Raw genomic sequence first — 57055 nt, forward strand, 5'->3', positions numbered from 1 at the left:
GGTTCAGTGAATACATTGGGTGACTGATACACCGCCATCGGGAGCAAGCCCCTTCCCACAATGGATTTGCAGTGTGTTTAGAACAGGCGGGCGAGCAGCGCGGTGACGGCGGTTTCGACCCGCAGGATGCGTGCGCCGAGTTGCACCGGTTGTAATCCGGCTTTGCTCAGCAGGTCCACTTCATAAGGGATCCAGCCGCCTTCCGGGCCAATTGCCAGGGTCACCGGCTCATCCAGGCCACGCGGGCAGGCGGGGTAGTCGCCGGGATGGCCGATCAGGCCCAGGGTGCCCTCGGTCATGGCTGGCAGGCGGTCTTCAACGAACGGCTTGAAGCGCTTCTCGATGACGATCTCGGGCAGCACGGTGTCCCGCGCCTGCTCCAGGCCGAGGATCAGTTGCTCGCGAATCGCCTCAGGCTCCAGGAACGGGGTTTGCCAGAAGCTCTTCTCGACCCGGTAGCTGTTGACCAGCACCACCTTGGGCACGCCCATGGCGGCCACGGTTTGCAGCACGCGGCGCAGCATCTTGGGGCGTGGCAGTGCCAGCAGCAGGGTCAGGGGCAGTTTGGCCGGGGGCGGCTGGTCAAAGCTGACCTGCAGCTCGGCTTCACCGGCATCCAGGCGTATCAGCTGTGCATTGCCCATCAACCCACCGATGCGGCCGACGCGCAGGTTGTCGCCCACCGCCGCGCGGTGGACGTCCTGCATATGCACCAGGCGCCGGTCACGCAGCACCACCCGGTCGGCCGCGATAAAGTCGGCCTCTTCCAACAGCAGCAGGTTCACGGCTGGGTCGCTGGCGGCTGGTCGTCGTCGGCGGGTTGGTCATCCGGGTGTTCGCCACGCTTGCTGATCAGGCCGCTGAACAGGATGCCGATCTCGAACAGCATCCACATCGGCACGGCCAGCAAGGTCTGGGAGAAGATGTCCGGCGGCGTCAGGATCATGCCGACCACAAAGCAGCCGATGATCACGTACGGGCGGATTTTCTTCAGGTATTTGACGTCGACCACGCCGATCCACACCAGCAGCACCACGGCCACCGGGATTTCGAAGGCCACGCCAAAGGCGAAGAACAGCGTCATCACGAAGTCTAGGTAGCTGGTGATGTCGGTCATCATCTCCACGCCAGCCGGGGTGGCGGCGGCGAAGAACTTGAAGATCAGCGGGAACACCAGGAAGTAGGCGAAGGCCATGCCGGTGTAGAACAACAGGATGCTCGACACCAACAGCGGCACGGCGATGCGTTTTTCATGCTTGTACAGGCCCGGTGCGATAAAGCCCCAGATCTGGTGCAGGATTACCGGAATCGCCAGGAACAGCGAAACCATCATGGTCAGCTTCAACGGCGTGAGGAACGGCGACGACACGTCGGTGGCGATCATCGTCGCGCCGGCCGGCAGGTACTGGCGCAACGGCGTGGAGACGAAGGTGTAGATCTGCTGGGTAAAGGCGAACAGCCCGGCAAATATAATGAAGATCGCCGCTACGCAACGCAGCAGGCGGGTACGCAGCTCGGTGAGGTGCGAGACCAGCGGCATATGCTGGTCGTTTTCCGGTTTATCAGCGCTCATGGGGCTCGCGGCGGCAATGTAGGGTCATGGGGAGCGGGCGCCGCAACGGGCGCCGGCGCTGGCTCGGTCGGGGTGACAACGGCGGGCGGCGCTTCGGCGGCGGGGGCCGGTGCGATGCTGTGCTCGGCCACAGGCTCCGCCGGTTTGGCCGGTTCCTGTACCGGGGAAAGAATCTTGCGGGCCTCTTGCTCCAACGACAGGATATGTTCGTTGTGCAGCTGCCGGCGGATCTCGTCGGCGCCGATTTCCCGTTCAACTTCCTGTTTGATGGCGTTGAAACTGCGTTTCAGGCGCCCGATCCAAAGGCCGGCCGTGCGTGCGGCACCGGGCAGGCGCTCCGGCCCCAATACCAGCAGGGCCACAAGGCCGACGAGGAGCAGTTCAGAGAAGCTGATACCAAACATTAGTCAGTGCTCACACGTCTTTGCGGGTTGGCTCTTCGACTTTCTCAGCCTGTACGTCGAAGGTACGACGCTCGGTGATCGGCTGAGTGGCCTGCGGGTGCACAGGTTGCGCCGGCGGCACCGGATTGACGGCAGGGTCGGCAGGCTTTTCGTCGTCGTTCATGGCTTTACGGAAGCCCTTGATCGACTCGCCCACGTCGGTACCCAGGTTCTTGAGTTTTTTGGTGCCGAACACCAGTACCACGACCACCAGAATGACGATCCAGTGTTTCCAGTCAAAAATGCCCATGCTGCAAATCCTCTAGTCTTAGTTATTCAAGCGGACGGGCGCGAGGCCTTCTCGGCATGCCCGGACAAGCCGAAGCGACGGTCCAGTTCATCCAGTACGGCCTGTGGATGCTGCCCCAGTTGGGCGAGCATCACCAGGCTGTGGAACCACAGGTCGGCGGTTTCGTAGATTACATCGCTGCAATCGCCGCTGATTTGCGCGTCCTTGGCGGCGATGATGGTCTCGACGGATTCTTCGCCGAGCTTTTCCAGAATCTTGTTCAGGCCCTTGTGGTACAGGCTGGCGACATAGGAGCTGTCGGCGTCCGCGCCTTTGCGGTCTTCCAGCACCTGGGCCACACGGTTGAGGGTATCGCTCATGTTCAGTGTCCTGCCGAGTAGATGGCGTGCGGGTCTTTGAGCACCGGCTCCACGACCTTCCATTCGCCGTTCTCGAACACGCGATAGAAGCAGCTGTGACGGCCGGTGTGGCAGGCGATGCCGCCGATCTGCTCGACCATCAGGATCACCACGTCAGCGTCGCAGTCCAGGCGTATCTCGTGCAGGGTCTGCACGTGCCCGGACTCTTCGCCCTTGCGCCACAGTTTGCCACGTGAACGTGACCAGTAAATGGCGCGCTGCTCAGTGGCAGTCAGGCTCAGGGCCTCGCGGTTCATCCAGGCCATCATCAGCACACGCCCGGTTTTGTAGTCCTGGGCAATGGCCGGCACCAGGCCGTCACTGTCCCACTTGATCTCATCCAGCCAGTCTTTCATGTTCGGCTCCGGCAATTTGCGACAGTGTATAACCGGATTGGCTATCGACGCACGATCAGATAAACACCCACGGCGACCATGATGCCTGCCGGCCAGTGGCCAAGTTGGTTCAACGGCCCACCAATCGCCAGCATCACCCCGCCCACCAGGTGCGCCGCGCCCAGCAGGCGCAGGAACCAGTCGTCCTTGCGCTTGTGCCACGGCGGCGGTGGGTCCTTGGCATGCGGCTGGGACATGCGCTCCAGCAGGTCGCGGGTCATGTTGGCCAGGTGCGGCAGCTGTTCGAACTGGCTGTGCAGGTTGCCCAGCAGGGTTTTCGGGCTGACGCGCTCGCGCATCCAGCGCTCCAGGAACGGCTGCGCGGTGTTCCACAAATCGAGGTCCGGGTACAGCTGGCGGCCCAGGCCTTCGATGTTGAGCAGGGTCTTTTGCAAAAGAACAAGCTGCGGCTGCACTTCCATATTGAAGCGCCGCGCAGTCTGGAACAGGCGCATCAGCACCTGGCCGAAGGAAATATCCTTTAAAGGTTTTTCAAAGATCGGCTCGCACACCGTGCGGATCGCCGCTTCGAATTCGTTGAGCTTGGTTTCCGCCGGCACCCAGCCAGAATCGATATGCAGCTGGGCCACGCGGCGGTAGTCACGCTTGAAGAACGCAAACAGGTTGCGGGCCAGGTAGTCCTGGTCCTCCGGGGTGAGGCTGCCGACGATACCGCAGTCGATCGCGATGTATTGCGGGCTCCACGGGTTCACGGTGCTGACGAAAATGTTGCCCGGGTGCATGTCGGCGTGGAAGAAACTGTCGCGGAACACTTGGGTGAAGAAGATCTCCACGCCGCGCTCGGCGAGCATCTTCATGTCGGTGCGCTGGTCGGCCAGGGTCGCGAGGTCGGTGACCTGCACGCCGTAGATGCGCTCCATCACCAGCACTTTGGGGCGGCACCAGTCCCAATACACTTGCGGCACGTACAGCAGCGGCGAACCTTCGAAGTTGCGCTTGAGCTGGCTGGCGTTGGCCGCTTCGCGCAGCAGGTCGAGTTCGTCGTAGATGGTTTTTTCGTAGTCGGCGACGACGTCCACCGGGTGCAGCAACCGCGCGTCAGCGGAGAAACGCTCGGCGGCGCGGGCAAGGATAAACAGCCACGCCAGGTCCTGGCCGATGATCGGCTTGAGGCCCGGGCGGATCACCTTCACCACCACTTCTTCGCCGGTCTTGAGCTGCGCGGCGTGCACTTGTGCCACTGAGGCCGAGGCCAGGGGCGCGACGTCAAAGCGGCTGAATACATCGCTGATCTTGCGGCCCAGTTGTTCTTCGATCAGCTTCATAGACTGCTGTGAATCGAACGGCGGCACGCGGTCCTGCAACAGCATCAGTTCGTCGGCGATGTCTTCGGGCAGCAGGTCGCGGCGGGTCGAAAGGATCTGCCCGAATTTGATGAAGATCGGCCCCAGGTCCTGCAACGCCAGGCGCAGGCGCGCGCCACGGCTCAGCTCCAGCGGCTTGCGCGGAAACCAGCGCCACGGCAGCACATAGCGCACCGCCAGCAGGAACCACGGCAGGGGCAGCGCGAACAGCAGGTCATCGAGGCGGTAGCGCATTACAACGCGCTGGATACGAAACAAACGGCGGACGGCGAGCAGCTTCATGCGTTATCGCTTGGATCAAGGGAACGGCTCAGGCGCTCGAAGCGAGCCTCGAGGCGTTCCAGGTCGATTTTGGCCTTGTCGAGTTCACGAAAGCGCGCTTGCGCTTCACGTTCTCCGACCAGGGTGCGCGACTCTTCGCTCAGGTATTCGGCGAGGTTCTGGTTGAGGCTGGCGAACCCTTGCTGGTACCAGCGCGAGCGGCTGCGCAGGTGCCCGCTGACCAACTGGGTGGCCACGGGGCCGATCCAGCGGGACAGTTCGTATTCCCAATCCAGCTCTAAATCTTGCAACACGGCGGCCAGGTCCATCAGCACCGCGCTGTCGCCTTCCAGATGCACGTCAGGGCCGTGGAGGATGGCGGTCTTGTTGCGGCTCAGGGCCAGGTGCAACAGGCTCGTTGCCGGCGCACGCAGGGTGCAGTCGGCCTCGGCGGCCCATTGGGTGGCCAGCAGCAGGCCTTCATCGCTGGGCAGGATAAACAGCTGCAAGGCGGGGCTGCTGCAGTCGACGGCAATCACCTTGCCGTTCAAGTGCGCGAGCCGCGCCAGGGCGGTGCTGTCCAGGCGCAGTACACGGTTGAGGCCGTGTTCGACGCTGGCGAGGAGGCCTGCGAACAGCATCAGGGCTTGATGCCGCGGTGCAGGGCGACGATGCCCGACGTCATGTTGTGGTAGGTCACGCGGTCAAAACCGGCTTCAACCATCATTGACTTGAGCGTTTCCTGGTCAGGGTGCATGCGGATCGATTCGGCCAGGTAGCGATAGCTCTCGGCGTCATTGGTGATCAGCTTGCCCATCAACGGCATGAAGGCGAACGAGTAGGTGTCGTAGACCTTGGACATCAGCGCGTTGGTCGGCTTGGAGAACTCCAGCACCAACAGACGACCGCCCGGCTTGAGGACGCGCAGCATCGAGCGGATCGCGTCCTCTTTATGGGTCACGTTGCGCAGGCCGAAGGCGATGGTCACGCAGTCGAAATGGTTGTCGGGGAACGGCAGTTTTTCGGCGTCGGCCTGGACGAATTCGATATTGCCAGCCACGCCTTTATCCAGCAGGCGGTCACGGCCGACCTTGAGCATCGAGCCGTTGATATCGGCCAGCACGACCTGGCCGGTAGGGCCGACGAGCTTGGAGAACTTGGCCGCCAGGTCGCCCGTGCCACCGGCGATGTCCAGCACGCGGTTGCCGGTGCGTACGCCCGACAGCTCGATGGTGAAACGCTTCCACAGGCGGTGCATACCGCCCGACAGTACGTCGTTCATCAGGTCGTACTTGGCGGCTACGGAGTGGAACACCTCAGCGACTTTTTCCGCTTTCTGGCTTTCCGGGACGTTCTTGAAGCCGAAGTGAGTGGTGGGTTCGGCATCGCTGCCTTTGCGCTGATCAGTCATATCGCTGTCACCAAAAGAGAATGCGGGACATGATAATCCCCAAGGCCTGCTTTGTCTTGGCAAGGCTGAAGGTAAGATAGGCGGTCACCGAGGCTTTTTGCCGCATGGCCGGTGTTTCAGTCGTTATAAAGAGGAGTCATTGCAATGGCCCGTATTACCGTTGAGCGTGCACATTCCCTGGGTAAAGAGGGCGCACGCGCCAAGGCCGAGAAGTTGGCGCACAAACTCCAGGAGCAATATGGCCTGGAACCTTCATGGTCCGGCGATACCTTGAACCTCAAGCGTTCGGGGGTTAAGGGCACGGTAGTCGTCGCGGATGATTCGCTGCGTATTGATGTGGAACTGGGCCTGTTGATGTCGGCCATGAGTGGCACCATCAAGTCTGAAATCGAGAAAGCCCTGGATAAGGCGCTGGCGTGATCCTCATGTTCTTAGGGTGCCGATTCTAATTTTCCAGCCTACTTTGTGCCCAAGCCCTCAACTCCTGTGGGCCGTTCCTCCCCCCTTTTCTGCGTGAGGTGCACCATGGCCAAAGTTATCCTGAAGAAAAAAATCGACGCACAGACTACTGCCCTGAGCGACGTTAAAAGCTATGCCCGCAAGATCTGGCTGGCAGGTCTTGGTGCTTATGCCAAGGTTGGAAGCGAGGGCAGCGACTACTTCAAAGAGCTGGTTAAGACTGGTCAACATGTTGAAAGTAAAGGTAAAAAAGTTGCTATTGAACAACTTGGTGCCGCCAACAGTCAGATTGACCAAGTAAAGAGTAATGTCTCCGCTGTCAAAGGTCTGGTAGAAGTTCAGCTGGATAAAGTTGAAAAAGCTTTTGATACTCGTGTTGCCAGTGCCTTGAATCGAATTGGCATTGCGTCTAAACATGACGTGGAGACACTCTCTGCTAAGCTCGAAGAGCTGACGGCATTGCTCGAACGTGTCGCGCGTAAACACTAAGGAGACATCGGGATGGCTGTTAAAAAGACTACTCAGAAAGAAGGCAGCTCGTGGGTCGGGGAAGTTGAAAAATATTCCCGTAAGATCTGGCTTGCTGGTTTAGGCGTGTACTCGAAGGTTAGCAGTGACGGCGGTAAATACTTCGAGACTTTGGTCAAGGACGGCGAGAAGGCCGAGAAGTTGACCAAGAGCACGGTCGGTAAAAAAGTTGAAGCGGCCAAGGCCACTGCCGGTTCCGCCAAGTCGAGCATTTCTGACACTTGGGGCAAGTTGGAAGAAACCTTCGACAAGCGCCTTAACAGTGCCATTTCGCGACTCGGCGTGCCTAGCAAAGCAGAACTCAAGACGCTGCACAGCAAGGTCGATACTCTGACCAAGCAAATTGAAAAACTCACCGGTGCTAAAGTTGCTCCGGTTAAAACGGCGGCTGCAAAACCGGCTGCCAAGCCTGCGGCTAAAACTGCAGCGGCCAAACCCGCCGCGAAGGCAGCGGCCAAGCCTCTGGTGAAAGCCGCGGCTAAACCTGCTGCCAAGGCGCCAGCCAAAGCGGCTGCCAAGCCAGCTGCGAAAACCGCTGCTGCAAAACCCGCTGCCAAGCCTGCCGCCAAGCCAGTGGCCGCTAAAGCCGCTGCCAAACCGGCTGCAAAACCCGCCGCCAAGGCCGCCGCAAAACCAGCCGCCAAACCAGCGGCTAAAACCGCCGCCGCCAAACCTGCTGCCAAGCCAGCTGCTGCAAAACCTGCAGCCAAACCGGCCGCCGCAAAACCTGCGGCTGCCAAGCCAGCGGCAAAACCTGCTGCAGCGAAAAAGCCCGCAGCAGCCAAGAAGCCAGCTGCACCCAAGCCAGCCGTTGCGGCCAAGCCTGCAACCCCGGCGCCAACCGCTTCGACCGCCAACTCGGCGTCCGCACCGAGCCACGCGGCTACTGCCCCGACTGCAACGCCGGTAACCCCGACGCCCTCCAGTCAGTCCTGATTTTTTCAGGACACAAAAATGCCCGACCTGCAAAGGTCGGGCATTTTTTTTGGCGCACGTTCAAGAACGCCCTCGACTTTAAATGTGGGAGCGGGCTTGCTCGCGAATACGGTGTGTCAGTACCCGATGTGCTGACTGAAACACCGCATTCGCGAGCAAGCCCACTCCTACCGTATTAATCAATTTCATCCAGGTATTTGAGCGCGAACTTCTCGGTCGCCATCCGCGCCGGCACCATCAGGTGCGGCGCCACCAGCATCACGATCTGGTAGACCACCACGCGCACCTCACCTTCACGGTCGAGAATCCGCTGATAATCCAGCGAGAACAGCAGGGTCAGGGTGATCTGCTCCACCAGTTGCCCCAGCGCCTGGGTGTCGCTGACCAATTGCCCGGCTGCCTTGAGGCGCGCCAGCAATGACGCCAGGGTGCGCTTGAGTGCCGTCAGCAGCGTGCGAATACCCTTGGCCAGCTTGGGCAGGCGCCCCGCCAGGTTCGACAGGTCCTGGAACAGAAACCGGTAATGGGCCATGCGTTCGATGATCAGGTGCAGGAACAGCCAATAATCCTCGGTCTTGAGCTGCGCATCCGCCGGTGGGTCAAGCAGCGGCGCCAGTTCACTTTGAAAACGCTCGAACAAGCCGAGAACCAACGGCTCCTTGCCATGAAAGTGGTAGTAGAGGTTGCCAGGGCTGATCCCCATTTCATTGGCCACCTCCATGGTCGACACGTTCGGCTCGCCCTTCTGGTTGAACAGCTGCAGGGCACATTCAAGGATACGGTCGCGGGTCTTCATCCAGTCTTCTTAATGTGATCGTTGAGCTCAGCGCACGCGCACGTAGGTGCCTGGCGCCGCTTCCATCGGTGGGTAATTCTGGTTGCCCAGGGCGGTCAGGGTTTCGCGCTGTACGCCCGAGCGTTGCTGAATCCACTCCAGCCACTGCGGCCACCAGCTGCCTTCGACGTGATTGGCGTCGTAGTACCAGGCACGCGGGTCGCTGCTCAGCTTGGGGTTTTCGACGTAATTGGCCTTGGGGTTGCCCGGCGGGTTGAGGATGCTCTGGATATGCCCGCTGTTGGACAGCACGAAGCGCCGCTCGCCGCCCAGCAACTGCGTGGAGCGGTACACCGCGTCCCACGGCGTGATGTGGTCGTTGATGCCGGCCACGCTGAAGCTGTCGACCGTGACCTTCTGCAGGTCGATGGGCGTGCCGCACACCTCCAGGCCGCCGGGATGGCTCAGCGGGTTGTGCTTGAAGAAGTCCAGCAGGTCACCATGCAGCGCAGCGGGCAGGCGCGTGTTGTCGTTGTTCCAGTAGAGGATGTCGAACGCAGGCGGCTCTTTGCCCAGCAGGTAATTGTTGATCCAATAGTTCCAGATCAGGTCGTTGGGGCGCATCCAGGCGAACACCCGCGCCATGTCACGGCCGTCGAGCACGCCTTGCTGGTAAGAGCGGCGTTTGGCCGCTTCCAGGGCTTGCTCGTCGACGAACAGCGTGGCGGGGCTGTCGATCTGGCTGTCGAGCAGGCTCACCAGGTAACTGGCGCTGGAGATGCGCCGCAACTGGCGCTTGGCTTGCAGGTGGCCTTGCAGGGCCGCGATGGTCAGGCCGCCGGCGCAGGCGCCCATCAGGTTGACCTCGCGGGCGCCGGTGATCGTGCGGCACACGTTGAGCGCTTCCTCCAGCGCTGCCACGTAAGTGGACAGGCCCCACTCCCGATGGCGGACATCCGGGTTGCGCCAACTGACCATAAAGGTCTGCAGGCCGTTCTTGAGGGCGTACTGCACAAAGCTGTTGGCCGGGCTGAGGTCGAAAATGTAGTACTTGTTGATTTGCGGCGGCACGATCAGCAGCGGCTTGGCGTATTGCTTTTCGCTCATCGGCTTGTACTGGATCAGCTCCAGCAGCTCATTGCGAAACACCACCGAGCCCGGGGTGGTGGCCACGGTCTTGCCCACCTCGAACGCCTGCTTGCTGACCTGGCGCGGCAGGCCGTGGTTGTGCAGCAGGTCGTCAAACAGGTTGCTCACGCCGCGCACCACGCTGTTGCCGCCGGAGTTGAGCAGCTCTTTGACCGCCAGCGGGTTGAGCAGGGTGTTGGAGGGCGAGACGGCGTCGTTGATCAGGGCGAAGGCGAAGTGCGCACGGGCGCGGTCGTCGGCGCTCAATGAGCTGTCATCGATCCAGTGGCGGGTCTGCTTCTGCCAGCTCAAGTAGGCTTGCAGGCTGCGCCGATAAAACGGGTTGAGGGCCCAGGTCGGGTCGCTGAAGCGACTGTCGTGAGGGTTGGGCGCATGCACCGTTTCGCCCAGCAGCACGCGACCCAGTTGACCGCCCAGGGCCAGCGCGTGGCGGGCAGTGTGCACCGGGTTGCGCAGGCCGTGGGCGGCCACACTGCGCAGGGTCGAGAGCAGGTCCCGGCCACGCAGGCCGGTGATCGCATTTTGCGCATTGATGAACGCAGCGGGGGTGGGCGCCGGGTTCGTCACGGGTCGTTCTCGCATGAGCCAACACTCCTTCGTCAAGGCAACAACAGGCACGCCAATTCAGAACCATAGCCGGTTCTCGACAAGTTGCCCGGCGGTGCAGTCCTTACACGGCCGGTCGCGGGTGAATCACTGCGCGCAGGCGCTCCTCCTCAAGAAACTTCATGATGATCGGCGCCACGGCTTCGGCCCGAGTGATCAGGAACAAGTGGCCGTCATCGATGATGTGCAACTGTGCGTTGGGAATGCGCCAGGCCAGCATGCGCATGTTGATCAAGGGGATCAGCGGGTCGTCGTCGCCGGCCAGTACCAGGGTCGGTTGGCGGATCTTGTGCAGCCAGTGGATGCTGGTCCAGCCCAGCCCCGCAAACAGCTGCCAGTAATAACCGAGCTTGCCGGCCGAGCGCACTTTGCTGGCGTGCTCGGCCGCCAGTGTCGAATCGCGGCGGAACGAGCCGCCATAAATCATCGGCGCAATACGCACCACATGGGACGGCTGGATATAGCGCCGCGGGCTGGCCATCAGCCACAACACTTTCGGCTTGCCCGGCACCATCACCGCACCCGCCGCCGTGGCCGCCAGGATCAGCTTCTTGCAGCGCTCCGGGTAGTCATAGGCAAACTGCTGCGCCAGCGCGCCCCCCCAGGAAACCCCCACGGCGTTCACTTGGCCGTAGTCCAGGTAATCCAGCATGCGCGCGGTGAGCTTGGCCAGGCCGGGAAAGCGATACGGCCGCCTCGGGGTCGAGGAGCCGCCCACGCCTGGCACGTCGAAGGCGATTACCTCAAGGTCCGGGTCCAGCGCCTGGACGAACGGAAACACCAGCTCAAGGTTGGCGCCGATGCCATTGAAGATCAGCAGCGGCGTCAAGTGAGGCTTGCCCGGGCGCACCGCCGTGCGGATGGTCTGGCCATCCAGGTCGATGGTACGGAAGATGAACGGTTGCGGCATGTTCAAGCCCTGTGAAGTCCTACAGCCGGAGTGAGGTCTAAATGTGGGAGGGGGCTTGCCCCCGATGGCTGATTGTCAGTTGATGCATCTGTAGCTGATCCACCGCTATCGGGAGCAAGCCCCCTCCCACATTTGATCCCATTTCAATCCCAAAGAAGTGGGCTTTAGCGTTCGTGTACATAGGTTCCCGGCGCAGCCTCAGCCGCGGCATAGGTTTTGTTACCCAAACTCGTAGGCGCTTTCTTTAACTTGCCCGCCCGCTCCGCTTGCCACGCCTGCCAATGCAGCCACCACGAATCGGTGTGCTTGGTCGCGTTCTCTTGCCACTCCAGCGGCTTGCCCGCCAGGCTGTCGCTGGTCTGGTAGCGAGCCTTGGGGTTGCCTGGCGGGTTGAGGATGCTCTGGATATGCCCGCTGCTGGACAGCACAAACTCCACCTTGCCGCCAAACAGCTGCGCCGACTTGTAGCAGGACTGCCACGGCGTGATGTGATCGTTGGTGCCGGCCAGTGAGTAGATATCGGCCGTGACCTGCTTGAGGTCGATGGGCGTGCCGCACACTTCCAGGGCGTTGGCGCGCACCAGCGGGTTGTTTTTGAACAGTTCGATCAGGTCGCCGTGGAAGGCGGCCGGCAAGCGCGTGGTGTCGTTGTTCCAGAACAGGATGTCGAACACCGGCGGCTCGTTGCCCAGCAGGTAGTTGTTGACCCAGTAATTCCAGATCAAGTCGTTGGGGCGCATCCAGGCGAATACCTTGGCCATGTCGCGGCCTTCCAGCACACCCGCCTGGTAGGAGTGGCGCTTGGCCGCCTCCAGGGTCTGCTCGTCGACGAACAGCGCCACCTGCGTATCCAGCGTGGTGTCCAGCACGCTCACCAGCAGTGTGAGGGCGTTAACCTTCTTCTCGCCCAGCGCCGCGTAGTGGCCCAGCAGCGCAGTGCAGGTGATGCCGCCGGAGCAGGCGCCGAGCATATTGATGTCTTTGCTGCCGGTAATCGCCGTGACCACATCGACGGCTTCCTTGAGCGCCTCGATGTAGGTCGACAGGCCCCACTCCCGCTGGGCCTTGGTCGGGTTGCGCCAGCTGACGATAAAGGTCTGCTGGCCATTGCGCAGGCAAAAGCGCGCCAGGCTCTTATCCGGGCTCAGGTCGAATACGTAGAATTTGTTGATCTGCGGCGGCACCACCAGCAGTGGGCGCTCGTGCACCTGTTCGGTGATCGGCTTGTACTGGATCAGCTCCAGCACGTCATTGCGAAACACCACGGCACCTTCGGTGGTGCCCAGGCTCTTGCCCACTTCAAACGCGCCCATGTTGACCTGGCTCGGCATGCCGCCGTTGTGCACCATGTCCTTGGCCAAGTGGGACAGGCCGTCGAGCAGGCTCTTGCCGCCGGTTTCAAAGAAGCGTTTGACCGCCGCCGGGTTGGCCGCGCTGTTGGTGGGGGCCATGGCTTCGGTCATCAGGTTGATCACGAAGTGGCCGCGGCTGATGTCCTGCTCGGACAGGTTGCTGTCGCCGATCCAGTCGTGCAGTTCCTTGCGCCACGCCAGGTAGGTTTGCAGGTAGCGTTTATAGAGCGGGTTCTGGCTCCAGGCCGGGTCATGAAAGCGACGGTCGTCGCTCTCGGGCACCAGCTCGGATTTGCCGAACATCACGTTCTTCAATTCGACGCCAAAGTGGGCGACGTGCTTGACGCTGTGCAGCGGTTGCTTGATGGCTTGGGTCAGCACCATCTTCGCCGAGGCGAGTAAGTCCTTTTTACGTAACGCGATGATCGGGTTGAGCCCCAAGGTGTTTTCCGAGGCCTGGCGTTTCAAGTCATCGTTGTTCTTGTTACTCATCTACGACGCTCCATTGTCCGAAAGACGAGTACCGGGTACCGCTGCGCACCAGCTTTGGCTACACAACACACGCCAGGTACTGCGACTCGGGTGACCGTTGATACCACATCGTCAAATGCAGGGAACTTGCCAGTTCCATTGGTTACCCGAGTTTAATTTTTTTCGCAAGCGGGCCAATCGTTGGCCACGCGACAGGGCATTCAAGCAGATGAAATTAGAAAATGCGCTCTAAAGAGCAAGAAGCCTGGGCTAGAGCATCAGCCGCACGACCGACTCGCTCGGGTCGCGGGTTTTGCCGGCAGCCTTGAGCTCAGCCAGATAATCGGCCCACAGCGCGTCCTGACGCACGGCCAATTGGTAGAGGTAGTCCCAGGTGAAAAGTCCGCTGTCATGCCCGTCGTCGAAGGTCAATTTCAGTGCGTACTGACCGGCCGGTTCTATCTTGATCAACTTAACGTTGAGCTTGCCGAATTGCAGGATGGGTTTGCCGTGGCCCTGGACCTCGGCGGAAGGCGAGTGGGTGCGCAGCAGTTCGGCCGGGAGTTGATACACCTCATCGGGCCCGTAGGTGAGGCCGAGGGTGTTGGAGGTTTTGTGCAGGTTTACAGCAGTAGGAAACTTGGCCATATGAGGTGATCCTGAATAAACCGGCTTAAAAATGTGGGAGGGGGCTTGCTCCCGATTGCAGTGTGTCAGTCAGTACATCTGATACTGATACACCGCAATCGGGAGCAAGCCCCCTCCCACAGTAAAGCAAAGCGGCCCTGTGTTAAGGCTTACAGAATGTAGCGCGACAGATCTTCGTTCTGCGCCAATTCGCCCAAGTGGCTGTTGACGTAATCCGCGTCTATCTTGATCGCTTCGCCATTCTGCGAGCCGGCCATGTCGCCGGCGCTGAACGACACTTCCTCAAGCAAGCGCTCAAGCAGCGTATGCAGGCGGCGAGCACCAATGTTCTCGGTCTTTTCGTTGACCTGCCAGGCAATCTCCGCCAAACGCTTGATACCGTCCGGCAGGAACTCGATGCCCAAACCTTCGGTTTTCAGCAGCTCGCGGTACTGCTCGGTCAGCGATGCATGCGGCTCGCTGAGGATGCGCTCGAAATCGCCCGGGGTCAGCGCCTTGAGCTCCACGCGAATCGGCAGGCGGCCTTGCAGCTCCGGCACCAGGTCGCTTGGCTTGCTCAGGTGGAATGCGCCGGAAGCGATAAACAGGATGTGGTCGGTCTTGACCATGCCCAGCTTGGTGTTCACGGTGCAGCCTTCGATCAGCGGCAGCAGGTCGCGCTGTACACCTTCACGGGACACATCGACGCCGCCGGAATTGCCGCGCTTGGCCACTTTGTCGATCTCGTCGATAAACACGATGCCGTGCTGCTCGACCGCTTCCAGGGCCTTGGCCTTGAGTTCTTCCTCGTTCACCAGGCGCCCGGCTTCTTCGTCGCGCACCAGTTTCAGTGCTTCCTTGACCTTGAGCTTGCGGCTTTTCTTCTTGCCCTTGCCCATGTTGGCGAACAGGTTCTGCAGCTGGCTGGTCATTTCTTCCATGCCAGGCGGCGCGGAAATGTCGACGCCCGAAACTTCAGCGACTTCGATCTCGATTTCCTTGTCATCCAGCTGGCCTTCACGCAGACGTTTGCGGAACAGCTGGCGGGTGTTGGAATCGGAGGTCGGTGCCGCGTCTTCGTTGAAACCCATGCGCGCCGGTGGCAGCAGGGCGTCGAGGATGCGTTCTTCGGCGGCGTCTTCGGCGCGGTGGCTGACCTTGGTCATTTCCTGTTCGCGCAAAAGCTTCAAGGCGGCGTCGGCCAGATCACGGATGATCGACTCGACGTCACGGCCCACATAGCCCACTTCGGTGAACTTGGTGGCTTCGACCTTGATGAACGGCGCATTGGCCAGCTTGGCCAGGCGCCGGGCGATTTCGGTTTTACCGACGCCGGTCGGGCCGATCATCAGGATGTTCTTGGGCGTTACTTCAACGCGCAGTTCTTCGGGCAATTGCATCCGGCGCCAGCGGTTACGCAGCGCGATGGCAACGGCGCGCTTGGCATCGTCCTGGCCGATGATATGGCGATTAAGTTCATGGACGATTTCGCGGGGAGTCATGGACATAGTGTTTGGCGGCCTCAAGCGCAAATAAGCCTACGGCTTACTCGGCGAGGTCCTGCTCCTCAATGGTGAAGTTGTGGTTGGTGAACACGCAGATATCACCGGCGATGCCCAAGGCAGTCTCGACGATTTCGCGGGCCGACAGGTCGGTTTTCTTCAACAGTGCGCTGGCGGCCGCTTGGGCGTAGCCACCGCCGGAACCCATGGCGATCAGGCCATGTTCAGGCTCAACCACATCGCCGTTACCGGTGATGATCAAGGAGGCGTCTTTGTTGGCTACGGCCAACATGGCTTCCAGGCGGCTGAGGGAGCGGTCGGTACGCCATTCTTTGGCGAGTTCGACGGCGGCGCGCACGAGGTGGCCCTGGTGTTTTTCCAGCTGGCCTTCGAAACGCTCGAAGAGGGTGAAGGCGTCAGCGGTAGCGCCGGCGAAACCGGCAAGCACCTGGCCGTGGTACAGGCGACGCACTTTCTTGGCGTTGCCTTTCATCACGGTATTGCCCAGGGAAACCTGGCCGTCGCCGCCCATGACGACTTTGCCGTGGCGACGTACTGAAACGATGGTGGTCAAGGGGAGAGTCTCCACGCAGCGGGGCGAAAATGCCCTGATGGAAACTGATATGGGGGTGGTGGGAATGATTTCAACCGTAGGAGGGGTGTACGGACGAGTGGTGCTTATGTGTTTTACACATTTTCATGAACACCCCAAAACCAAATGTGGGAGGGGGCTTGCTCCCGATAGCGGTGTGTCAGTCGCCGAAAATATTGACTGATCTACCGCCATCGGGGGCAAGCCCCCTCCCACATTTTGACCAGCGTAAGGCTGGGATCAGCGGCTTTGGCGTTGTTGTAACAACAGGTTGCTAAAGCCTGCGCCCGCCAGTTGCTTCTGCGCCACGGTCAGCTGTTCGCGGTTGCTGAACGGGCCTACCAGCACGCGGTACCAGGTGGCGTCCTTCACCGTGCCGGATTCCACCGTCACCGTCTGGCCGAGCAGAATAATCTGTGCCCGCACACGATCTGCATCCGCCTGTTTCGGGAACGAGCCCGCTTGCAGGAAGAACTTGGTCACCGGCGCTGCCTTGGTTTCGGCGACCGGTGGCGGCGGTGGTGGGGTGATCCCGGCCAGGGCAGCCTGGGCGCGCGCTGTGTCGATCTTCGCCGCTTCCGCCGGGGTGACCGGGGTGGTCGGCACTTGCGGCGTCGGCAGGGTTTTCTCCGGCACGGCATCCGGCGGCACGATCACTTCCGATTCCGGCAGCAGGGTGTAGAAATCGTACTTAGGCTTCACCGGTGCAGTCGGGCTCGGCGCGGTCTTGTTGGCTTCGGCCATTTTCGTGGCTTTCTGCTGCTCCTGTTTGACGCGTTTGACGTCGTCACCCTGGCCGGGGTCGAGCTTCATCAGAAACACAATGAACGCGCCGACCGTGAGGCCGATCGCCATCCACAACCAGCCCGGAATCGGCTTCTTGGCCGGGGCCTGGTAGCGGCTGGCGCCGCGCTTGGGTGCAGGTTTTTTCTTGGCAGCCAACTTACATACGCTCCAGAGTTTCCAGGCCCAACAGCTCCAGGCCTTGCTTGAGGGTCCGTCCAGCCAGTGCGGCGAGGCGCAGGCGACTCTGCTTCTGGGCTTCGTCGTCGGCGGAAAGGATCGGGCAGTTCTCGTAGAAGCTGGAGAACAGACCGGCGACTTCGTACAAGTAGGTGCACAGGATATGCGGGGTGCCTTTCTCGCCGACGCTGTTCAGCACTTCGCCGAACTGCGCGAGTTTGGCTGCCAGTTCCTGTTCATGCGGGGCATCGAGCACGATCTGGCCTTCAACTTCGCTGAAGTCCTTGCCCAACTTGCGGAAAACGCCCGCCACACGGGTGTAGGCGTACAGCAGGTAGGGCGCGGTGTTGCCTTCGAAGTTGAGCATCAGCTCGAAGTTGAAGCTGTAGTCGCTGGTGCGGTGCTTGGACAGGTCGGCGTACTTCACCGCGCCAATCCCCACCACGCGGGCGATGTTGCGCAGGTCGGCCTCGGCCAGCTCCGGGTTCTTTTCCTTCACCAGGCTGTAGGCGCGGTCCTGGGCTTCGGTCAGCAGGTCGATCAGCTTCACGGTGCCGCCGTCGCGGGTCTTGAACGGGCGGCCATCGGCGCCGTTCATGGTGCCGAAGCCCATGTGCTCCATGTGCATCGGGTGGGTGATGAAGCCCGCGCGGCGCGCCACTTCGAACACTTGCTGGAAGTGCAGGGCCTGGCGCTGGTCGACGAAATACAGCGCGCGGTCAGCTTTCAGCACGCCGCTGCGGTAGCGCACAGCCGCCAGGTCAGTGGTGGCGTACAGATAGCCGCCATCGGCCTTGACGATGATCACCGGCAGCGGCTCGCCGTCGGCGGTCTTGAACTCTTCGAGGAACACGCACTGGGCGCCGTTGCTCTCGACCAACATGCCCGCTGCCTTCAAGTCATTGACCACGTTGATCAGGTCGTCGTTATAGGCGCTTTCGCCCATCACATCGGCCATGGTCAGCTTGACGTTGAGCAGTTCGTAGATCTTCTGGCAGTGGGACAGCGAAATGTCTTTGAACTTGGTCCACAGTGCCAGGCATTCGGCATCACCGGCTTGCAACTTGACGACCAGGCCACGGGCGCGGTCGGCGAACTCTTGCGACTCGTCAAAACGTTTCTTGGCGGCGCGGTAGAAGTTTTCCAGGTCCGACAGCTCGTCGCTGGTGATCGGGTTTTCCTGCAGGTAGGCCATCAGCATGCCGAACTGCGTGCCCCAGTCGCCAACGTGGTTCTGGCGGACGACCTCATCACCGAGGAACTCCAATACCCGCGCCACGCCGTCGCCGATGATGGTCGAACGCAAGTGGCCAACGTGCATTTCTTTGGCCAGGTTAGGCGCTGACAAGTCGACCACGGTGCGTTGGGCCGGACCGGCCTTGCGCACGCCCACGCGGGCATCGGCCAGGGCCGCGTCGAGACGGCCGGCCAACGCCTGGGTGTTCTGGAAGAAGTTGATGAACCCGGGGCCGGCGATCTCGGCCTTGGTCACACTGTCGTCGGCAGGCAGCGCGGCGATGATTTTTTCCGCCAGGTCGCGGGGCTTCATGCCCGCAGGCTTGGACAGCATCATCGCGATATTGCTGGCGAAGTCACCGTGGGTCTTGTCGCGGGTGTTTTCCACCTGGATCGCCGGCGACAGGCCTTCAGGCAACACACCTTCGTTGACGAGTTGGGTGAGGGCTTGTTGGATCAGCTGGCGAATGGTGTCTTTCATGGTGTTCTCTTTCGACCGCAAGCGGCGGCGCGCGATGCGCAGGTGGAAAAACTGGGCATTATCCGTGGCGAGGGCTGGCTTGCCAACCTTCGAAGGACCTTCACGGACGATTAACCTGTGGCAAGGGAGCTTGCTGTGGCGAGGGAGCCTTCTCCCCCTCTGCAGCCCCGCTCGCGCCCACCTTTTGGGGGTGGTTCCCACTTCCTCGGGGGCAAGCTCCCCCCCCCCAACTAGTATTCAATACAAATCTACCGGGTCTACATCCAGCGACCATCGCACCTGCCGGCCACTTGGCATTTGCTCCAGCGCAAGCAACCAGCTACTTAATAGCCGATGCAGCGGCGCGCGGGAGGTTGCCTGCAAGAGTAGCTGAGCACGATAACGCCCGGCGCGGCGCTCCATGGGGGCGGGCACCGGGCCGAGCAACTCGATGCCGCTCAGACCCAGCTCGCCCAGCAAACCTTCGGCGACGCTGCACGCCTCATCCAGAAAACCTTCGGCCTGGCCCGGCTTGTGGGCTTCGGCGCGCAACAGTGCCAGGTGCGCAAACGGCGGCAGGCCGGCGGCGCGGCGTTCACTCAGGGCTTGTTCGGCAAAGGCGAAGTAGCCTTGTTCGGTCAGTTGGATCAGCAGTGGGTGGTCGGCCAGGTGGGTCTGGATGATCACCTTGCCCGGCTCTTCGGCACGCCCCGCGCGACCGGCAACCTGCACGATCAGCTGCGCCATGCGCTCGCTGGCGCGGAAGTCGCCGGAGAACAGGCCGCCGTCGGCGTCGAGAATCGACACCAGCGTCACCCGTGGAAAGTGGTGCCCCTTGGCAAGCATCTGTGTGCCCACCAGGATGCACGGCTGGCCCTTCTGGATGGTCGCGAACAGCTGGTTCATCGCGTCCTTGCGCGAGGTGCTGTCGCGGTCGACGCGCAGCACCGGGTAATCCGGAAACAGAATGCCCAGGCGTTCTTCGGCGCGCTCGGTGCCCGCGCCGACAGGGCGCAGGTCGACTTTGCCGCACTGCGGGCAGTTTCGCGGCACGCGTTCCACATGGCCACAATGGTGGCAGCGCAGTTCGCCGTAGCGCTGGTGCACGGTCATGCGCGCGTCACAGCGTTCGCATTCGGACATCCAGCCGCAGTCATGGCACAACAAAGTCGGCGCAAACCCGCGACGGTTGAGAAACACCAGCACTTGCTGGCCAGCGGCGAGTGTCTGGCCGATGGCTTGTTGCATCGGCCCGGAAATGCCGCTGTCCAGCGGGCGGCTTTTGACGTCCAGGCGCAGGAAGCGCGGTTGTTTGGCGCCACCGGCGCGCTCGTTCAGGCGTAGGAGCCCGTAACGGCCGGTGTAGGCGTTGTGCAGGCTTTCCAGGGACGGCGTGGCCGAGCCCAGCACAATCGGAATGTCTTCCTGGCGCGCCCGCACCAGCGCCAGGTCGCGGGCGTGGTAACGCAGGCCTTCCTGCTGTTTATAGGAGCCGTCGTGCTCCTCGTCGATGATGATCAGCCCGGGGTTTTTCATCGGCGTAAACAGCGCCGAACGGGTGCCGATAATAATGTCGGCCTCGCCGTCCCGCGCGGCCAGCCAGGCTTCCAGGCGCTCACGGTCGTTGACCGCCGAGTGCACCAGCGCGATGCGCGCGTTGAAGCGCTGTTCGAAGCGCGCCAGGGTCTGCGGGCCCAGGTTGATCTCGGGGATCAGCACCAGTGCCTGCTTGCCAGCCTGCAGGGTTTCGCGGATCAACTGTAAATACACTTCGGTCTTGCCGCTGCCGGTGACGCCGGCCAGCAGGAACGCGTGGAAACTGTCGAAACCGGCACGAATGGCCTCATAGGCCGCGCGCTGCTCGGGGTTCAGCGGCAATTCCGGCTGGGCCAGCCAGTGTTCGTGGCGTGCGTCGGGCGCATGCTTGCGGATTTCAACCTGTACCAGGCCCTTGGCCAGCAGCAGGTCGAGGCTGTCTTTGCTCAGTATCAGCTTGCTTAACAGCTGATGGGCCACGCCGTGGGGATGCTGGGCCAGGGTTGCCAGGGCTTCACGCTGGCGCGGGGCTCGGGCGATGCGCGGGTCGTCGAAGCGCGCCTCGGGCACCATCGACCAGAAGCGCTCCTGGCGCGCTTCGGCCAATTCGCCCTGGCGCAGCAATACCGGCAGCGCCCAGCTCAGGGTGTCGCCCAGGCTGTGCTGATAATACTGGGCGGTCCACAGGCACAGCTTGAACAGCGCGGGCGGCAGCGGCGCCGTGGCATCGAGGATGGCCACCGCGGGTTTGAGCTTTTCTGCCGGGACTTCACTGTGGTCGGCGACCTCTATGAGGATGCCGATCATTTCCCGCCGACCAAACGGTACCCGTACGCGCATGCCTGGCTGCAACTGCGCCCGCAGCACGCCGGCCGGGGCCCGGTAATCGAACAGGCGGCGCAGGGGCGAGGGCAGGGCTAGGCGCAAAATGGCGTCGGGCACGCGAGGAGTCTCATCTATATAGGCAGGCGGTGGCGCAGGGGCGGGAGCCTAGCAGACCGGCGGCATTGGTATCTACACAACTGCCTATAACCCGCAATCGCAAGCAACGCGCTTATGTGGCGACCGGGCTAGTGTGGCGAGCGGGCTTGCCCGCGTTGGGTTGCGAAGCGGCCCCAGTAAGAGCACCGGTTTTTTTCAGACAAGCTGCGGTGGCAGGTTTTGGGGCTGCTTCGCAACCCAACGCGGGCAAGCCCGCTCGCCACATAGGTGGATAATGTCGCGGATATTTTCTGATGAAAGGGGCTTTTATAGGCGCAAACCATAGGAGTCGCCGCTTGCGCGATTAAAAAGGTCTGGTAGAATCCGCGGCCTAATTACGTGCGGTATTCGACAATAGTGTCGAGTGGCGGCACGCTAGCCCGAGGAAGTGCCATGAAAGCCGATATCCATCCAGCGTACGAAACCATCGAAGTAACCTGCAGCTGCGGCAACAAGTTCGAAACACGTTCGAACCTGTGCAAGCCACTGGGTACTGACGTATGCAACGAGTGCCACCCGTTCTACACCGGTAAGCAGAAAACTCTGGACACCGGCGGCCGTGTACAGCGCTTTGCTGATCGCTTTGGTGCTTTCGGCAAGAAGCCTGCTGCTACTCCAGCAGAGTAAGGCTCAAAAGCCTTATGGGCTTTTGCCAGCTGTTAAAAAAGGCGTCCCTTGCGGGCGCCTTTTTTGTGCCTGGGATTTGGCTGCCCGCCGCCCAAGCTGCGGTGTTCTGCCCGGCGCCGGCCTCGCTGGCGCAGGTTGAGGTGCAGCGGGTGGTGGATGGCGACACGCTGCGCCTCAAGGACGGGCGCAGCGTGCGCATGATCGGCCTTAATGCGCCGGAAACCGGCAAAAAAGGCCGCAGTGACGAGCCGTATGCCGTGGCGGCTCGCCAGCGCCTTGAGGCATTGGTGGCGGCCAGTGGCGGTCGCGTCGGCCTGGTGCCCGGGCGCGAGGGCAAGGACCGCTACGGCCGCACGCTGGCCCACCTTTATGGCGCCAACGGTGAGAACCTGGAGGCGCAACTGCTGGCCGAGGGCCTGGGGTTCCAGGTGGGCGTCGCGCCGAATATCGACCTTGTCGCCTGCCAGCAGGCCGCCGAAAAGAGTGCGCGTACGGCGCAGGTGGGCCTGTGGCGGCAGTCGCCGGTGCTGGGCGTGGCGCAACTCAAGCAATCGGGCTTTGCGCTGGTCAGTGGCCGGGTGAGCAAGATCGAACGCAATCGAGGCACAATCTGGATCGAATTGCAGGGCTCACTGGTATTACGCGTTGCCCCCGAACTGGCCAGCCGCTTCGATGTGGCCCAGCTCAATGGTCTGCAAGGCAAGACCATCGAGGCGCGTGGCTGGGTGCTGGATCGATCCCGGCGCGGCAACCTGAAAAGCGGCCAGGCGCGTTGGCTGCTCCCGCTGACCGACCCCGGCATGCTCAAATCGATGTATTAAGAAAAAATTGTAGACATTTTTTAAGGCGATTGTGAACAGTCTAGCCCTTGTGCGCCGTGGCTTTAGACTAAAGTACGTCGCTGCGGGGCCTTGACACCTGTGACTGACCAGTCTTGTAGGGGCTTTGCGACACGCGTATCCTCGGCGGTCCGTCGACCAACAGTAAAAGCGGAATGCCGATATGTCTGATTTGAAAACTGCCGCTCTCGAATATCATGCCCATCCTCGTCCAGGAAAGCTGAGTGTAGAGCTCACCAAAGCCACTGCCACTGCCCGCGACCTGTCGCTGGCCTACAGCCCTGGCGTGGCCGAGCCCGTACGTGAAATCGCCCGCGACCCTGAACTGGCGTACAAGTACACCGGCAAAGGCAACCTGGTTGCAGTGATTTCCGATGGCACCGCGATTTTGGGCCTGGGTAACCTCGGCCCATTGGCCTCCAAGCCAGTCATGGAAGGTAAAGGCGTGCTGTTCAAGCGCTTTGCCGGCATCGACGTTTTCGACATCGAAGTTGATTCCGAGAGCCCGCAGGCTTTCATCGACACCGTAAAGCGCATTTCCATCACCTTCGGTGGCATCAACCTGGAAGACATCAAGGCACCTGAGTGCTTCGAGATCGAAAAGGCCCTGATCGAGCAGTGCGACATCCCGGTATTCCACGATGACCAGCACGGCACCGCGATCGTTACCGCCGCCGGCATGATCAACGCCCTGGAAATCGCTGGCAAAACCCTGGCTGATGCGCAGATCGTCTGCCTCGGCGCCGGTGCTGCGGCCATCTCCTGCATGAAGTTGCTGGTGAGCATGGGCGCCAAGCTGGAAAACATCTTCATGGTCGACAGCAAGGGCGTTGTTCAGTCCGAGCGTACCGATCTGAACCAGTACAAGGCGATGTTTGCCCACGCGACCGACAAGCGCACCCTGGCTGACGCCCTCGACGGTGCCGACGTGTTCGTTGGCCTGTCCGGCCCGAACCTGCTGAGCGCCGAAGGCCTCAAGTCCATGGCGGCCAACCCGATCGTGTTCGCCTGCTCCAACCCGGACCCAGAAATCTCCCCGGAACTGGCACACGCCACCCGTAGCGACGTGATCATGGCCACCGGCCGTTCGGACTACCCGAACCAGGTCAACAACGTGCTGGGCTTCCCGTTCATCTTCCGTGGTGCCCTGGACGTGCGTGCCAAGCGCATCAACGAAGAGATGAAAGTAGCTGCCGCCAACGCCCTGCGCGAACTGGCCAAGCTGCCGGTGCCTCAGGACGTGTGCGACGCCTACGGTGGTGCTCCACTGGCCTTCGGTCGTGAGTACATCATTCCGAAACCAATGGATAAGCGCCTGATCACCCTGATCTCCGATGCCGTGGCCAAAGCTGCCATCGAGACCGGTGTGGCCACCCTGCCGTATCCTAAGCACTACCCGCTGCAAAGCGTGGATGATGTGTTCAACGGCTAAGCCGTTGTAGCGCACCAACAAAAAGCCCCGGCTCTCGCGAGTCGGGGCTTTTTCGTGGCGGGTGATTGTCGTCAGCCTGATAGACATCCAAATGTGGGAGGGGCGGTGCGACGATTCGACTTGCCTCCGATAGCAGTGTGTCAGTCACCCAATAAGTTGGCTGATCCACTGCTATCGGGGGCAAGCCCCCTCCCACATTTAGACCTCATTGGCTTGAGGGCTTGCTCAGAACAAATCGATCGGCGCGCCTTCATCCGCCGGCAGCGGGCTGCCCGGTGCAACGCCATTGCCCAGCTCATTGACCGACGGTGGCGTGTCTTCGCTCTTGAACAGTTCGAAGTACGCATTCGGCGTGCTTGGCGATGCCGCACGGCCACTGACCGGGTCGATGCGCAGGCTGAGAATGCCTTCCGGCTCCGGCTGAGTGTGCAGCGGCTTGTCTTTCAAGGCCGCACCCATGTAGCTCATCCAGATCGGCAGCGCGACGGTGCCACCAAATTCGCGGCGGCCCAGGCTTTCAGGCTGGTCGTAGCCGGTCCACACGGTGGTCACGTAGTCGGCGTTGTAGCCAGAGAACCACGCATCCTTGGATTCGTTGGTGGTACCGGTCTTGCCCGCGATATCGGCGCGGCCCAAGGCCAGCGCGCGGCGGCCGGTGCCTTTCTTGATCACGTCCTCGAGGATGCTGTTGAGGATATAGGTGGTACGGCCATCCACGATGCGCTCGGCCACGGCGGGCGTCTGCGGTTCGGTAGTGGCGGCGTTGGCAGCGGGCGCAGCGCCAGGCGTTGGCTCGATGGTGATACCGCCGTTGCTCGGTGCCGCCAGGCCATCAGTTGCCGCCACGCCGTTGACCACATCACCCGGCACGCGCGGCGGGTTGGCAGTGAACAGGGTGTCGCCATTGCGGCTTTCGATCTTGTCGATCAGGTAAGGCGCGATCTTGTAGCCGCCGTTGGCAAAGGTGCTCCAGCCGGTGGCGATCTCCATCGGTGTGAGGGTCGCGGTGCCCAACGCCAGGGACAGGTTCGGCGGCAGGTCGGACTTGGCGAAACCAAAGCGCGTCATGTAATCGATGGTCTTGCCTACGCCCATCGCCTGCAGCAAGCGGATCGACACCAGGTTGCGCGACTTGTACAGCGCCTCACGGATACGGATCGGGCCGAGGAAGGTGTTGGTGTCGTTCTTGGGGCGCCAGACTTTGTCCAGGTACTCGTCGACAAACACGATCGGTGCATCGTTGACCAGGCTGGCGGCGGTGTAGCCGTTATCCAGCGCAGCGCTATAGATGAACGGCTTGAAGCTCGAGCCCGGCTGGCGCTTGGCCTGGGTGGCGCGGTTGTAGTTACTCTGCTCGAAGGCGAAGCCGCCCACCAGGGCGCGGATGGCGCCGTTCTGTGGGTCCAGCGACACCAGGGCGCCCTGGGCCAGCGGCACCTGGCTGAACTTGAGGCTGTCATCCGGCTGGCGCTGCACGCGGATCAAATCACCCACTTGCGCGACGTCCGACGGCTGCTTGGGCATCGCGCCCATGCTGTTGGTGTTCAGGAACGGGCGCGCCCACTTCATGCTGTCCCACGCCACATGCGCCTCGCCGGTGCGGGTCAGCACCTGCACGCCATCTTTTTTCACCTGGGTGACGATGGCCGGCTCAAGGCCGCTGATCGCGCGTTGCTTGCCCAGTTCGGCGGTCCAGGCGCTCAGGGTCTTGCCCGGCAGGCGCGATTCAGGGCCACGGTAGCCGTGGCGCTGGTCGTAGGTGATCAGGCCGGAATGCACCGACGTATTGGCGATTTCCTGCAAGTTGCTCGGAACCGTCGTGGTCACGCGGAAACCTTCGGTGTAGGCCTCGCTGCCGTACCGGCCAACCATCTCGGCCCGCGCCATTTCGGCGATGTAGGGCGCGTTCACTTCCGGCGTCGGCACGTGGTAGCTGGCGTTCAGCGGCTCGGCTACCGCGCTTTCGTAGGCGGCCTGGTCGATCTTGCCCAGCTTGTACATGCGCCCCAGGATCCAGTCGCGCCGCTCTTTGCTGCGCGCCGGGTTGGCCAGGGGGTTGAAGCGCGACGGGGCCTTGGGCAGGCCAGCAATCATGGCCATCTGCGCCAGGCTGGCATCACGAATCGACTTGCCGTAGTACACCTGCGACGCCGCTTCGATCCCGTAGGCACGGTTGCCCAGGTAGATCTTGTTGACGTACAGCTCAAGGATCTCGTCCTTGGTCAGCTGGCGTTCGATCTGCAGCGCCAGGAGGATCTCAGTGGCCTTGCGCGAAAAACTGCGCTCGCTGGTGAGGAAGAAGTTCTTCGCCACCTGCATGGTGATGGTGCTGCCACCGGATTGAATGTGTCCGCTTTTTACCAATTGCGTGGCCGCACGCACCAGGCTGCTGGGGTCGACGCCATAGTGGTTGGCAAAATTATCGTCTTCTGCCGAGAGCAGTGCGCTGATGAAATTGGGCGGAATATCGGCAAAACGGATCGGTGTGCGGCGCATTTCGCCGAACTCCGCGATCAGCTTTTCATCGCTGCTGTAGACCCGCAAAGGAATCTGCAACTGGATGCTTCTCAGGGCCTCTACGGAGGGCAAACCCGGACTAAGGTAGAGGTAGGCCCCGCTGAGCACGAGCATCAACCCGCAGACGATCGCGACAATGGAGTACCCGAAAAACTTCAGCAGACGAATCAAGGCTTTTGGATTTCCACAGAAAAGAAAGAGTTACGCGTCGGGGCATGCATGGCAAACGATGGATCAACCCGGGCGATAGATAAAAAGCGGGGAAAAACGCTGGGCATTAAAGCATTTTCGGCTAGGGGCGTCATTCGCACCGCTCAAACAAGTCGACCGACTGCACTGCGCCCAGCGCCAATCAGGCGGTATGACAGGCAAAGTTTTAGGGAGTTTTATGAGAAAGGGATTTTTCAGGCGAAAAAGCGACATCCTCTTGGGCGTCGACATCAATGACACGGCCGTCCGCTTGATCGAGGTCGGCCGTTCAACCTCGGGTTACACCATTCAAGGCTATGCGACGCAGGCACTGCCTGGCCACGCGGTGGTCGATGGCACCTTGCTTGATCTCGAAGGGATCGCTCGCGCCTTGCAGGCTGCATTGTCGCGGCTGCGCAGTTCGGCCAGGGGAGCAGCGGTGGCCGTGGCCGGGCCCACGGTCATTACACGGTTGATCGACATGGAGGCCGGGCTCAGCGATGACGAGATGACCTGGATGATCCAGATGGAGGCCGACCAATACATTCCTTATCCGCTGGACGAGGTGGCCCTCGACTTTCACGTCCAGGGCCCAGTGCAGCAGGATCCGGCGCGCGTGCAGGTGTTGCTGGCGGCTTGCCTCAGGGCGCAGGTGGAAGCACGCGAGGCGGTTTTAAGCCTGGCGGGGCTGGTGCCCAGGGTGGTAGACGTTGAAGCATTTGCATTGGCGCGCGCTTGCGGTCAGGATTTCGCCAGCTTCACGCCGGGCCATCGAGTCGATGGTGCACAATGGGCCGTGGATGCCCAAGAGATGGGAATTGCTTGCGGGTTGGCCCTGAGGAGTTTCGCTTGAAGACACGAATCAATCTTTTGCCTTGGCGCCAGGCGCTGGCGGAGCGGCGACGCAAGTACTTCCTGGCGTTCTTGCTGGCCTTCGCCTGCATGGCGCTCGCGGCCGTGTGGCTGGCGGACCAGGTGATCGACCAGGCGATTGACCGGCAAGTGACGCGCAATGACCATCTGGGCAAAGAAGCCGGCGTGCTGGATGCGCGCATCAAGACCATCGACGACCTGCAAGCGCAAAGCCATCAGTTGGCGCAACGCATGAAAGTTGTGCAGGACCTGCATGATTCCCGTTCGTCCGGCACCCAACTGCTCGATCAGTTGGCGCGTGCGGTGCCCGATGGCGTGCACCTGCATGAAGTGGTTGCGAAGGGTGACACGCTGAGCATCAGCGGCAGTGCTGAGTCCGGCCAGGACATCGCCCAATTGATGCGTCGCCTGGAGGCCTCCCAAGGGGCGCGCTCGACTCGGTTACAGCATGTGCGGGTCGAAAGCGCTGGCGGCAACAGTGAATTCCAGCTGATGGTGCGTCAGGGGGAGCCCACCGAGGCTACCCCATGAGCCTGCCCAGGCTCGATATTTACGCGCTCACTCACAACGCTGCGAAATGGCCCTTGCCTGGCAAGGCCCTGCTCGGCTGCGCGCTGGCCGCAGTGGTGCTGGCAGTGGGTGATCTCGCGTATTTGAGCCCGGCGCGGGAGCGGTTGCAGCAGGCTGAGGCGCAGGAAGTCGCGCTGCAACAGCAGATTGCGCAGAAGTCTGTCTTGTCCGCCGGTCTTGAGGCGCATACGCAGCAGTTCGAGCGTCTGCAGGCAGAGGTTGACGCGTGGGTGCAGCAATTTCCCGATCGGTCGCACATGCCTGGCTTGCTGGAGGATATCGGGCGGTCGGCGCTGGCCAACGGCTTGCTGATCGAAAGCGTCACCCCATTGGACGAACAGCTTCGGCCGTTCTATAGCGAGCAGCCCGTGCAGATCGGCGTGACAGGCGCCTACCACGACCTGGCGACGTTCTTGGGCGCCCTGGGTGACCTTTCGCAATTCGCCACGGTGCACGACCTTACCCTGCGGCGCGATGGCAGCTCGTTGCGTCTTGAGGTGCTGGCCAGGACCTATTGGCACGCGCAGCAAGATGGCGCGCTGGTTCAGGCGGTGGTGCAAAGGCCATCGTTTGTCTATGACGGCGCGGGTTTGCGTGATCCGTTCCTGCAGCTCGCCGTGCAGGTCGATCACTCGCCCGGGCGACCGGCACCCGCGCCCGACCTCACTCGGCCTCGGGGTGTGCTGGAAAGCCTCGCGGTGGATCAATTCAAAATGGTCGGGACCCTGTCTCGCGGGGTGCAAACCTTTGCGCTGCTGCGCTCTGCATCCACGGTGTATCGCCTGGCTGTCGGCGATTACCTGGGGCCGGACCACGGTCGGGTGACGGCTATCCATGATGGCCATATCGAATTGGTGGAGCTGTTCCCCGATGAGCGGGGCGCATGGCTGGAGCGCTCGCGAACCCTGGTGTTAAACGTCAACTCATAACGGAAGCAAAAAATGAAAAGGACTTTTTCGTCCTTCGGTGTGGCGCTATGGATAGCGTTCACAGCACCGATGGCTGCAGCTGTGCCCAATCGAGTGGATTTGATCCAACTCCCACCCCCCGGCAACTCAGCAGTGAGCACCTATACCGGCGACACGCTGAACCTCAACTTCCAGAACATCGAGCTGCGCGCCGCGTTGCAGCAAATCGCGGATGTGGCGGGCCTCAACCTGGTGGCCAGTGACGATGTGCAGGGCTCGCTCACCCTGCGACTCAAGGCGGTCCCGTGGGATCAGGCGCTGGACCTGGTATTGCAGGCCAAGGGTTTGGATAAGCGCGTGAAGGCGGGTGTACTGCTGGTGGCGCCGGCCGAGGAGCTGGCTGCGCGTGAACTGTTGATGTTGGAGTCGCGCAAGCAGATGGCCGACCTGGCGCCCCTGCGCCGTGAGCTGTTGCAGGTCAACTACGCCAAGGCGGCGGACCTGGCCAAGCTGTTTCAGTCGATCAGCGGCTTTGAGGGCGCCACAGATGAGCGCGGATCGGTGGCGGTGGATGACCGTACCAATAACATCATCGCCTACCAGACCGGCGAACGCCTGGAGGAGCTGCGGCGGATCGTGGCGCAATTGGATATCCCGGTACGCCAGGTGATGATCGAGGCGCGGATTGTCGAGGTCAACGTCGACTACGACAAAAGCCTTGGCGTGCGCTGGGGCGGGCGGCTCAACCGAGGCAACTGGCGCGCGGGCGGCACGCAGAAGCCCCAGGGTGAGGGGGCTGAGCCGGCGGAAAATCCGTCCGGCGCGCCCTTCGTCGACTTGGGCTCCCTGACCGGTACATCCGGTTTGGGTATCGCTTTTATCAAAGACAACCTGCTGCTGGACCTCGAGCTGACGGCCATGGAGAAAACCGGTAATGGGGAAATTGTCTCGCAGCCCAAGGTAGTTACTTCCGACAAGGAAACCGCGCGAATCCTCAAGGGCACCGAAATTCCGTACCAGGAATCCACCTCCCAGGGCGCTACGTCGGTGTCGTTCAAGGAGGCCTCGCTGTCATTGGAGGTGACGCCGCAAATCACCCCCGACGACTACGTAATCATGGTGGTAAAGGTCACCAAGGATGAGCCCGACTACTTGAACAAACTCAACGACGTACCGCCGATCAAGAAAAACGAGGTGAATGCCAAGGTGCTGGTCAAGGATGGCGAGACCATCGTCATCGGCGGAGTTTTCTCCAATACCCAAAGCAAAGTGGTAGATAAAGTGCCATTTTTGGGCGATGTGCCGTATCTTGGCCGCCTTTTCCGGCGCGATGTGGTGGCGGAGAAAAAATCCGAGCTGCTGGTATTCCTGACTCCGCGTATTATGAATAACCAGGCGATTGCTGTGAGTCGTTGATTCTGTGCGAAATTTGATTCTTGTAGGACCGATGGGGGCTGGAAAAAGCACCATCGGCCGTTTGCTGGCCAAAGAGCTGCGCCTGCCATTCAAAGATTCCGACAAGGAAATTGAATTGCGCACGGGCGCCAATATCCCATGGATCTTCGATAAGGAAGGCGAGCTGGGCTTTCGTGACCGCGAGCAGGCGATGATTGCCGAGCTGTGCGGTTGCGATGGCGTGGTATTGGCCACCGGCGGTGGCGCAGTGATGCGCGATGAAAACCGCCGCGCGCTGCATGCCGGTGGTCGGGTGGTGTATCTGCATGCGTCGGTCGAGCAGCAGGTGGGCCGCACCGCTCGCGATCGCAACCGCCCCTTGCTGCGTACCGCAGACCCGGCCAAGACCCTGCGGGATCTGCTGACGCTGCGTGACCCGCTGTATCGGGAGATTGCCGATCTGGTGGTGGAAACCGATGAGCGGCCACCGCGGATGGTGGTCCTCGACATTCTAGAGCGCCTGCAACGGCTACCACCCCGTTAAAGCCAGGCCCGAAATGCGCTATTCTCGGCGGCGCGCCACCACCCTCCGAGGTGTGGCGTAGAGCCATCAGGTGACGCCGAATTTCGGCATTGCCGGTCGTCAATACATCTTCAACGCGGGGACACATGCAGACACTTACGGTCGATCTAGGCGAGCGCAGCTACCCGATCCATATTGGCGAAGGTCTGTTGGACCAGCCCGAGTTGCTTGCCCCGCATATTGCCGGGCGGCAAGTGGCGATCATTTCCAACGAAACAGTCGCGCCGCTGTACCTTGAGCGTTTGAGCCGCAGCCTGTCGGCGTACTCGGTGATTTCCGTGGTGTTGCCTGACGGTGAAGCCCACAAGAACTGGGAAACCCTGCAACTGATCTTTGATGGCCTGCTCACCGCCCGCCATGATCGCCGCACCACCGTGGTCGCCCTCGGCGGCGGCGTGATCGGCGACATGGCCGGTTTTGCGGCCGCCTGTTACCAGCGTGGTGTCGACTTTATCCAGGTGCCGACCACCTTGTTGTCCCAGGTCGATTCGTCGGTGGGCGGCAAGACCGGCATCAACCACCCGCTGGGCAAGAACATGGTCGGTGCGTTCTACCAGCCTCAGGCTGTGCTGATCGATACCGCAACCCTCAACACCTTGCCGCCCCGCGAGCTGTCGGCGGGGCTGGCGGAAGTGATCAAGTACGGGCTGATCTGCGACGAGCCCTTCCTTACCTGGCTTGAAGAGCACGTCGACGCCCTGCGCAACCTGGACCAGGTGGCACTGACCGAGGCAATTTCGCGCTCCTGTGCCGCTAAGGCCCTGGTGGTGAATGCCGACGAACGGGAGTCCGGTGTACGCGCTACTTTGAACCTCGGCCACACGTTCGGCCATGCGATCGAAACGCACATGGGCTATGGTGTGTGGTTGCATGGGGAGGCTGTCGCGGCTGGCACAGTGATGGCGTTGGAGATGTCGCAACGCCTGGGTTGGATCAGCGCCCAGGAGCGGGATCGCGGTATCCGTCTGTTCCAGCGTGCCGGCTTGCCGGTGATTCCGCCTGAGGAGATGACCGAGGCGGACTTCCTCGAACATATGGCGATAGACAAGAAAGTGATCGACGGTCGACTGCGACTGGTGCTGCTGCGCCACATGGGCGAAGCGGTAGTGACCGACGATTATCCGAAAGAGATTTTACAGGCCACGCTGGGAGCGGATTACCGCGCCCTGGCCCAGCTTAAAGGTTAATAAGATCCCGATGACTAGTTTGCATGCCGACGAGGCGTTCCTCGGCCATTACCAGTTAAGCCACGACCCTTTTGCTCCACGGGTGCCTGGTTTCAAATTTTTCCCGGCCCAGCGCAAGCCTGTGCTCGGGCAGTTGCACCACCTTGCGCGGTACAGCCAACTGCTGCTGGTAGTCACTGGCCCATTGGGCAGCGGCAAGACCTTGCTGCGCCAGGCGCTGGTGGCCAGCACCAATAAACAATCGGTACAGAGCGTGGTGGTGTCGGCGCGTGGCGCCGGTGATGCGGCGGGTGTGCTGCGCCAAGTGGCGCAGGCGCTGGACGTAGCCACTGCCGAACCGAACGCAATCCTCAAGCAAGTGGTGCAGTTGGGCCTGACCGGCCAGGAAGTCTACCTGCTGGTGGATGACGCCGAGCAGCTCGACGAGTCCGCCCTGGAAGCGCTGTTGGCGCTCGCCGCGGGCACGCCGGAAGGGCGTCCGCATGTGTTCCTGTTCGGCGAGTCGTCGTTGATCGCCGATCTGGAACAGATCAGTGGTGACCAAGAGCTGTTCCACGTCATCGAGCTGCAGCCGTACGAAGAGGAAGAAACCCGCGAATACCTGGCTCAACGCCTCGAAGGCGCTGGGGCCGGTATCGAACTTTTCTCCGCAGCGCAGATCTCTGATATTCACGAAAGCTCCGACGGCTGGCCTGGCACCATCAACCAGGTTGCCCGCGATGCCATGATCGAAGCCATGATTGCCAGCCGCTCTGCGGTCAAGCGTCCAAAGATGGGGTTCACCATGCCTAAGAAACACGTACTGGCCATTTCCGCCGTCGTCGTGGTCGCTGTTGCCGCCGCCTGGTTGATCCCAGGTCGTAGCAAGGCACCGACCACCGCCGGTGCGCCTACCGAACAAGCGCAATTGCCACTGGGCAAGCCAACGCCAAACGTTGAATTCGCCAACTCCGGCCAGCCGACCAACCTGCCGATGGTGGGTCAGCCGGTGATGCGCGGTCCGCTCGCCGAAGAGGCTGGCGGCATCTCCGAAGGCGACGACGGCGTGCCCGTGGAAGGTTCCAGCGCCACACCGCCAACCGTGACCACCACTGCGCCGCCTGCGGGCGTGCCAGCGGGTCAGCCGGCCGCCAAGCCGACACCGGCACCGACGGTCGCCACCGCCAAGCCTGCGCCTGCGCCTGTGGCCAAGCCTGCCGCGCCAGCGCCAGCGGCTAAACCAGCCCCGGCCCCTGCTGCCAAGCCTGCGACCGTCGCCAAAGCGGGTGCCGCCGGCAGCAGCTGGTACGCCAGCCAGCCGACCGGTAACTTCGTGGTGCAGATCCTCGGTACCAGCTCCGAAGCCAACGCTCAGGCGTTCGTGAAAGAGCAGGGCGGCGAGTACCGTTATTTCAAGAAAGTGCTCAACGGCAAGCCTCTCTACGTGATCACCTACGGCAACTTCTCCAGCCGTGCAGCCGCTGATTCTGCGATCAAAACCTTGCCAGCGAAGGTTCAGGCTGGTAAACCTTGGCCTCGCACTGTCGCCAGCGTTCAACAAGAACTGGCAACAACTCGCTGAAGATCCGGCGGCCTTACCCAGGCCGCCCTCCCGGCACCTCAAAATTAAAACCGCAAGTGCGTGCGACCTCTACAGGCCGCGCGCTTTGTGGTGTCTGCGTCACAGTAGCTTTTGAGTCGTAGCGGTCAGAATTAAAAAAGTTTTGACTAGCACAGCATATCGCTTTAAACCTTTCATAAATGCGACATAGATTTGCGACATTTCGTCGCTAAATTTGTGAGCGTCTGTGTCGGTGTGTACAATGACCTCCCTTTTGCCCCCGCTAAGCCGGCGTACGTTCGGCGTGGAAGGTAACCGGTTGAATTGAAAAGAAATTTGCCTCGGTATAAGAGGCAGCCTGGTGAGAAAGTGTCTATGAAAGCAGGTCTGTACCAACCCGATGAATTCAAGGATAACTGCGGTTTCGGCCTGATAGCCCATATGCAGGGCGAGCCCAGTCATACCCTTTTGCAAACGGCCATCGAGGCCCTGACCTGCATGACCCACCGCGGTGGGATCAACGCCGACGGCAAGACCGGTGACGGTTGCGGCTTGCTGATTCAAAAGCCCGACCAGTTCCTGCGCGCTGTCGCCAAAGAGCATTTTGCGGTCGACCTGCCCAAGCAGTACGCCGTGGGCATGGTGTTCTTCAACCAGGATCCGGTTAAAGCTGAAGCCGCTCGCGAGAACATGAACCGCGAGATCCTGGCTGCCGGCCTGCAACTCGTCGGCTGGCGCAAAGTGCCGATCGATACCAGTGTGCTCGGCCGCCTGGCCTTGGAGCGCCTGCCGCAGATCGAGCAAGTCTTCATCGCCGGCGATGGCCTGAGCGACCAGGACATGGCGATCAAGCTGTTCACCTCGCGTCGTCGCTCGTCCGTGGCCAACGCCGCTGACACCGAGCACTACATCTGCAGCTTTTCCCACAAGACCATCATTTATAAAGGCCTGATGATGCCGGCGGACTTGACCGCCTTCTATCCAGACCTGAGCGATGAGCGCCTGCAAACCGCAATCTGCGTGTTTCACCAGCGCTTCTCCACCAACACCCTGCCGAAATGGCCGCTGGCCCAGCCATTCCGCTTCCTCGCCCACAACGGCGAGATCAACACCATCACCGGCAACCGCAACTGGGCCGTGGCCCGTCGCACCAAGTTCGCCAACGACCTGATGGACCTGGAAGAGCTCGGCCCGCTGGTCAACCGCGTGGGCTCTGACTCCTCCAGCATGGACAACATGCTCGAGCTGATGGTCACCGGCGGCATCGACCTGTTCCGTGGCGTGCGCATGATCATTCCGCCTGCGTGGCAGAACGTCGAAACCATGGACCCGGATCTGCGTGCGTTCTACGAGTACAACTCGATGCACATGGAGCCGTGGGACGGCCCGGCCGGCGTGGTCATGACCGACGGCCGCTACGCGGTGTGCCTGCTTGACCGTAACGGTCTGCGCCCGGCGCGTTGGGTCACTACCACCAATGGTTTCATCACCCTCGCCTCGGAAATCGGCGTGTGGGACTACAAGCCTGAAGACGTCATCGCCAAAGGCCGCGTAGGCCCTGGCCAGATCCTGGCCGTGGACACCGAAACCGGGCAGATTCTCGACACCGACGCCATCGACAACCGCTTGAAGTCGCGTCACCCGTACAAGCAATGGCTGCGCAAGAACGCCCTGCGCATCCAGGCGACCATGGAAGACAACGACCACGGTTCGGCTTTCTACGACGTCGACCAGCTCAAGCAGTACATGAAGATGTACCAGGTGACGTTCGAAGAGCGCGACCAGGTGCTGCGCCCGCTCGGTGAGCAGGGCTACGAGGCCGTCGGCTCGATGGGCGACGACACGCCGATGGCCGTGCTGTCCCAGCGTGTACGCACGCCGTACGACTATTTCCGCCAGCAGTTCGCCCAAGTGACGAACCCGCCGATCGACCCGCTGCGCGAAGCCATCGTGATGTCGCTGGAGGTGTGCCTCGGTGCCGAGCGCAACATCTTCCAGGAATCGCCGGAGCACGCCTCCCGCGTGATCCTCAGCTCGCCGGTCGTTTCCCCGGCCAAGTGGCGCTCGTTGATGACCCTGGATCGCCCAGGCTTCGACCGCCAGATCATCGACCTGAACTACGACGAAAGCCTCGGCCTTGAAGCCGCTGTGCGCAACGTTGCCGATCAGGCCGAAGAGGCTGTGCGCGCCGGTCGCACGCAGATCGTGCTGACTGACCGTCATATTGCCCCGGGCAAGCTGCCGATCCACGCCTCGCTGGCCACCGGTGCTGTGCACCACCGCCTGACCGAAAAAGGCCTGCGCTGCGACTCCAACATCCTCGTGGAAACCGCCACCGCCCGTGACCCGCACCACTTTGCAGTGTTGATCGGTTTCGGCGCCTCGGCCGTTTATCCGTTCCTCGCGTACGAAGTGCTGGGCGACCTGATCCGCACCGGTGAAGTGCTGGGCGACCTCTATGAGGTGTTCAAGAACTACCGTAAAGGCATCACCAAAGGCCTGCTGAAGATCCTGTCGAAGATGGGTATTTCCACCGTCACTTCGTACCGTGGTGCGCAACTGTTCGAAGCCATCGGCCTCTCGGAAGAAGTCTGCGAGCTGAGCTTCCGTGGCGTGCCGAGCCGCATCAAGGGCGCGCGTTTCGTCGACATCGAAGCCGAACAAAAAGCCCTGGCAGCCGAAGCCTGGAGCGCGCGCAAGCCGATCCAGCAAGGCGGCCTGCTCAAGTTCGTGCACGGTGGCGAGTACCACGCGTACAACCCGGACGTGGTCAATACCCTGCAAGCCGCCGTGCAGCAGGGCGACTACGCCAAGTTCAAGGAATACACGAGCCTGGTGGATAACCGCCCGGTGTCGATGATCCGCGACCTGTTCAAGGTGAAAACCCTGGACACGCCGATGGACATCAGCGAAGTCGAGCCGCTGGAATCGATCCTCAAGCGCTTCGACTCCGCCGGTATCTCCTTGGGCGCCTTGTCGCCTGAGGCTCACGAAGCCCTGGCCGAAGCCATGAACCGCCTGGGTGCGCGTTCCAACTCCGGCGAAGGTGGTGAAGACCCGGCGCGCTACGGCACGATCAAGAGCTCGAAAATCAAGCAAGTCGCGACTGGCCGTTTCGGCGTAACCCCGGAATACCTGGTCAACGCCGAAGTGCTGCAGATCAAGGTCGCCCAGGGCGCCAAGCCCGGTGAAGGCGGGCAGCTGCCAGGCGGCAAGGTCAACGGTTTGATCGCCAAGCTGCGTTACGCAGTGCCTGGCGTGACCCTGATTTCGCCGCCGCCGCACCACGACATCTACTCGATTGAAGACTTGTCGCAGCTGATTTTCGACCTGAAACAAGTCAACCCCAAGGCGCTGGTCTCGGTGAAACTGGTCGCGGAAGCCGGCGTGGGCACCATCGCTGCCGGTGTGGCCAAGGCCTATGCCGACCTTATCACCATCTCCGGCTACGACGGCGGCACCGGCGCATCGCCGCTGACCTCGATCAAGTACGCCGGTGCACCATGGGAACTCGGCTTGGCCGAAACCCATCAGACCCTGCGCGGCAACGACCTGCGCGGCAAGGTGCGGGTGCAGACCGACGGCGGCCTGAAAACCGGCCTCGACGTGATCAAGGCCGCGATTCTCGGCGCCGAAAGCTTCGGCTTCGGCACTGCGCCGATGATCGCCCTGGGCTGCAAATACCTGCGCATCTGCCACCTGAACAACTGCGCCACCGGCGTCGCCACCCAGAACGAGAAGCTGCGCAAGGATCACTACATCGGCACCGTCGACATGGTGGTGAATTTCTTCACCTACGTCGCCGAAGAAACCCGTGAGTGGCTGGCCAAGCTGGGTGTGCGTTCCCTCGAAGAACTGATCGGGCGTACCGACCTGCTCGACATCCTCGAAGGCCAGACCGCCAAGCAGAAACACCTGGACCTGACGCCGCTGTTGGGCAGCGATCACATCCCGGCAGACAAGCCGCAATTCTGCCAGGTGGACCGTAACCCGCCGTTCGACAAAGGCCTGTTGGCCGAGAAGATGGTCGAGATGGCCGGCTCCTCGATCAATGACGCCAGCGGCGGCGAATTCGCTCTGGATATCTGCAACTGCGACCGTTCCATCGGCGCACGCATCTCCGGCGAAATCGCACGCAAGCACGGCAACCAAGGGATGGCGAAAGCGCCGATCACCTTCCGCTTCAAGGGCACCGCTGGGCAGAGCTTTGGCGTGTGGAACGCCGGCGGCCTGCACATGTACCTGGAAGGCGACGCCAACGACTACGTGGGTAAGGGCATGACCGGCGGCAAGCTGGTGATCGTTCCGCCTAAAGGCAGCATCTACAAGACCCAGGACAGTGCCATCATCGGCAACACCTGCTTGTACGGTGCCACGGGCGGCAAGTTGTTCGCCGCCGGTACGGCGGGTGAGCGTTTCGCCGTGCGTAACTCCGGTGCTCACACCGTGGTGGAAGGCACTGGCGATCACTGCTGCGAGTACATGACCGGGGGCTTTGTCGCGGTATTGGGCAAGACCGGTTACAACTTCGGTTCGGGCATGACCGGCGGTTTCGCCTACGTGCTCGACCAGGACAACACCTTCGTCGATAAGGTCAACCACGAGTTGGTCGAGATCCAGCGGATCAGCGGCGAAGCGATGGAGTCGTACCGCAACCACTTGCAGCACGTGCTGGACGAGTACGTCGAGGAGACCGGCAGCGAATGGGGTCGTAACCTCGCCGAAAACCTCGATGATTACCTGCGCCGTTTCTGGCTGGTCAAGCCCAAGGCTGCCAACCTGAAATCGTTGCTTTCCAGCATCCGTGCCAACCCGCAGTGATATGCGCCTGAACAGTTTGATGAGGTTTTAACATGGCTGAACGTCTGAATAACGACTTCCAGTTCATCGATGTCGGGCGCAAAGATCCGAAGAAGAAACTGTTGCGTCAACGCAAGAAAGAGTTCGTGGAAATCTACGAACCCTTCAAACCCCAGCACTCGGCCGACCAGGCCCACCGGTGCCTGGGGTGCGGTAACCCGTATTGCGAATGGAAGTGCCCGGTGCACAACTTCATTCCCAACTGGCTCAAATTGGTGGCCGAGGGCAACATCCTCGCTGCCGCCGAGCTGTCGCACCAGACCAACACCCTGCCCGAAGTGTGTGGCCGGGTGTGCCCGCAGGACCGTCTGTGCGAGGGTGCGTGCACCCTTAACGACGGCTTCGGCGCGGTGACCATCGGTTCGGTGGAGAAGTACATCACCGACACCGCGTTCGCCATGGGCTGGCGCCCCGACATGTCCAAGGTCAAGCCGACCGGCAAGCGCGTCGCGATCATCGGCGCGGGCCCGGCGGGCCTGGGCTGTGCCGACGTGCTGGTACGTGGCGGCGTGACCCCGGTGGTGTTCGACAAGAACCCGGAAATCGGTGGCCTGCTGACCTTCGGCATCCCCGAGTTCAAGCTGGAAAAAACCGTCCTGAGCAATCGTCGTGAAGTGTTCACCGGCATGGGTATCGAGTTCCGTCTCAATACCGAAATCGGCAAAGACATCACCATGGAGCAGTTGCTCGAAGAATACGATGCCGTGTTCATGGGCATGGGCACCTACACCTACATGAAGGGTGGTTTTGCCGGTGAGGACCTGCCGGGCGTCTACGACGCTTTGGACTTCCTGATCGCCAACGTCAACCGCAACCTGGGCTTTGAAAAGTCGCCGGAAGATTTCGTCGACATGAAAGGCAAGAAGGTCGTGGTGCTGGGCGGTGGTGACACCGCGATGGACTGCAACCGTACGTCGATTCGCCAGGGCGCCAAGTCGGTGACCTGTGCGTACCGTCGTGACGAAGCCAACATGCCCGGCTCGCGCAAAGAGGTGAAGAACGCTAAGGAAGAAGGCGTGAAATTCCTCTACAACCGCCAGCCGATCGCTATCGTCGGTGAAGACCGCGTCGAAGGCGTGAAGGTGGTCGAGACCCGTCTCGGCGAACCGGACGCCCGTGGCCGTCGCAGCCCTGAACCGATCCCGGGTTCCGAAGAGATCATCCCGGCTGACGCCGTTGTCATCGCGTTCGGTTTCCGCCCAAGCCCGGCGCCGTGGTTCGAACAGTTCCAGATCCAGACCGACAGCCAGGGCCGTGTTGTAGCCCCGGAACAAGGCCAGTACAAACACCAGACCAGCAACCCGAAAATCTTCGCCGGTGGCGACATGGTGCGCGGCTCTGACCTGGTGGTAACCGCGATCTTCGAAGGCCGTAATGCGGCTGAAGGGATCCTGGATTACTTGCAGGTCTGATCCCGATCCCAGGTTGAAATGGGATCAAAATGTGGGAGGGGGCTTGCTCCCGATAGCAGAGTGTCAGTCAACAGATTCATTGACTGAGCCACCGCAATCGGGAGCAAGCCCCCTCCCACATTTGTTTTGCGGTGTTTCAAGTTACCGCGACAAATTGACCCGATAGACAAAAGGCACGGCGCATTCCGTGCCTTTTGCGTCTGGCTCTGAGAAAATGCCCGCACTTTTTTTGCGGATGCCGACATGACTGCCCTCAAGAACGACCGTTTCCTTCGTGCCCTGCTCAAGCAACCCGTGGACGTCACCCCTGTGTGGATGATGCGCCAGGCCGGTCGCTACCTGCCGGAATACCGCGCCAGTCGCGCCAACGCCGGCGATTTCATGAGCCTGTGCATGAACCCGGAGTTCGCCTGCGAAGTCACGATGCAGCCGCTGGACCGCTACCCACAACTGGACGCGGCCATCCTCTTCTCCGACATCCTCACCATTCCCGACGCCATGGGCCAAGGCCTGTACTTTGAAACCGGCGAAGGCCCGCGTTTCAAGAAAGTCGTCAGTACCCTGGCCGATATCGAAGCCCTGCCGATCCCTGATCCGCACAAAGACCTTGGCTACGTCATGGACGCCGTGAGCACCATCCGCCGCGAGCTGAACGGCCGCGTGCCGCTGATCGGCTTCTCGGGCAGCCCATGGACCCTGGCTACGTACATGGTCGAAGGCGGCTCGTCGAAAGACTTCCGCAAGACCAAAGCCATGCTCTACGACAACCCGCACGCCATGCACCTGTTGCTGGACAAGCTCGCACAGTCGGTCACCAGCTACCTCAACGGCCAGATCATGGCCGGCGCGCAAGCGGTGCAGATCTTCGACACCTGGGGCGGCAACCTGTCGTCGGCGGCGTACCAGGAGTTCTCCCTGGCCTACATGCGCAAGATCGTCAGCGGCCTGATTCGCGAACACGAAGGCCGCAAAGTGCCGGTCATCCTGTTCACCAAGGGCGGCGGCCTATGGCTGGAAAGCATCGCCGATGCCGGTGCCGATGCACTGGGCCTGGACTGGACCTGCGACATCGGCGAAGCCCGCCGTCGTGTGGGTGGCCAGGTCGCACTGCAAGGCAACATGGACCCGACCGTGCTGTACGCCAAGCCGGAAGCAATTCGTACCGAAGTCGGGCGCATTCTGGCCAGCTACGGCAAGGGCACCGGGCATGTGTTCAACCTCGGCCATGGCATCACCCCGGAAGTGAACCCGGAGCACGCTGGCGCGTTCCTGCGCGCGGTGCACGAACTCTCGGCGCAGTATCACGAGTAAACGCAAAACCAATGTGGGAGCGGGGCTTGCTCCCGATAGCGGTGTGTCAGTCACCAGATTCATTGGCTGACACACTGCAATCGGGGGCAAGCCCCCTCCCACATTAAAAGCAAGATCGCGTCAGGCCTGCACATTCCCCAACGGTGGCAACTTCGCCAACTTCAACGCCACCAGCAATGCGCCAATCAACAGCGCCACGATAAACCCGCCGATCCCGTTCCACCCGGCAAAGTGCCAGAAGAACCCGCCTGCCGTCCCCGCAATACTCGACCCCGCGTAGTAGCAGAACAGGTACAGCGACGACGCCTGGCCTTTGGCTTTGACCGCACGTCGGCCGATCCAACTGCTGGCGACCGAGTGGGCGCCGAAGAAGCCGAAAGTGAAGATCAGCATGCCTGGCACCACCAGCCACAGTGGCGAGAACAGGGTCAGGGCCATGCCGGCGAGCATCAGCACGATAGTGGCCCACAGCACGCGGCGGCGGCCGAGGCGGTCGGCCAGCGAGCCGATTTTCGCCGAGCTGTAGATGCCCGAGAGGTACACCAGCGACAGCAGGCCGACCACGGCCTGGCTCAGGTCGTACGGGTCGGCCAGCAGGCGATAGCCGATGTAGTTGAACATCGTCACGAACGCACCCATCAGCAGGAAGGCTTCGAGGAACAGCCACGGCAGGCCTGCGTCCTTGAAGTGCATCACAAAGCCATCCAGCAGGCTGCGCGGCCTGAGGCTGGTAGCGCGGAAGTTGCGCGATTCGGGGAGAATTTTCCAGAACACCGTGGCCGCGATCAGTGCCAGCGCGCCGATGATCAGCATTGCGGTGTGCCAACTGACGAAGTCGATCAACACACCAATGATCAAGCGCCCGCTCATACCGCCAATCGCATTGCCACCGATGTACAGGCCCATGGCCAGGCCGATGTGTTGCGGGTGGATCTCTTCGCTCAGGTAGGTCATCGCCACGGCGGCCAGGCCGCTCAGCGACAGGCCGACCAGCGCGCGCATCAGCAGGATGCCTTCCCAGGAGGGCATCAGGCCGCTGGCGATGGTCGCAAAGGCGGCACAGAACAAGGCCGCGACCATCACCGGCTTGCGACCCAGCCGATCGGAAATCGGCCCGGTGATCAGCAAGCCAAACGCCAGCATCGCCGTGGACACCGACAGGATCAGGCTGCTTTGCGCGGCATTGATGGAGAACTCATGGGACAGCGCTGGCATCATCGGCTGCACGCAATACAGCAAGGCAAAGGTGGCGAAACCGCCCGAAAACAGCGCCAGCACCGTGCGCATGAACATCGGCGTGCCTTTTTCGATGTACTCGTCATTGAGTTGAGCCACCACGTCATCGAGTGCAGTGGGCGGGACTTCTTGAGCGAGTGGAGCGACAGCAGAATTCACGGGGACCTCGGGGAGGGAAAGCCTGCCAGGGCTGGCAATGGAAAAAGAATATAGCTGCCTAATGATTCTTTCCAATATATTGTTCGACCTGTTTGATAGCATTTACGACCTAATGAGGCTTGCATGGAATTGCGTCATCTGCGGTACTTCATCGCCGTCGCCGAAGAGCTGCATTTCGGCCGTGCCGCACAGGTGCTGGGCATCTCGCAGCCGCCGCTGAGCCAGCAGATACAAGCGCTGGAGCAGGAGGTGGGCGCGCGCTTGTTCGAGCGCACCAATCGTCGGGTTGAGCTGAGCGAAGCTGGCCGGCTGTTCCTGCACGAAGCGCGGCTGGCCCTGGCGCAAGTGGATAAAGCCGCGGACGTGGCGCGCCGCGCGCAATTAGGTGAGTTGGGTGAGCTCAAGATCGGTTTCACCTCGTCGGCGCCGTTCAACTCCAGCATCCCCCAGGCGATCTTCGCGTTTCGTCAGGCTTTTCCTGCGGTGCATTTGAATTTGCAGGAAATGAGCAGCACCCAGGTGGCCGAGTCGCTGGTGGATGAGTCGATCCAGGTGGGCCTGATGCGCCCGCTGCCGTTGCCGGATTCGCTGAGTGTCATCGAACTGATGCGTGAACCGCTGGTGGCGGTAATGAATGCCGGCCACCCGCTGGTGGAAGGCACCGAGCGAGGCTTGCACCTGGCGCAACTGGCTGACGAGCCATTCGTGTTTTTCCCACGTACCTACGGCAGCGGCTTGTATGCCCAACTGCTCAACCTGGCGCGTGATGCCGGTTTCAGCCCGCACTTCGCCCAGGAGGCCGAGGAGGCAATGACCATCATCGGTTTGGTGGCGGCGGGCTTGGGTGTGTCGGTGTTGCCGGCGTCGTACCAGCGCATACGGATCGACGGCGTGGTGTATCGCACCCTGCTCGATCAGGAGGCGGTAACGGCGGTGTGGCTAGTGCAACGCAAGGGCGCGCAAACACCGATGGCGAAGGCGTTTGTGGAGCTGTTGACGCGTAAGGCGGTGGCGTAGGCCCGAGCACATATCAGGTAACGCAACGGTCTTGGTTATTCGCCGGAAATTTGCTCAGAATTGATTTTTTCCAGCGAGTGACATGGATGGCACTTCTCTATCAGCCCAAAGAGGGCAGCGTGTTGATTTGTGATTTTCGAGGTTATGAGGTCCCGGAAATCATTAAGATTCGCCCTGTTATCGTGATACGCAAACACCGAACCAATAAGCTGCTGGTGACTGTAGTGCCTCTGAGCACTACCGCGCCGCAGACGATCCTGGAGCATCATTTACAGCTTGATAGCCATCTTCAAGGAGCAAGTCCGATTTGCTGGGCGAAGTGCGACATTGTGGCGACCGTGAGTCTGGGGCGGCTGGATCGTATCAAAAGCAAAGATCGTCATGGCAAACGAACTTACAAAATCGCAGAACTCACCCATGACCAGTTTTCAGCGATACAAGCGGCGGTGCGCAGCGCGCTGGGGTTACGATGATGGATATGCGGCGCTTTGCCATCGATTGCAGGCGCTCTGTTTTCAGGCATACTCGCGATGTTCCCGAAAGGGGCTTGTGAGACTCTGAGGATCCTGGGTAACCAGCCATCGCAGAGCCAGGCAGGAAGCGGCGATGACAAGCCAACCTGTTTGTGAAGAGGGCGCCGAAAGGCGCCCTTTGTCGTTTCTGGAGAAGCGAGAGTCAAACGCAGTCTTAATTCTGCGGTGACGTGTTCGCTTCATTCACGCCGTAGTTGCGCAAGCCGGCGAGGATGTCCCGGTCCAGCATGCTGATCCAGCGGTTGTAGTTGCGGTGAATCTTGCCGTCCTTGTAGCCCAGGTCGCGGCTGTCGCGGTAGGTGATGGCGTAGCTGGTGCGGGTGTAGCGGATGTCGATGGCCGCATAGAACTGGTTGCGCACGGTGATCTCGGCCTGCACCAGGTGCGGGCTCAGGCGCTGCACGGTCCATTCGCGTTTTTGCAGGGCCGCGACGATCACCTGCTTGATCTTTTCTTCACTGGCCTGGGTGTTGGCCGGCAGGTCGTGCTGGGTGTTGAGCACCGGTTTGCTGGTGCAGCCGGCAGTCGTCAGCAGGGCCAGCGTGATCAGGGTAGCGCGTAGCAAGGAAGACATTCCGTATTCTCCAATCGATTAAAAAGTCAGGACCAGCGGCGGAAGATCAGCGACGTGTTGACGCCGCCAAAGGCAAAATTGTTATTCATCACATAGTCATTGTGCATCTCGCGAAAGCCCCCTTGCAGGTAGTCCAGTTCGCCGCATTGCGGGTCCACGGCGTCCAGGTTGAAGGTGTGCACGTACTGGTCGCGGTTCATCATCTCGATGCTGAACCAGGATTCCAATGCGCCGCACGCGCCCAAGGTGTGGCCGAGGAAGCTTTTCTGCGAGCTGATGGGCATGCGGCTGCCGAACAGGCTGCTGGTGGCCAGGGTTTCGGCGATGTCGCCCTGGTCGGTGGCGGTGCCGTGGCCGTTGACGTAACCGATGGCATCCGGGGTGAGCCCGGCGTCCTCCAGTGCCAGTTCCATCGCGCGGCGCATGGTTTTCTGCTCGGGACGGGTGGTGTGCTGGCCGTCGGCGTTGCTGCCAAACCCGACCAGCTCAGCGTGGATATGCGCTCCGCGTGCCAGGGCATGCTCCAACTCTTCGAGCACCAGCATGCCGCCGCCTTCGCCGATCACCAGGCCGTCGCGGCCACTGTCGTAAGGGCGCGGGCTGGTTTGCGGTGCATCGTTTTTCAGGCTGGTGGCGTAGAGCGCGTCGAACACCATGGCCTCGGTCGGGCACAGCTCTTCGGCGCCGCCGGCGAGCATCAATGGCAGGCGGCCGAACTTGATTGCCTCATACGCATAGCCGATGCCCTGGCTGCCGCTGGTGCAGGCGCTGGACGTAGGAATCAGCCGCCCGGTAAGGCCAAAGAAAATGCTGATATTCGCCGCGGTGGTGTGCGGCATCATGCGCACATAGGAGTTGGCATTCAGCCCCTCGGCCACCGAGTTCAGCAGCATATTGCCGAACGCCTTGATCTCATCGGTACTGCCGGTGGACGAGCCGCAGGCCACGCCCATGCGGCCGTCCTTGATCGACTCGTCACCCAGCAAACCGGCGTCCTGCAAGGCCTGCTCAGCCGCCCACACCGCCAGGCGCGACACGCGCCCCATGCTGCGCAGTTGCTTGCGCGTCCAATGCGCGGGTACCACGAAATCGTCGATTGGTCCGGCCAGGCGTGTATTCAATTCAGTGAAGCGGTCCCACTCGTCCATGCGCCGGATGCCGCTGCGGTTGGCGCGGAAGTTGGCTGCGATGGTGTCCCAATCGCCGCCCAGGGAGGTCATGCCGGCCATGCCGGTGACGACTACGCGCTTCATCAGCACAGGCCTCCATTCACGGCCAGTACCTGGCGCGTGATGTAGCCGGCTTCGGCCGACATCAGGAAATTCACCGCGCCGGCGACTTCTTCCGGGGTGCCCATGCGTTGCGCCGGGATCATCTTCATCAGGTCTTCCACCGGTACGTTCTCATCCAGCATCGCGGTGTCGATCAAGCCGGGAGCGACGCAGTTGACGGTAATTTTGCGCTTGCCCAGCTCGATGGCCAACGCCTTGGCGGCGCCGATCAGGCCGGCTTTGGACGCGCTGTAATTGACCTGGCCACGGTTGCCGATCAACCCCGACACCGACGTGATGCACACGATACGCCCCGCCGCGCGACGACGGATCATAGGCATCATCACCGGGTGCAGCACGTTGTAGAAACCATCCAGGTTGGTGCGCATCACCACGTCCCAATCGTCCTCGGACAGGGCCGGGAATGCACCGTCGCGGGTCAGGCCGGCGTTGAGCACTACGCCGTAGTAAGCGCCATGTTGCTCCACGTCGGCCTCAAGGATTGCCTTGCACGCCGCGCGGTCTGCCACATCGAATTGCAGCACGCGGGCCTTGCGGCCCAAGGCTTCAACTTCAACCTGCACCGCGTCGGCTTCAGCGCGGCCACTGCGGCAATGCAGCACGATGTCATGGCCGGCCTGGGCCAGGCGCAGGGCAATGGCGCGGCCGATGCCACGGCTGGAGCCGGTGACCAGTACGGATTCAGTCATGGCGTTTCGTCCTTCGATTCATCTAAATAGTTGGCCGCCTGGGGCGGTCGAAATACGTTCAAGCGGGCGCTGGCATGGATACCGCTGCCAGTGAGGTGGCATTCGAACACACCCATGCCGTTGTCGTCTTCCAGGGAGCGCAGGCCGTGGATAGTCAGCTCGGCGCCTGCCGGGAAGTGTTCTACGTTGCACTCGAACTTGCGGGTGCCGAGCAAAAAGCCCAGCTCCACTGCGGCGCCGTTCTGGCGGGCGCGGCAGCCGGCGTAGGCGGCAACGCTCTGCGCCATCAGCTCGATGCCGACCCAGGCGGGCAGGCTGCCGTCGGGGCGGTTGAACAGGCCGCCGGGCTTGACGGTAACGCGGGTGTGAATCTGCTCTTCATCGAATGACACAACCTGGTCGATCAGGATCATGTCGCCCGCATGGGGCAGCAGTTCGGCGAGTGGCCAATTAATCATGGGGCCTCTGCGATAATCAGGCTGACGTTATTGCCGCCGAAGGCAAACGAGTTGCTCATCAAGCAGCGTTTTTCCAGGGCATCACCGGCCTGAGCCCACTGCAAGGCGGGCAATGCCGGGTCGGCGTGACCGTCCCAGATATGCGGCGCCAGTCTGCCGTGCTTGAGGCTCAGCCAGCAGAACGCGGCTTCCAGCGCGCCGGCGGCGCCCAAGGTGTGGCCGCTCATGGGTTTGGTCGACGAGCAGGCCACGCCGCCTGGGAACAGGCTGGCGACGGCCAGGCTTTCCATGGCGTCGTTGTGCTGGGTAGCGGTGCCGTGCAGGTTCAGGTAGCCGATCTGCTCGGGCGCCAGTTTCGCACTGGCCAGGGCCTTGCGCATCGCCTGCATCGCGCCTTTGCCGCTGGGCTCGGGTGCCGAGATATGGTGCGCGTCGCAGCTCGCGCCGCTGCCCAGCAACGCGATGGGCGCGGGCTCGCGGCTCATCAGGAACAGCACCGCCGCCTCGCCGATATTGATGCCGTTGCGGTTCACCGAAAACGGATTGCAGCGCTGGTTCGATACCGCTTCCAACGCGCTGAAACCGTTGAGCGTGAGCTTGCACAGGCTGTCGACGCCGCCGCAGATCACCGCGTCGCACACGCCCAGATCCAGCAAGCGCTGGGCACTCATCAGGGCACGGGCGCTGGAGGTGCAGGCGGTAGAAATCACATAGGCCGGGCCGCTCAGTTGCAGCCAATCGGCGAGGAAATTCGCCGGGGCGCTGAGTTCCTGTTGCCGGTAGTCGTAGTCGCCGGGGAACTGGCTGTCGCGCAGGTAATGGGCAATGCCACGGCTGGCCTCATCGATACCCGAGGTGCTGGTGCCCAGCACGATGCCGATGCGCGAGGCGCCGTAGGTACGGATCGCCTGGCGGATTTCGCCCTCGACCTGCAACGCGGCTTCCAGCAGCAGCTGGTTATTACGGCTGCTCTGCTGGCCCAGTTCCACCGGGATGGTCGCCAGTTCACCGTGCACGCCGCCCACCGGCAGCACGCGCTCGGGCACCCAACCGCTTTCGGCGCGCATGCCGGAGCAGTCACCGGCAAACAGGCTGCGGCTGACGTCGGCCTGGCCACGGCCAAGGGCGCAGATCACGCCCAGGGCATTCAGGTAAGCCGTCATCGAGTGCCTCCAAGCGGTGTGATGCGGTAGCTCAGCGGCTGGCCACTCATGTTCACGCGAAACACTTGAGAGGACTGATACACGATCTGCCAATGCCCCGGCAGCGTGCGCGTCAGGTCCATCGCCTGGGCGCTGGGGTACAGCGTGCGCACGTCATCCGCCGAGGTCAGGGCGAACAGCAACGCAGCAAACAGCTCGCGGGCCTGGGGGTTGGGCGGCAGCAAGCCGTCGGCCTGCCACTGCCCATCGATCAGTTTTTGCCGGGCCTGCGGGATGCCCAGCGGGTCCATCATCGACCAGCGAATGCCGCCGCCTTCGCGCTGGATCACCAGCAGCCAGTCCTGGCTCTGGCCTTCTGCCAGGCGCTGCACATGCAATTGCAGCGGCAAGGCCAGGGACGGTGTTTTTTCCGGCAACGGCGGTTGGCTGGCGCAGGCGCCCAGCAGCAACAGGCAGCCGATCAACAGCAGGCGCCTCATGTCGGCGTGCTCGCCAGCGGTTTGCGGGCCACGCAGTTGACCAGGGTTTCTTCGCGTTGGCCAATCGGCGGCGCCTTGCGCAGGCCCCAGCGTTCCAGCAGGCCGAAATCGGTGGCACGGCTCCACCACAAATACGGGTACGAAACGTTCTGCGCGTCGAACTCAAAGCCCTGTTCGCGCAGCATCTGCAGGTACTCTTCGGCGCTTTTCTGTACGTGCATCGGGTGGCGGAACAGCCAGCGAATCACCCAGGTGTCGATATAGGCCTCGGTGGATTCGGCAAACAGCAGATAACCGCCAGGCTTGAGCACGCGGTAGAACTCTTTCAGTGCGCGCTGTTGTTCAACCAGGTGATGAAAGGTCTGGTGGCAGAACAGGATATCGACGCTGGCATCCGCTACCTGCAGGGTCGCACAGTCACTGCCGATCAACTCCACGGCCAGGCCTTGACGCGCGGCTTCTGCACGGCTCAGTTCCAGGCTGTGGAGGTCGGCATCCAGGCCGATCAGGCGTGAGGGCGCAAACACTTGCTGCAACAGCCTGAAGGATTTGCCCTGGCCGCAACCAGCGTCCAGCAGCACCGGCGCCGCCGGCAAGGGCTCGCTGAACAGGCTGCGCAGGTCGTTGATCGCCACGCGCAACACGTGGTGCTGCCAGGTATGGCTGCGCAGAAACCAGAAGCCGAAGCGGGTTTCTTCGACGTAGTTTTGACTCAGGTAGTTTTTTTCAACAGACGGGCTACTCACGCTGCATCCCCTGCACAAATCTCCGACAACATCCGCAACCGCCGCTTGGGCTCGCTGACAAACGGGTTGCGCTCATCCCAGGCGTAGCCGGCGAGGATCGAGCTGATCATCCGGCGAATCTCCGGCGAACTGCCCGGGTGGAAAATCACGTCCTGGAACGTCCCCGCATACCAGCCTTCGACGTAGCAACGGAAGGTGTCGACACCGCGCTTGAGCGGCTCGGCGAATTCGGTTTGCCAGTCTACCGTCTGGCCTTTGAGCTGACGGTCGAGCAAGCCGGCCGCCATGCTCGCCGAACGCATGGCGATGGTGACGCCGGAGGAGAACACCGGGTCGAGGAATTCCGCCGCATTGCCCAGCAGCGCAAAGCCCGGGCCGTGCAGGCTTTTGACGTTGGCCGAGTAGCCGCCGATGGTGCGCGCGGGGGTGTCCCATACGGCGCTTTTGAGCACGCCGGACAGGCTCGGGGTTTCGTCGATAAAACCGCGCAGGCAGGCGTCGAGGTCGCTGTCGCGGCCGTCGAAATGCTCCTTGGCAGCGACCACGCCCACCGAGCTGCGGCCGTTGCTGAACGGGATGGTCCAGAACCAGATATCACGCTTGGTGGGGTGGGTGGTGACCAGGATCTTGGTGCGGTCAAAGCTTGGGTGTTCGATGCGGTCTTCAACGTGCGTGAACACCGCCTGGCGCAGCGGGAAATTCGACGGCGCCTCCAGGTCCAGCAGGCGCGGCAGCACACGGCCATAGCCGCTGGCGTCGAGCACGAACGTGGCCTTGAGGTGGTACTCGCTGCCGTTCTCGCGGCGCACATGCAGGTAGCGGCACTCGCCTTTGAAGTCCACGCCGACGATGGTTTCGCCATAGCGAATATCGACGCCCTGCAACGCGGCCTGGTCGGCCAGCAGTTTGTCGAACTCACCGCGCTGTACCTGGAAGGTGGTCGGCTTGCCGTTGCTGAAGGTGTCGCCGAAATCGAACGCGCTGTAGCGCTCGCCCCAGGCGAACGCGGCGCCGGTTTTCACCTGGAACCCCGCCGCCTGTACGGCGTCGAGCATGCCGGCTTCTTCGATAAAATCGATGCAGTGCGACAGCAGGCTTTCGCCGATGGAAAAGCGCGGAAAATGCTGGCGCTCGATGATCAATACATCATGCCCTTTGCGCTTTAGCAGCGCGGCGGCGATGGCACCGGACGGGCCGGCACCGATCACCACCACTTGGCGACGTTCCATTTCAACTGTGGGCACGAAGGCTCCTTGCCGCATGGGCGATAATCACATTCATAAGGCGTGTTTCTGTTGGCCGGCCCAGGGCGCCAGCATAAAGCTGAACGCCAGGCCCAGGCTGACCGAAAGACCGAAATTACTCACCGCCGGGGTGCTGGACACCGCCAGTAGGCCGAACGACAACCAAGTGGTCAGCGCGGCCAGGAGGGTTCCCAACAGGCTCACGGCGGGGCCGCCGATCTGTTCGCGCATCAAAATCGCATAGTCGACGCTGATGGCCGTGACCAGCAGCAGGCCGAACAGGCTGAACAGCGTCAGCGGCTGCCCCAACCAACCCAGGCTGGCCAGGCTGCACAGCGCCGCCAGCAACGGCAGGGCGACGATGCGTAAGGCCCCGCCAACGCCGAATGGCAGGACCAACAGCAGCACGATCAGCACGCACGACATCAATTTCAATTCTGCTGCGCTGATCTGCGTGTCGGCAAATACGCGGTTCAGGTCCCCGAGGCGATCCACCAACTGCACACCCGGCAAATCCACGGCCTGCACCCGCAGTAACGCGGGGTTGTTCAAACCTTGCAGGCTGACCATGGCCGCCACGCCGCCGTCCACCGGGCCGAGCCACAGCGTGCGCCAGGGCTCGGCCAGCGGGCCGACCAGGGCGGCGTCGATATCTTGGGTGGGCAGCGCTTGCAGCTGCGCCACTTCAGCATGCAGGGCGCTGGCGGGCACGCCGAGGTCGAGCAGCGGCTGCCAGTGTTGCGGCAGTTGGTTCAGCGCATCACGCAGGCGTTGTTGTTCGGCGGGCAGGCTGACCAGTTGGCTGAGCGCCAGGTAGCCCTGCAGTTTGTCCATGTTTACCAGCTGGTCCAGGCGCTGGGCCAACGCGGCCTGGCGTTCCAGCAACTGCTGCTGGTTGTCGGCCCGCACCAGGAAAAACTGGCTGGTGGGCTGGAACCCGGTAATGCGCGCCACGGCTTGGGCTTCTTGCAGCAATTGCGGCGGTGCGCCGATCCATTGGCGGATATCGTTTTTGCTGTTCAACTGCCACAGGCCGCCTGCGCAGAACACCAGCACCAGCACCAACAGGACGGGGCTCGGTACGCGCATGAGCAAGGCTGCGCGCAGCCCCCACAGGCATTCGGCGATGCGCAACGGCCAGTGCGCCGGGCGCAGTTCCACGCCTTTGAGCAGGGCCGGTAACAGGCACACGGCGGACAGGTACGCCCCCACCAGGCCGGCAGCCGAGAACACCGCAATCTGGGTCAGGGCCGGGAACGGCGTCCAGGCCAACGCCAGGTAGCCGATGCAACTGGTGGCCAGGCTCAGGCTCAACCCCGGCAGGGTCAGGCGCAACGCCGGCCAACTGCGCCAGGGCTGCAGGCTCCAGCTTTTCGAGAGGTAGTGCAGCGGGTAATCCACCGCCACGCCGATCAGGCTGGAGCCCAAGACCAGGGTCATCACATGCATATGGCCGAACAGCGCCACACAGGCCACCGCACCAAACAACATGCCCACCAGCACCGGCACAAAGGCCAGCAGCACGCGCCAACGGCGGAACGCCAGCAACAGCAGCAACAAGATGCCAACCGTGGCACCGCCGCCGACCCAGGTGATTTCCCGCGTGGCTTGTTGCTGCCCATTGGCTGCGTAGAGCAGACCGCTGGCCGCGAGCAGTTGCGCGCCCTGCTCAGCAGCCTGTGCGCGGCTGGCCTGGAGCAAATCCGCCACCTGCAGCGGCAATTGCATATCGAAGGCATTGCCGGTGGTGCGCGCGCGCAGCAGCACCCAGCTTTTGCCGTCGGCATCGGCGATCAATGCGCCGCTGCCGATATCCAGCTGCACCGCGCCGTGCTGTGGCTGGCTGTTCTGGATGCGCCCGGTGAGGCCCAGCCAGTCATCCTGGCTAGGCACCAGGCTGAAGCCGGTGAACGGGTCGAACAGCGCTTGCACGCGTTGTTGGATAAACGCGTCGGGCTGCTCGATCAGTTGCGCGCGGTCTTTGCTCGAGAGCATCGCCAAACGCCCGCGCAGCAGTTGCTCACGCAGGGCCGGCAAGTCGGCTTGCAGGTTCCACTGGACCTTTTCGAACAGGCCGCTGGCCTGCCAGTGCTCGCCCAACTGCTGCGCCACGGCCACCGCTTGCTGGCGGTCGGTGTGCCCGACCAATACCAGCATTTCGCGGTTCAGCGGCTCTTGCATGCGCTGTTCGGCTTGCAGCTCCAGGGCATTCGGCGTGCTGCCCGGCACCAGCTCCATGAGGTTGGCCGACAGCGGCGCGCCATGGCGCCACTGCCAGCCGGCCAGGGCCAGCACGGCCACCAGCAGGATCAGGAACAGGCGGGGCAGCAGGCGCTCACTGGGCAAAGTCGTGTTGCTCCGCGTCGCTCAACGGTTGGCTGGCGGTGCTGTCTTGCATGCGCAGCACCGTGCTGTCGCCCTGGGTTTCCAGCAGTTCGATGTTCTGCACCAGCTCGCCACCGTCGATATTGATCTGCGTGAACACCTGTTTGAGCAGCAGCGAACGCGGGATCAGCGTGAGCGTCCACTGCTTGGCTTCGCCTTGCAGTTGCAGCTCGAAGTCACGTTGCAAGCCGCTGCTGTCGCCCTGCAGCACGGCAAGGAACAGGCGATTTTGTTCGGCACCGGCGCTCTTGTTCGGCAGCAATTGCCAGCCAGCGGCGTCACGCCGGGCGATGCCTTGGGCGCTGATGCGGTAGTCCTGTTGCAGCGGAGTTTTCAGCAGCCACAGCAGGCCGTGGTCTTTGGCGAGCACGAAGGTGCCTTTGCTGACCAGCGGCTGGGGCAGGGCGCGCAAGTGTTTTTCCTGGGTGAAGTTGCCGTGGATCACTGAGGGCTTGGCTAACTGCTCGCTGAGTTGCTGCAGGTCAAAGGCCTGGGCGAATCCTGGAATACCCAGCAACAGGAACAGCGCGATCAATGTGGGAGCGGGCTTGCTCGCGAAGAGCCGGAGGGCGCCGCGCAGTGTCAGGGGAGCTGCGTCATCGTTGACGTCCATCGGGGGCAAGCCCCCTCCCACATTGGATTTCATTTCAAGGCTCTCTCTACGGCGTCGGTGAAGACTTTGGGGGAGGCCAGCTGCATCTCGCGGCTGGCGATCTCGACGGCGACCTGCACGGTGCTGGCGCGGGTCAGGCGTTCGCCGCTGGCGAGGTCGGTAATCAGGTAATTCACCTTCAAACGGTTCTCCCATTCCACCAGGCTGGCGCGCACGTTGATTGTTTGGCCAAAGGTGGCGCCGCGCACGTAGCGCAGCTGCAGGTCGATCACCGGCCAGGCGTAGCCGGCTTCGAGCATGGCCGTGTAGTTGTGGCCGAGCTTGTCCAGCAGCGCGCAGCGCGCCACTTCCAGGTACTTCACGTAATGCCCGTGCCACACCACGTTCATGGTGTCGATGTCGAAAAACGGCACGAGGATTTCGGTGTCGCTGTGCAGCACACCTGGGCTACGCATGCAGCCTCCAGTGTTGCTCGGCGATGCGTTGCAGGCACAGGCGCAGTTCGCCTTCCAGGGCGCGGTCTTCGATCACCGGTGGGAAGTCCTTGGCCAGTTCTTCCTGCATGGCGGCCAGTGCTGGTGGCAGCGGGCGTGCATCCTCGGCCTGGGCACGCAGCCACACGCCTTGGTTGGCCGCGAGCAAGGTGGCGGCGGCGACCTGTTCGGTCAGCTCCAGCACGCGTATCGCGTCGCGGGCGGCGATGGTGCCCATGCTCACTTTGTCCTGGTTATGGCACTCGGTGGAGCGTGAGAATACGCTGGCCGGCATGGTGTTTTTCAGCGCTTCGGCGGTCCAGGCGCTGGTGCCGATCTGCACGGCCTTGAAGCCATGGTTGATCATCGCGCGGTCCGCCGGGGCGCCGGACAGGTTGCTCGGCAGGCCGTGGTTGTAACGCACGTCCACCAGCAGCGCGAGCTGGCGGTCGAGCAGGTCGGCGACGTTGGCGACCAGGGTCTTGAGGCTGTCCATGGCAAAGGCAATATGCCCGCCGTAGAAGTGCCCGCCATGCAGCACGCGTTCTTCTTCGGCGTCGATGATCGGGTTGTCGTTGGCGCTGTTCAGTTCGATCTCGATAAACGAGCGCAGCCAGTTCAGGCTGTCGGCCAGCACGCCGAGGACGTGGGGTGCGCAACGCAGCGAGTAACGGTCCTGCAGGCGGTGCAGCGGCGCTGTCGGTGCGTCGATGGCCAGGTCCTTGCGCAACCAGGCGGCAACTTGCATCTGCCCCGGGTGCGGTTTGGCGGCGAACAGGCGCTCGTCAAAGTGCTCCGGGTTGCCTTGCAGCGCCACCACGTTCAGTGCAGTGATGCGCGTGGCCAGCTGCAGCAGGTAGTCAGCGCGGGCGAAGGCCAGGCAGGCGAGGCCCGTCATCACGGCGGTGCCGTTCATCAGCGCCAGGGCTTCCTTGGGGCGCAATACCAGCGGCGCCCAGCCGAGTTCGCGGTGCACATCGGCGGCCTGGCGACGTTCGCCACGGAACAGCACCTCGCGCTCGCCGGACAAAGTCGCGGCCACGTAGGACAGCGGCGTCAGGTCACCGCTGGCGCCTACCGAGCCTTCTTCCGGGATCAGCGGCAGCACGTCGTGTTCAAGGAACGCGTGCAGACGCTCCAGCAGCTCCACGCGAACCCCGGAGACGCCATGGCACAGCGACTGCAAACGCGCCGCCAGCACCGCGCGGGTGGCCTGGGCGTCGAGCAGTTTGCCCAAACCGCAGCCGTGGAAGGTGTACAGGTGGCGCGGCAAGGCCTCGACGTGCTGCAGCGGTACGGCCACCACGCATGAGTCGCCGTAGCCGGTGGTGACGCCGTAAATCACGCCTTCCTTGTCCAGCAGCGAGTCGAGGAACTGCGCGCCCTTGGCGATGCGCTGGCGATAGGCGGCATCGCCCTGCAGCTGGGTAGGCGCCTGACGGTTGGCCAGGGCCAGCACGTCTTCGATGCACAGGGGGCGTTCGCCAAAGGTTACTGGCTCAAGATGCGTCGTCATCGGTCTTCCAGAAAGGGTAAAAGTTGAACCATTGTTGGGGCGCTTCCAGGCAGAACTGGCCCAGGCGTGCGGCGTAGCGCGCGGTCCACAGGGCGATGACCTGCTCGCGGGTGCTGCGTTTCCATTCGATCAACGCTGCGAACGGCTCAATCGTCAGGCGATAGCGGCCGTTGTGCTTGAGGCACATCAGCAGGTTCACCGGGCATTTGAGCAGGCCGGCCAGCAGCCACGGGCCTTGGGGAAAGGCGGCGTCATGGCCGAGGAAATCCACGCGCACCGTGCGCCCGCCATGCAGCGGCACGCGGTCGCCGGCAATGGCCAGCCACTCGCCGTCATCCAGGCGCTGGCTGAGCAGCAGCATGGTGGCCGGGTCCAGCTCGCTGACCTGGATCAGGCGCAAATGGGTCGCGCCAGCCTCGCCCAGCAAGCGGTTGAAACGCTCGGCGTGCTTGGTGTGCACCAGCACATTCATGGTCACTTGCTCGCCGATTTCGGCCAGCGCGCGGCACACTTCGAGGTTGCCCAGGTGCGCGCCCACCAGCATCTGCCCGCGTTCGCCACGCAATTGCCCGCGCAGTTTGGCCGGGTCGTTGATCTCGATCTGTTCCAGGCGCAGCTTGCCGTTCCACACGTCGAGCTTGTCGAGCAGCGCGTCGGCAAAGGCCATGAACTGGCCGAAGACTCTGCGGTGGGTAGGGCGCAGCGCCTCGCGACCGCTCCAGTCGGCCAGGCGCTGCTGGTATTGCCAGGCGCTCTGGCGCGCGGTGCGGCCGAACAGGAAGAAATACAGCACGATGCCGTACAGCAGGGGGCTCAGCAGCCGGCGCCCGAGGACCTTGGCGGCAAGGGCGGTGAGTTTCATCAGCCAGTAGCTGCCGCGTTCCTCGCGGTCGGCCCAGTGCTTGCTGCTGTCGCTCATGCCTGCCACCGTCGCCACAGGATCATCGGCGCACGCACCAACATGCCGAAAAACAAGCGGGTGTGCATGGCCGAGATGCGCACGTTGTCGCGGAACAAGCGAAAGTGTGAGAGGCCATCGGCGGGGTAGTGCACCTGGGTTGGCAGCCAGCGCATCGGCTGATTGCGCCAGGCCAGG

The 57055-nt window shown here is 62.1% G+C and carries 52 protein-coding genes and 1 pseudogene (1 of these 53 running past the window's edge); 18 read left to right on the plus strand and 35 right to left on the minus strand.

Annotated features, from left to right (window positions below):
* Positions 1-77: 77 nt before the first annotated feature.
* From GIW02_RS01970 to ubiE, 9 genes are read right to left on the minus strand one after another with little or no spacing between them, the layout of a single operon-like run.
* Positions 78-785, minus strand: a complete 708-nt coding sequence (locus GIW02_RS01970; protein ID WP_236411237.1) for a 16S rRNA (uracil(1498)-N(3))-methyltransferase — start codon at positions 783-785, stop codon at positions 78-80.
* Positions 782-1573, minus strand: coding sequence for a twin-arginine translocase subunit TatC (gene tatC / locus GIW02_RS01975; protein WP_236411235.1), 792 nt, complete (start codon positions 1571-1573; stop codon positions 782-784). The genes GIW02_RS01970 and tatC overlap by 4 nt, the downstream gene beginning before the upstream one ends.
* Positions 1570-1977, minus strand: a complete 408-nt coding sequence (gene tatB / locus GIW02_RS01980; RefSeq protein ID WP_236411234.1) for a Sec-independent protein translocase protein TatB — start codon at positions 1975-1977, stop codon at positions 1570-1572. The genes tatC and tatB overlap by 4 nt, the downstream gene beginning before the upstream one ends.
* Positions 1978-1987: 10 nt before the next feature.
* Positions 1988-2266, minus strand: coding sequence for a twin-arginine translocase TatA/TatE family subunit (locus GIW02_RS01985; protein ID WP_116627466.1), 279 nt, complete (start codon positions 2264-2266; stop codon positions 1988-1990).
* Positions 2267-2292: 26 nt separating this feature from the next.
* The gene (locus tag GIW02_RS01990) at positions 2293-2625 is read right to left on the minus strand and encodes a phosphoribosyl-ATP diphosphatase (protein WP_003209299.1); all 333 of its coding nucleotides are present in this window, start codon (positions 2623-2625) and stop codon (positions 2293-2295) included.
* A 2-nt stretch (positions 2626-2627) separates the two neighbouring features.
* A complete protein-coding gene (gene hisI, locus GIW02_RS01995; protein ID WP_236411233.1) occupies positions 2628-3020 on the minus strand; it encodes a phosphoribosyl-AMP cyclohydrolase in 393 nt (130 codons plus the stop codon).
* A gap of 41 nt (positions 3021-3061) precedes the next feature.
* A complete protein-coding gene (ubiB, locus tag GIW02_RS02000) occupies positions 3062-4666 on the minus strand; it encodes a ubiquinone biosynthesis regulatory protein kinase UbiB (protein ID WP_236421763.1) in 1605 nt (534 codons plus the stop codon).
* Positions 4663-5286 (minus strand): SCP2 sterol-binding domain-containing protein, encoded by a 624-nt coding sequence (locus GIW02_RS02005; protein ID WP_236419742.1) that lies wholly within the window; start codon positions 5284-5286, stop codon positions 4663-4665. The genes ubiB and GIW02_RS02005 overlap by 4 nt, the downstream gene beginning before the upstream one ends.
* The gene (gene ubiE / locus GIW02_RS02010; protein WP_003171186.1) at positions 5286-6056 is read right to left on the minus strand and encodes a bifunctional demethylmenaquinone methyltransferase/2-methoxy-6-polyprenyl-1,4-benzoquinol methylase UbiE; all 771 of its coding nucleotides are present in this window, start codon (positions 6054-6056) and stop codon (positions 5286-5288) included. The genes GIW02_RS02005 and ubiE overlap by 1 nt, the downstream gene beginning before the upstream one ends.
* A gap of 144 nt (positions 6057-6200) precedes the next feature.
* On the opposite strand from ubiE, the gene GIW02_RS02015 reads away from it, so the two are divergent.
* The 3 genes from GIW02_RS02015 to GIW02_RS02025 all read left to right on the plus strand — a co-directional run bounded on the left by GIW02_RS02015 (position 6201) and on the right by GIW02_RS02025 (position 7979).
* On the plus strand, positions 6201-6476 hold the full coding sequence (locus GIW02_RS02015) for a polyhydroxyalkanoic acid system family protein (RefSeq protein WP_236419740.1): 276 nt from the start codon (positions 6201-6203) through the stop codon (positions 6474-6476).
* 105 nt (positions 6477-6581) lie between these two features.
* A complete protein-coding gene (locus tag GIW02_RS02020) occupies positions 6582-7004 on the plus strand; it encodes a phasin family protein (protein WP_236419739.1) in 423 nt (140 codons plus the stop codon).
* A 12-nt stretch (positions 7005-7016) separates the two neighbouring features.
* Complete coding sequence (locus GIW02_RS02025; protein WP_236421764.1) at positions 7017-7979, plus strand: phasin family protein; 963 nt, start codon at positions 7017-7019, stop codon at positions 7977-7979.
* Between the two features lie 175 nt (positions 7980-8154).
* On the opposite strand, the gene GIW02_RS02030 is transcribed toward GIW02_RS02025, so the two are convergent.
* The 10 genes from GIW02_RS02030 to GIW02_RS02075 form a co-directional block, all read right to left on the minus strand.
* Positions 8155-8775, minus strand: coding sequence for a TetR/AcrR family transcriptional regulator (locus GIW02_RS02030; RefSeq protein WP_236418306.1), 621 nt, complete (start codon positions 8773-8775; stop codon positions 8155-8157).
* Positions 8776-8802: 27 nt separating this feature from the next.
* Positions 8803-10485: a class II poly(R)-hydroxyalkanoic acid synthase gene (phaC, locus tag GIW02_RS02035; RefSeq protein ID WP_236418307.1), complete on the minus strand. Its 1683-nt coding sequence runs from the start codon at positions 10483-10485 to the stop codon at positions 8803-8805.
* A gap of 88 nt (positions 10486-10573) precedes the next feature.
* A complete protein-coding gene (phaZ, locus tag GIW02_RS02040; protein WP_236418308.1) occupies positions 10574-11419 on the minus strand; it encodes a poly(3-hydroxyalkanoate) depolymerase in 846 nt (281 codons plus the stop codon).
* A 164-nt stretch (positions 11420-11583) separates the two neighbouring features.
* A complete protein-coding gene (phaC, locus tag GIW02_RS02045; RefSeq protein ID WP_101265683.1) occupies positions 11584-13263 on the minus strand; it encodes a class II poly(R)-hydroxyalkanoic acid synthase in 1680 nt (559 codons plus the stop codon).
* A 249-nt stretch (positions 13264-13512) separates the two neighbouring features.
* Positions 13513-13890: a gamma-butyrobetaine hydroxylase-like domain-containing protein gene (locus GIW02_RS02050; RefSeq protein ID WP_236418309.1), complete on the minus strand. Its 378-nt coding sequence runs from the start codon at positions 13888-13890 to the stop codon at positions 13513-13515.
* A gap of 149 nt (positions 13891-14039) precedes the next feature.
* Complete coding sequence (hslU, locus tag GIW02_RS02055; RefSeq protein WP_236418310.1) at positions 14040-15377, minus strand: ATP-dependent protease ATPase subunit HslU; 1338 nt, start codon at positions 15375-15377, stop codon at positions 14040-14042.
* Positions 15378-15414: 37 nt separating this feature from the next.
* Positions 15415-15945, minus strand: coding sequence for an ATP-dependent protease subunit HslV (gene hslV, locus GIW02_RS02060; protein ID WP_010563201.1), 531 nt, complete (start codon positions 15943-15945; stop codon positions 15415-15417).
* 258 nt (positions 15946-16203) lie between these two features.
* On the minus strand, positions 16204-16905 hold the full coding sequence (locus GIW02_RS02065; RefSeq protein ID WP_236418311.1) for an SPOR domain-containing protein: 702 nt from the start codon (positions 16903-16905) through the stop codon (positions 16204-16206).
* A 1-nt stretch (position 16906) separates the two neighbouring features.
* A complete protein-coding gene (gene argS, locus GIW02_RS02070) occupies positions 16907-18643 on the minus strand; it encodes an arginine--tRNA ligase (RefSeq protein ID WP_236418312.1) in 1737 nt (578 codons plus the stop codon).
* Positions 18644-18880: 237 nt separating this feature from the next.
* Positions 18881-21100 (minus strand): primosomal protein N', encoded by a 2220-nt coding sequence (locus GIW02_RS02075; RefSeq protein ID WP_236419942.1) that lies wholly within the window; start codon positions 21098-21100, stop codon positions 18881-18883.
* 432 nt (positions 21101-21532) lie between these two features.
* Between GIW02_RS02075 and rpmE the strand changes: the two genes are divergently transcribed.
* The 3 genes from rpmE to GIW02_RS02090 all read left to right on the plus strand — a co-directional run bounded on the left by rpmE (position 21533) and on the right by GIW02_RS02090 (position 24037).
* A complete protein-coding gene (rpmE, locus tag GIW02_RS02080; protein ID WP_005784030.1) occupies positions 21533-21766 on the plus strand; it encodes a 50S ribosomal protein L31 in 234 nt (77 codons plus the stop codon).
* A 14-nt stretch (positions 21767-21780) separates the two neighbouring features.
* A complete protein-coding gene (locus GIW02_RS02085) occupies positions 21781-22587 on the plus strand; it encodes a thermonuclease family protein (RefSeq protein ID WP_236412179.1) in 807 nt (268 codons plus the stop codon).
* Positions 22588-22768: 181 nt separating this feature from the next.
* Positions 22769-24037, plus strand: coding sequence for a malic enzyme-like NAD(P)-binding protein (locus tag GIW02_RS02090; RefSeq protein ID WP_159953780.1), 1269 nt, complete (start codon positions 22769-22771; stop codon positions 24035-24037).
* Positions 24038-24262: 225 nt separating this feature from the next.
* Here GIW02_RS02090 and GIW02_RS02095 read toward each other — a convergent pair whose 3' ends face one another.
* On the minus strand, positions 24263-26722 hold the full coding sequence (locus GIW02_RS02095) for a penicillin-binding protein 1A (protein WP_456361628.1): 2460 nt from the start codon (positions 26720-26722) through the stop codon (positions 24263-24265).
* A gap of 220 nt (positions 26723-26942) precedes the next feature.
* On the opposite strand from GIW02_RS02095, the gene pilM reads away from it, so the two are divergent.
* The 10 genes and pseudogenes from pilM to hemE all read left to right on the plus strand — a co-directional run bounded on the left by pilM (position 26943) and on the right by hemE (position 41382).
* A complete protein-coding gene (gene pilM / locus GIW02_RS02100; protein WP_236412181.1) occupies positions 26943-27596 on the plus strand; it encodes a type IV pilus assembly protein PilM in 654 nt (217 codons plus the stop codon).
* Complete coding sequence (locus GIW02_RS02105; RefSeq protein WP_236412182.1) at positions 27593-28147, plus strand: PilN domain-containing protein; 555 nt, start codon at positions 27593-27595, stop codon at positions 28145-28147. Before pilM ends, GIW02_RS02105 begins: the two co-directional genes overlap by 4 nt.
* On the plus strand, positions 28144-29115 hold the full coding sequence (locus GIW02_RS02110) for a pilus assembly protein PilP (RefSeq protein WP_236412184.1): 972 nt from the start codon (positions 28144-28146) through the stop codon (positions 29113-29115). The genes GIW02_RS02105 and GIW02_RS02110 overlap by 4 nt, the downstream gene beginning before the upstream one ends.
* 147 nt (positions 29116-29262) lie before the next feature.
* Positions 29263-30510, plus strand: a pseudogene (locus GIW02_RS02115) (type IV pilus secretin PilQ); the annotation flags it as partial.
* A 4-nt stretch (positions 30511-30514) separates the two neighbouring features.
* Entirely contained in the window at positions 30515-31033 is a 519-nt protein-coding gene (gene aroK, locus GIW02_RS02120) for a shikimate kinase AroK (protein WP_034105907.1), read from the plus strand.
* A 125-nt stretch (positions 31034-31158) separates the two neighbouring features.
* Positions 31159-32259 carry a 3-dehydroquinate synthase gene (gene aroB, locus GIW02_RS02125; RefSeq protein WP_236412186.1) on the plus strand — a complete coding sequence of 367 codons (1101 nt, stop codon included), beginning with the start codon at positions 31159-31161 and terminating at the stop codon, positions 32257-32259.
* 10 nt (positions 32260-32269) lie between these two features.
* The gene (locus tag GIW02_RS02130; RefSeq protein ID WP_236412188.1) at positions 32270-33820 is read left to right on the plus strand and encodes an AAA family ATPase; all 1551 of its coding nucleotides are present in this window, start codon (positions 32270-32272) and stop codon (positions 33818-33820) included.
* 354 nt (positions 33821-34174) lie between these two features.
* Positions 34175-38620, plus strand: a complete 4446-nt coding sequence (gltB, locus tag GIW02_RS02135; RefSeq protein ID WP_236412198.1) for a glutamate synthase large subunit — start codon at positions 34175-34177, stop codon at positions 38618-38620.
* A gap of 32 nt (positions 38621-38652) precedes the next feature.
* On the plus strand, positions 38653-40071 hold the full coding sequence (locus tag GIW02_RS02140) for an FAD-dependent oxidoreductase (protein ID WP_034105894.1): 1419 nt from the start codon (positions 38653-38655) through the stop codon (positions 40069-40071).
* Between the two features lie 243 nt (positions 40072-40314).
* Positions 40315-41382: a uroporphyrinogen decarboxylase gene (hemE, locus tag GIW02_RS02145; protein WP_236412200.1), complete on the plus strand. Its 1068-nt coding sequence runs from the start codon at positions 40315-40317 to the stop codon at positions 41380-41382.
* A 120-nt stretch (positions 41383-41502) separates the two neighbouring features.
* Here the strand turns inward: hemE and GIW02_RS02150 are convergent, their stop codons facing one another.
* Positions 41503-42777 carry an MFS transporter gene (locus GIW02_RS02150; RefSeq protein WP_236412209.1) on the minus strand — a complete coding sequence of 425 codons (1275 nt, stop codon included), beginning with the start codon at positions 42775-42777 and terminating at the stop codon, positions 41503-41505.
* Positions 42778-42900: 123 nt separating this feature from the next.
* Here GIW02_RS02150 and GIW02_RS02155 point away from each other — a divergent pair, with 123 nt between their 5' ends.
* Both GIW02_RS02155 and GIW02_RS02160 read left to right on the plus strand, forming a co-directional pair.
* Positions 42901-43794, plus strand: a complete 894-nt coding sequence (locus GIW02_RS02155) for a LysR family transcriptional regulator (protein WP_236412210.1) — start codon at positions 42901-42903, stop codon at positions 43792-43794.
* Between the two features lie 86 nt (positions 43795-43880).
* Positions 43881-44267 carry a type II toxin-antitoxin system PemK/MazF family toxin gene (locus GIW02_RS02160; protein ID WP_236412212.1) on the plus strand — a complete coding sequence of 129 codons (387 nt, stop codon included), beginning with the start codon at positions 43881-43883 and terminating at the stop codon, positions 44265-44267.
* A gap of 214 nt (positions 44268-44481) precedes the next feature.
* On the opposite strand, the gene GIW02_RS02165 is transcribed toward GIW02_RS02160, so the two are convergent.
* The 14 genes in view from GIW02_RS02165 to GIW02_RS02230 are tightly spaced (at most 33 nt apart) and all read right to left on the minus strand, a layout consistent with a single transcriptional unit that may run on beyond the window.
* Complete coding sequence (locus GIW02_RS02165) at positions 44482-44901, minus strand: hypothetical protein (RefSeq protein WP_236412214.1); 420 nt, start codon at positions 44899-44901, stop codon at positions 44482-44484.
* Positions 44902-44927: 26 nt separating this feature from the next.
* Positions 44928-46154 carry a beta-ketoacyl-ACP synthase gene (locus GIW02_RS02170; RefSeq protein ID WP_236412216.1) on the minus strand — a complete coding sequence of 409 codons (1227 nt, stop codon included), beginning with the start codon at positions 46152-46154 and terminating at the stop codon, positions 44928-44930.
* A complete protein-coding gene (fabG, locus tag GIW02_RS02175; protein ID WP_236412218.1) occupies positions 46154-46882 on the minus strand; it encodes a 3-oxoacyl-ACP reductase FabG in 729 nt (242 codons plus the stop codon). The genes GIW02_RS02170 and fabG overlap by 1 nt, the downstream gene beginning before the upstream one ends.
* Complete coding sequence (locus GIW02_RS02180; protein ID WP_236412220.1) at positions 46879-47340, minus strand: hotdog family protein; 462 nt, start codon at positions 47338-47340, stop codon at positions 46879-46881. Before GIW02_RS02180 ends, fabG begins: the two co-directional genes overlap by 4 nt.
* The gene (locus GIW02_RS02185) at positions 47337-48503 is read right to left on the minus strand and encodes a beta-ketoacyl-[acyl-carrier-protein] synthase family protein (protein WP_236412222.1); all 1167 of its coding nucleotides are present in this window, start codon (positions 48501-48503) and stop codon (positions 47337-47339) included. The genes GIW02_RS02180 and GIW02_RS02185 overlap by 4 nt, the downstream gene beginning before the upstream one ends.
* Positions 48500-48982: a hypothetical protein gene (locus tag GIW02_RS02190; protein ID WP_236412224.1), complete on the minus strand. Its 483-nt coding sequence runs from the start codon at positions 48980-48982 to the stop codon at positions 48500-48502. Before GIW02_RS02190 ends, GIW02_RS02185 begins: the two co-directional genes overlap by 4 nt.
* Positions 48979-49728, minus strand: a complete 750-nt coding sequence (locus GIW02_RS02195; protein ID WP_236412226.1) for a class I SAM-dependent methyltransferase — start codon at positions 49726-49728, stop codon at positions 48979-48981. The genes GIW02_RS02190 and GIW02_RS02195 overlap by 4 nt, the downstream gene beginning before the upstream one ends.
* A complete protein-coding gene (locus GIW02_RS02200) occupies positions 49725-50972 on the minus strand; it encodes an NAD(P)/FAD-dependent oxidoreductase (protein ID WP_236412228.1) in 1248 nt (415 codons plus the stop codon). Before GIW02_RS02200 ends, GIW02_RS02195 begins: the two co-directional genes overlap by 4 nt.
* A gap of 33 nt (positions 50973-51005) precedes the next feature.
* Complete coding sequence (locus GIW02_RS02205; protein ID WP_236412230.1) at positions 51006-53318, minus strand: MMPL family transporter; 2313 nt, start codon at positions 53316-53318, stop codon at positions 51006-51008.
* Complete coding sequence (locus GIW02_RS02210) at positions 53308-53970, minus strand: outer membrane lipoprotein carrier protein LolA (protein ID WP_236421765.1); 663 nt, start codon at positions 53968-53970, stop codon at positions 53308-53310. Before GIW02_RS02210 ends, GIW02_RS02205 begins: the two co-directional genes overlap by 11 nt.
* Positions 53971-53999: 29 nt before the next feature.
* Positions 54000-54425: an acyl-CoA thioesterase gene (locus tag GIW02_RS02215; RefSeq protein WP_236412233.1), complete on the minus strand. Its 426-nt coding sequence runs from the start codon at positions 54423-54425 to the stop codon at positions 54000-54002.
* On the minus strand, positions 54418-55959 hold the full coding sequence (locus tag GIW02_RS02220; RefSeq protein WP_236412235.1) for an aromatic amino acid ammonia-lyase: 1542 nt from the start codon (positions 55957-55959) through the stop codon (positions 54418-54420). The genes GIW02_RS02215 and GIW02_RS02220 overlap by 8 nt, the downstream gene beginning before the upstream one ends.
* The gene (locus GIW02_RS02225) at positions 55943-56878 is read right to left on the minus strand and encodes an LpxL/LpxP family acyltransferase (RefSeq protein ID WP_236412237.1); all 936 of its coding nucleotides are present in this window, start codon (positions 56876-56878) and stop codon (positions 55943-55945) included. The genes GIW02_RS02220 and GIW02_RS02225 overlap by 17 nt, the downstream gene beginning before the upstream one ends.
* A protein-coding gene (locus GIW02_RS02230; protein ID WP_236412239.1) for a glycosyltransferase family 2 protein crosses the window boundary here: on the minus strand, positions 56875-57055 show its final stretch. Its footprint extends 554 nt past the window's final position; only the last 181 of its 735 coding nucleotides appear in the window; the start codon falls outside the window, past its right edge; it ends in the stop codon at positions 56875-56877. The genes GIW02_RS02225 and GIW02_RS02230 overlap by 4 nt, the downstream gene beginning before the upstream one ends.

This window comes from Pseudomonas syringae (assembly GCF_021606685.1).
Classification (GTDB): Bacteria; Pseudomonadota; Gammaproteobacteria; order Pseudomonadales; family Pseudomonadaceae; genus Aquipseudomonas; species Aquipseudomonas syringae_R.

What these genes read in the sequence shown, in the direction of transcription:
- GIW02_RS02165 (WP_236412214.1), bottom strand. Translation starts at nt 44,901, where the DNA reads ATGTCTTCCTTGCTACGCGCTACCCTGATCACGCTGGCCCTGCTGACG.
- GIW02_RS02110 (WP_236412184.1), top strand. Translation starts at nt 28,144, where the DNA reads ATGAGCCTGCCCAGGCTCGATATTTACGCGCTCACTCACAACGCTGCG.
- GIW02_RS02085 (WP_236412179.1), top strand. Translation starts at nt 21,781, where the DNA reads ATGGGCTTTTGCCAGCTGTTAAAAAAGGCGTCCCTTGCGGGCGCCTTT.
- GIW02_RS01990 (WP_003209299.1), bottom strand. Translation starts at nt 2,625, where the DNA reads ATGAGCGATACCCTCAACCGTGTGGCCCAGGTGCTGGAAGACCGCAAA.
- hslU (WP_236418310.1), bottom strand. Translation starts at nt 15,377, where the DNA reads ATGTCCATGACTCCCCGCGAAATCGTCCATGAACTTAATCGCCATATC.
- GIW02_RS02050 (WP_236418309.1), bottom strand. Translation starts at nt 13,890, where the DNA reads ATGGCCAAGTTTCCTACTGCTGTAAACCTGCACAAAACCTCCAACACC.
- GIW02_RS02210 (WP_236421765.1), bottom strand. Translation starts at nt 53,970, where the DNA reads ATGGACGTCAACGATGACGCAGCTCCCCTGACACTGCGCGGCGCCCTC.
- GIW02_RS02030 (WP_236418306.1), bottom strand. Translation starts at nt 8,775, where the DNA reads ATGAAGACCCGCGACCGTATCCTTGAATGTGCCCTGCAGCTGTTCAAC.
- GIW02_RS02160 (WP_236412212.1), top strand. Translation starts at nt 43,881, where the DNA reads ATGGCACTTCTCTATCAGCCCAAAGAGGGCAGCGTGTTGATTTGTGAT.
- phaZ (WP_236418308.1), bottom strand. Translation starts at nt 11,419, where the DNA reads ATGCCGCAACCGTTCATCTTCCGTACCATCGACCTGGATGGCCAGACC.
- phaC (WP_101265683.1), bottom strand. Translation starts at nt 13,263, where the DNA reads ATGAGTAACAAGAACAACGATGACTTGAAACGCCAGGCCTCGGAAAAC.
- GIW02_RS02140 (WP_034105894.1), top strand. Translation starts at nt 38,653, where the DNA reads ATGGCTGAACGTCTGAATAACGACTTCCAGTTCATCGATGTCGGGCGC.
- GIW02_RS02015 (WP_236419740.1), top strand. Translation starts at nt 6,201, where the DNA reads ATGGCCCGTATTACCGTTGAGCGTGCACATTCCCTGGGTAAAGAGGGC.
- GIW02_RS02215 (WP_236412233.1), bottom strand. Translation starts at nt 54,425, where the DNA reads ATGCGTAGCCCAGGTGTGCTGCACAGCGACACCGAAATCCTCGTGCCG.
- GIW02_RS02020 (WP_236419739.1), top strand. Translation starts at nt 6,582, where the DNA reads ATGGCCAAAGTTATCCTGAAGAAAAAAATCGACGCACAGACTACTGCC.
- gltB (WP_236412198.1), top strand. Translation starts at nt 34,175, where the DNA reads ATGAAAGCAGGTCTGTACCAACCCGATGAATTCAAGGATAACTGCGGT.
- GIW02_RS02225 (WP_236412237.1), bottom strand. Translation starts at nt 56,878, where the DNA reads ATGAGCGACAGCAGCAAGCACTGGGCCGACCGCGAGGAACGCGGCAGC.
- hemE (WP_236412200.1), top strand. Translation starts at nt 40,315, where the DNA reads ATGACTGCCCTCAAGAACGACCGTTTCCTTCGTGCCCTGCTCAAGCAA.
- tatB (WP_236411234.1), bottom strand. Translation starts at nt 1,977, where the DNA reads ATGTTTGGTATCAGCTTCTCTGAACTGCTCCTCGTCGGCCTTGTGGCC.
- tatC (WP_236411235.1), bottom strand. Translation starts at nt 1,573, where the DNA reads ATGAGCGCTGATAAACCGGAAAACGACCAGCATATGCCGCTGGTCTCG.
- hisI (WP_236411233.1), bottom strand. Translation starts at nt 3,020, where the DNA reads ATGAAAGACTGGCTGGATGAGATCAAGTGGGACAGTGACGGCCTGGTG.
- ubiB (WP_236421763.1), bottom strand. Translation starts at nt 4,666, where the DNA reads ATGAAGCTGCTCGCCGTCCGCCGTTTGTTTCGTATCCAGCGCGTTGTA.
- GIW02_RS02220 (WP_236412235.1), bottom strand. Translation starts at nt 55,959, where the DNA reads ATGACGACGCATCTTGAGCCAGTAACCTTTGGCGAACGCCCCCTGTGC.
- GIW02_RS02190 (WP_236412224.1), bottom strand. Translation starts at nt 48,982, where the DNA reads ATGAGGCGCCTGCTGTTGATCGGCTGCCTGTTGCTGCTGGGCGCCTGC.
- GIW02_RS02185 (WP_236412222.1), bottom strand. Translation starts at nt 48,503, where the DNA reads ATGACGGCTTACCTGAATGCCCTGGGCGTGATCTGCGCCCTTGGCCGT.
- pilM (WP_236412181.1), top strand. Translation starts at nt 26,943, where the DNA reads ATGAGAAAGGGATTTTTCAGGCGAAAAAGCGACATCCTCTTGGGCGTC.
- GIW02_RS02155 (WP_236412210.1), top strand. Translation starts at nt 42,901, where the DNA reads ATGGAATTGCGTCATCTGCGGTACTTCATCGCCGTCGCCGAAGAGCTG.
- GIW02_RS02170 (WP_236412216.1), bottom strand. Translation starts at nt 46,154, where the DNA reads ATGAAGCGCGTAGTCGTCACCGGCATGGCCGGCATGACCTCCCTGGGC.
- rpmE (WP_005784030.1), top strand. Translation starts at nt 21,533, where the DNA reads ATGAAAGCCGATATCCATCCAGCGTACGAAACCATCGAAGTAACCTGC.
- argS (WP_236418312.1), bottom strand. Translation starts at nt 18,643, where the DNA reads ATGAAAGACACCATTCGCCAGCTGATCCAACAAGCCCTCACCCAACTC.
- GIW02_RS01985 (WP_116627466.1), bottom strand. Translation starts at nt 2,266, where the DNA reads ATGGGCATTTTTGACTGGAAACACTGGATCGTCATTCTGGTGGTCGTG.
- fabG (WP_236412218.1), bottom strand. Translation starts at nt 46,882, where the DNA reads ATGACTGAATCCGTACTGGTCACCGGCTCCAGCCGTGGCATCGGCCGC.
- phaC (WP_236418307.1), bottom strand. Translation starts at nt 10,485, where the DNA reads ATGCGAGAACGACCCGTGACGAACCCGGCGCCCACCCCCGCTGCGTTC.
- ubiE (WP_003171186.1), bottom strand. Translation starts at nt 6,056, where the DNA reads ATGACTGATCAGCGCAAAGGCAGCGATGCCGAACCCACCACTCACTTC.
- GIW02_RS02090 (WP_159953780.1), top strand. Translation starts at nt 22,769, where the DNA reads ATGTCTGATTTGAAAACTGCCGCTCTCGAATATCATGCCCATCCTCGT.
- GIW02_RS02025 (WP_236421764.1), top strand. Translation starts at nt 7,017, where the DNA reads ATGGCTGTTAAAAAGACTACTCAGAAAGAAGGCAGCTCGTGGGTCGGG.
- GIW02_RS02005 (WP_236419742.1), bottom strand. Translation starts at nt 5,286, where the DNA reads ATGCTGTTCGCAGGCCTCCTCGCCAGCGTCGAACACGGCCTCAACCGT.
- GIW02_RS02130 (WP_236412188.1), top strand. Translation starts at nt 32,270, where the DNA reads ATGACTAGTTTGCATGCCGACGAGGCGTTCCTCGGCCATTACCAGTTA.
- GIW02_RS02180 (WP_236412220.1), bottom strand. Translation starts at nt 47,340, where the DNA reads ATGATTAATTGGCCACTCGCCGAACTGCTGCCCCATGCGGGCGACATG.
- aroB (WP_236412186.1), top strand. Translation starts at nt 31,159, where the DNA reads ATGCAGACACTTACGGTCGATCTAGGCGAGCGCAGCTACCCGATCCAT.